The following is a 56,730-nucleotide window of genomic DNA, read 5'->3' as shown; positions in this document are numbered from 1 at the left end:
GATCGGGCACGTCCGCCGCCCACAGCAGCTCGTAGACGCCCACCCGCAGCACCGCGAGATCCACCGGGGGCATGCGGTCCAGCGTCCAGCCCTGCGAATGTTCGGCGAGCACCTCGTCGATGCGGTCGCGATGCGCGGTCACGCCCTCGACCAGCGAGATCGTGTAGTCGCTGATCGGATCGACCTCGACCGCGCCGACCCGTTCGGCCAGCAGCGTCACCGCGTCGGCCGAGCGCTGGGCGGCTTCGTAGAGCATCTCCACCGCGCGCTTGCGCGACGCGCGGCGGCCGATCGGGCCGCCGCGCTTCGGCGTATCTCCTCGCGCCACGGAACTCAACTGGAGACGCGGCCGAGGTACCGGCCGTCCCGGGTGTCGACCTTGACCTTCTCGCCGGTGGTCAGGAACAGCGGGACCTGGATCTCCGCGCCGGTCTCCAGCGTCGCCGGCTTGGTGCCGCCGGTGGACCGGTCGCCCTGCAGGCCCGGGTCGGTGTGCTGCACGACCAGCTCGACCGAGGTCGGCAGCTCCACGTACAGCGGGGTGCCCTCGTGCACCGCGACCTGGACCTCGGTGTTCTCCAGCAGGTAGTTCGCGCCGTCGCCGACGGTCTCCTTGGCCACGTTGATCTGGTCGTAGGTGTCGGCGTCCATGAACACGTAGTCCTGGCCGTCGTTGTACAGGTAGGTCATGGTGCGGCGGTCCACGGTGGCCGTGTCGACCTTGGTGCCGGCGTTGAAGGTCTTGTCCACCACCTTGCCGGAGAGCACGTGCTTGAGCGTGGTGCGCACGAACGCGCCGCCCTTACCCGGCTTGACGTGCTGAAAGTTCACGACGGACCAGAGCTGGCCGTCGAGGTTGAGCACCATGCCGTTCTTCAGGTCATTGGTGGTGGCCACGTGAGTGAGTTCTCCTGTTTCCGACGGGTCGTGCTTCAGACGACCACGAGTTCCTTACTGCTCAGGGTGAGGAGTTCGGGATCTCCGTCCCGCACGACCAGCGTGTCCTCGATGCGCACGCCACCCCGGCCGGCGAGGTACACGCCTGGCTCGACGGTGACCGCCATACCGGCGGACAGTGTACCGACGCCGGTCGTGGACAGGCTCGGTGCCTCGTGCACGTCCAGGCCCACGCCGTGTCCGAGCCCGTGCGAGAACTCCGATCCGTGGCCCGCTTCTTCGATCACCGTGCGCGCCGCGGCGTCCACCGCGGTCACGTCGGCGCCCGGCGCGAGCGCCGCCCGGCCCGCCGCCTGGGACCGGCGCACGAGGTCGTACAGCTCGCGCTGCCAGCCGGCGGGCTCCCCCAGCACGAGCGTGCGGGTCATATCCGAGTGGTAGCCGTCCACGACGGCCCCGAAGTCCAGCTTGACGAAGTCGCCCGCGGCGAGCACCGCGTCGGTGGGCCGGTGGTGCGGGATCGCGGAGTTCGCACCGGCCGCCACGATCGATTCGAACGACGGCCCGCTCGAACCGTGGTCGAGCATCCGGTTCTCCAGGTCGCGGGCCACCTCGCGCTCGGTCCGCCCGGCGCGCAGGCCGCCGTGCGCGATGAGGTCGGCCAGCGCCCGGTCGGCCACCGCGCACGCCTCGCGCAGCGCCGCCACCTCGGCCTCGTCCTTGACCAGCCGCAGCCGCTCGACCAGGCCGGGCGCCCGGTCGAAGGTGACGCCCTCGGCCAGGTCCTTGAGCGTCTCGTACTGCTCGACGCTCACGTGCTGGCTCTCGAACCCGGTGCGGCGGTAACGGTCCGCGTGCTCGTTCGACTTCGCCACCAGCGCGTTGGCGCTGGCCCGGTCCAGCACCCGCTCCAGATCGGGCACCTCGACCGAGGACTGGGTGGTGTACCGGCCGTCGGTGCAGAACACCGTGCCGTCCTCGCCCGCGGTGCGCACCAGCAGGGCGGCGTTGGAACCGGTGAAGCCGGTCAGGTAGCGGATGTTGACCAGATCGGTGACCAGCAACGCGTCCAGGCCGTCCTGATCGAGGAGGGCGCGCAGGGCGTTGCGGCGAGCAGCGTGGATTTCAGGCACCGGATCAGCTTAGTGTCGGCGCGGGTCGTGGCGGTCCCGCCTTGAGTATGGGGTTACCGTGGAGCAATGCCGTCCTGGTTGCTTCGCGGACTCGGCATGGCGGTACTGCATGCCGCGGCCGCCACTGCCCTGGCCAAGGTCGCCGTCTACCAGCCGACAGAGCTGACCACGATCAAGATCGTGCTGGTCGCGCTGCTCGTCGGCGTGGCCGCGCTGTGGGGCGCGCTGGACGGCTGGTTGCGGCGGGACGCCCGCGGCACCGCGTGGTTCATCGCGGCGCTGTTCGCGGGCGTGCTCTCCGGGATCCTCTCGGTGATCGGTCGCGCGATCTTCGTCGACCAGACCGGCGTGAGCGAACTGTGGCCCGCGCTGACCGGGGGCGCGGCGTTCAACGCGCTGCTGATCCTCGTCCCAGCCGGGCTCGGGCTGTTCGTCGGTGGCAGGTTGCAACCGCCCCGCCGCGATCTGGCGCCTCAGCGCCCCAGCGGCGAGCCCGCCGGGTAGGCGGCCCACTGCTCGTTGGTGACCGCTTCGACCGGTGAGTCGTTCAGCGCGGCGAGGCCGGGGACGGTCACCGGCCACAACCGGCCGTCGTCGAGCAGGAATCCCACGCCCGGGCCCGGGGCGAGCAGGGCCCGCGCCTGGGCCGGGAGCCGGGCCGCGACCAGGATCCGGTCCAGCTCCGGCAGCCTGCGGTCCAGCACGTGCTCGGCCAGCCGTTCGGCGACCGAGCGGCGGTCCACCCGCAGCAGCTTCCCGCCGGTGACCAGATCGATGGTGCGCATCGGGGACGGCATCGCGAATCCGTCCAGCACGGTCAGTGCGCGGGCCGGTTCCTCGCACGCCCGCACCCCGTGCAGGTCGATCCCGAAGCGGCGCAGGTCCGTGGGCGCGTTCGCGGAGCCGTTGACCGTGGCCCGCACCAGGTCGAGCGGCACCCGGTCGCACGGCTCGGCGGCGGGCACCGGGGCGTGGCCGTCCGGCCGCCGGGCCAGGCCCGGACCCTCCTGCCACGGCCCGGGCACCACGACCGGGCGGTAGGGGTTCGCGGTGAAATCGCGGTTCCAGAAGGTGACCGTGGTGCCGTCCTGGGTTTCGTGCGCGATGGCGAAGGCGTCCAGGGCGTCCACCCACATCAGATCGGCGCTGAACGCGTCCACCAGCGAGGTCTCCCGCGGCGTCGCGGTGCCGGGCACCGGCGCGAAACCCTTCGGGCCGAGCGCCTCGACCCCGGTGGCGAACACCGGGTCCCGGGAGCGCAGCAGGAACTGGCCGGCGCCGTTCCAGCCCGCCGCGCGGCCGGTGGTGTCGGTGAACATCAGGTAGAACCAGCCGTCGAGGAACACCGCGGCGGGCTGCCCGGCGCCGTAGAGGTTCGCGCGGTGCACGTCGTGGGCCGGGGTGACGATCGGGTCTCCGTGGTTCGCCCGGGTCCAGGTGACCCCGTCGGTGCTGGTGGCCAGGCCGATCGAGTTGCCGAGCGCGTGGTCGCCCGCGGCGCCGGTGTAGTACAGCAGGTAGGTCCCGTTGACCCGGATCACCGAGGGGTCGCAGGTGTGCGCCCCGTCGAATCCGCCCGGGTTGCCCGAAAGCACGGCCTTCGGCACGCCGCCGCCGGGCCCGGTGAACGGCCCGTCGAGGTTCGCCGACTCCGCGTAGAGGATGTCGTCACCCGGTGGGGCCGCGTCCCCGTACTGGCTGCACCACCACATCCGCATCCGGCCGCCGCCGTCGACCATGACCGTGGGCCCGTAGTTGTACGGCGCGCCCGGGCCGCCGGCCGCGACCACGCCGCCGCTCTGCCGCCCGGAGTCGACCTCGAGGGCGACATTGGCCGGTTTGGGCACATGCGGTCTGTCCCCGCCGACCCCGACATCGCGGCCCGCGCCTTCGGCCTGGGGCTGTGCGTTCCCGTCGCTGCACCCGGCGAGGGCCGCCACGGCGAGCAGGGCCACCAGCAGCGCGGCCAGCGAGCCCCGGCGCAACCTGCCCATACCGTCGGTCGCCCTCCGTACCTGTCCCAGCCGCCACCGGCACGGCACAGTGTAGAGAGTGGTTAGCTCGACTGGGTGACACCACACCCGGACGGGGCGGGCTCGGCGGCGACGAGTTCCACCTCGAATCCGTCCTCGCTGGCCAGGTAGGCGGCGTAGTGCGCGTCGCCGCCCGCGTACGGGTACCGGTCGGCGAACAGCGGGCGCCAGCCGTGCCGCTCGGCGGCCGCGGCCAGTTCGTCGACGCGGGCGCGGGTGTCCACGTGCAGGGCGAGGTGGTTGAGCCCCGGCCGGAGCCGGTCGTGCCCGGCCGCGGTCATCGCGGGCGATTGCTCGACGACGAGGTAGGTGGCGCCGAGTTTCCAGCTCACCCCGTCCGGCCAGCGCTGGTACTCGCGCCAGCCCAGCTCGCCGAGCAGCCAGCCGAAGGTGGCCTCCGCGCGCGCCAGATCGGGCACCCACAGTTCGATGTGGTGCGGCTTGCCGTGCGCACCGGGCAGCAGCACGTGCACCCGATGCGGGCCGCCGTAGTGTTCACCGCCGCCCACATCGAGAAAACCCAAGCGGTGAGCCAGTTTCAGACTGGCCACATTGGACTCGTGCACGATCGCCCAGATCGACGACAGGCCGAGTGTGGTGAAGCCGTGCTCGATCAGGGCGGTCGCGGCCTCGGTGGCCAGCCCCCGGCCGCCGTGCGCGCGGTCGAGGTTGTAGCCGATCTCGGGCAGCGCGCCGGGCAGTTCCTCGCTCGGCCGCAGGTGCCCGATCCCGACGACCGTGCCGTCGAGTTCGAACACCCAGTGCCCCATGCCCGGCAGGCATTCGGCGCGCACGCGGCGCTCGACCATCGCCCGGACCTGGTCCGGATCGGTGTAATCGGCCAGGAAGTACCGGCTCATCTCCGGATCGGCGAAGACCCGGATCGCCGCGTCGGCATCGGAGTACTCGATTCCGCGCAGCACCAGGCGCTCGGTGCGCAGGACCGGAACCTCGTTCACGCGCTTCCCCCAGTCTTCCGGTCAGCGGGCGTTGTCCCCCAGCCAGCGCAGGGCCAGGCGGTAACCGTCCACGCCGAGGCCCGCGATCACGCCGGTGGCGATCTCGGAGAGCACGCTGTGGCTGCGGAACTTCTCGCGTTTGTGCACGTTGGAGATGTGCACCTCGATCAGCGGTGCGGTCAGCTGGGCGGCGGCGTCGCGGACGGCGATCGAATAGTGCGTCCAGGCGGCGGCGTTGAGGACCACCGGGATCCCGGCGTCGGCGGCCTCGTGCAGCCAGCCGACCAGCTCGCCCTCGTGGTCGGTCTGCCGCACCTCGACCTCAAGCCCCAGTTCGGTACCGGTGTCGACGCAGATGCGGACCAGATCTTCGTAACTGGTCGAGCCGTAGACCGACGTCTCGCGCTTGCCGAGGCGGCCGAGGTTCGGACCGTTGAGCACCCAGGCCTTCACAGCAGCACACTCCCCCCGGTGCTCGGCGCGTCGGCCGCGACGGCCGAATAGGCGGCGGCCAGCAGCGCCGGATCGGGCCCCTCCAGGCGGCCCGGTTTGGCGAGCCCGTCGAGCACCACGAACCGCAGCACCCCGGATCGGGTCTTCTTGTCGCCGCGCATGGTCTCCAGGAGCTGCGGCAGCGCGTCGGCGTCGTAGGTGGTCGGCAGGCCGAGCAGGCGGAGCACCGCGGCATGCCGATCGGCGGTGGCGTCGTCCAGGCGACCGGCCAGCCGGGCCAGTTCGGCCGCGAAGACCAGGCCCACGCTGACCGCGGCCCCGTGCCGCCAGCGGTAACGCTCGCGCCGCTCGATGGCGTGCGCGAGGGTGTGACCGTAGTTGAGGATCTCGCGCAGGCTGGACTCGCGCAGATCCGCGGCGACCACGTCGGCCTTCACCTGGATCGAGCGCCGGACCAGTTCGCCCAGCACCTCGCCCTGGGTGTCCAGGGCGGCCGCGGAATCGCGCTCGACGAGGTCGAGGATGTGCGGGTCGGCGATGAACCCGGCCTTGACGACCTCGGCCATCCCGGCCACCAGTTCGTTGGGCGGCAAGGTTTCCAGCGTCGCGAGGTCCACCAGCACGGCACTGGGTTCGTGGAACACCCCGACCAGGTTCTTGCCCGCCTCGGTGTTGATGCCGGTCTTGCCACCGACCGCGGCGTCCACCATGCCGAGCAGCGTGGTCGGCACGTTGACCAGCCGCATCCCGCGCATCCAGGTGGCCGCGACGAACCCGGCCAGATCGGTCACCGCGCCACCACCGAGCCCGACGACCACGCCCTGGCGGTCGAGCCCGATCCGGCCGAGCACCTCCCAGCAGAAGCTCGCCACGGACAGCGCCTTGCCGTCCTCGGCGTCCGGGATCTCCACCCGGTGCGCGTCGAGCCCGGCCTCGGTCAGCTCGTCGCGAATGGCTTCGGCGGTGGTGGTCAGCGTCGGTGGATGGATCAACGCCACCTTCGACGCGTCGCGCACCGTCTCGGTCAGCTCGCCGAGCAGGCCGCGGCCCACGACCACGTCGTACGGCCGGCCGGTCTTCACCTGGATCCGCACGGGATCGGTCATCGTGCTCCTTATTTGGTCACCCCGGAGACACCGAGCGCCTCGGCGATGGCCGCCACGACCTCGGCCGGGGTCCGGGTGTCGGTGTCCACCTCGACGGCGGCCACCTCGCGGTAGACGGGCAGCCGCGCGTCGAGCAGTTCCTTGTAGGTGGCGCGCGGGTTCACCCCGCTCAGCAACGGGCGCGCGGTCGACAGGCCGACCCGCCGGACGCCTTCGGACATGCCCACGTTGAGGAAGACGACCGGATGCCCGGCGAGCCGCTCGCGGGTGCCCCGCGCGAGCACGGCGCCGCCACCGAGCGCGAGCACACCATCGTGCTCGGCGAGCGCCGTCGCGATCGTTTCCTCTTCCAGCGCGCGGAAAGCGGGCTCCCCGTCGGTGGTGAAGATGTCCGAAATGGACTTCCCGGCGCGCGCCACGATGTCGTCGTCGGTGTCCCGGAAGGTGACGCCGAGGCGTTCGGCGAGCAGCCGCCCGACCGTGCTCTTGCCCGAGCCCGGCGGGCCCACGATCACCGCACGCGGACTCACCAGCGCTCCTCGAGCGCCTTGAGGTAGGCGTCGGCGTTGCGTTTGCTCTCCGGGAGCGAGTCCCCGCCGAACTTCTCCAGGGCGGCGTCCGCGAGCACCAGGGCGACGACCGACTCCAGCACCACGCCCGCCCTCGGCACCGCGCACACATCGGACCGCTGGTGGATGGCCACCGCCGGCTCACCGGTTGTGACATCCACAGTGGACAGTGCCTTGGGCACGGTGGAGATCGGTTTCATCGCCACCCGGACCCGCAGCGGTTCACCGTTGGTGATGCCGCCCTCGAGCCCACCGGCGCGGTTGGACCGCCGGGTCACCCCGACCGGCCCGGTTCCGGGATCGATCTCGTCGTGCGCCTGGCTGCCCCAGCGGCGGGCCGTGGTGAAGCCGTCACCGACCTCGACGCCCTTCATGGCCTGCACGCCCATCAGCGCACCGGCCAGCCGGGCGTCCAGGCGCCGGTCCCAGTGCACGTGCGAGCCGAGCCCGGGCGGCAGCCCGTAGGCGATCACCTCGATCACGCCGCCGACCGTGTCTCCGGCCTTCCGCACCGCGTCGACCTCGGCGACCATCGCGTCGGTGCCGGCCTGCCCGAAGGCGCGCACCGGGCTGGCGTCTACCTCCGCGAGATCCTCCGGTTTGGGCAGCGGCCCCTCGGGAGCCTCCGCGCCACCGATGGACACCACGTGGCTGAGCACCTCGACCCCGAGCAGCTGCCGGAGGTAGGCCCGGGCCACCGTGCCCAGCGCCGTGCGGGACGCCGTTTCGCGGGCACTGGCCCGTTCCAGCACCGGACGCGCCTCGCCGAACCCGTACTTCTGCATCCCGGGCAGATCGGCATGGCCGGGCCGGGGCCGGGTCAGCGGCTCGTTGCGGGCGAGGTCGGCCAGTTCGGCGGGATCCACCGGATCGGCCGCCATGACCTTCTCCCACTTGGGCCACTCGGCGTTCTCGATCTGCACGGCGATCGGGCCACCCTGGGTGATCCCATGCCGGACGCCTCCGACGAACTCGACGTGATCGGTCTCGAAGCCCATCCGCGGGCTCCGGCCGAACCCGAGCCGCCGCCGAGCGAGCTGCTCGGCCACGTCGGCGGTGGTGATCTCGACTCCGGCGACCATGCCTTCCAGCACGGCGGCCAGGGCGGGACCGTGTGACTCCCCAGCGGTTATCCAGCGCAACACCCTCCGATCCTGTCACACCGGGTGTCCGGTTCAGTTGCCCATGCCCACCTCCGTCCCCGCCCCCGGGAACACCGACACCAGCCAGGTGGCCGCGAGCAGGCCCGGCCCGTGCGGCACCCCGTCCCGCCAGGTGGCGGCACGCCGCGTGACGGCCACCGCGGCCAGCAGCACGGTGCCCATCGCGGCGACGACGGCGGCCACCGGGAGCGCGGCCCAGCCCACCGCGCCGAGGACCGCACCCAGCCCGCAGGCCAGCTTCACGTCCCCGCCGCCCAACGCCGCCGGAGCCGCCAGCCGCACCAGCGCGTGCAGGCCGCCGAACACCAGGGCCGCGAGCAACGCCCGGACCGCGAGCCCCGGGCCGGGCCCCGCGACCGCCGCCGCACCGAGTGCCACCGCGAGCACCGGATAGGCGGACAGCGTCAGCACGTCCGGCAGGCGCCGGTGCCGCAGATCGGCGCAGATCAGCGGTACGGCCAGCGTGCTGACCACGAGCGGAACGGGGAACCACCAGGCGGGCCAGCCGTCGGCCAGCCGACGCCAGGCCACGACCGCCCACCCCAGCCCGGTGCCCGCGGCGCAGCACCAGGCCGGAACCGGCGCCGGGCGGCGGCACCGGCGCAGCATCCGGCACGCGAGCAGACCGGCGCCGCCGCCGCTGATCGCGCACAGGATCACGATTGCCCATTCCACGCTGTCCAGCCTGGCCACACCACCGCTGACCAGGCAAGAAAGTCGCCGCACGAACGGACCGTTCATCCCGAAAACGGCCGATTGCCACCCGTGTGGGCTACGGATTCCAGCGCAGGAGCGGCTTCCCCGCGAGCGTGCGCACCTCCAGCGCCTGGATGTCAGCGCGCGCCATCGCCGTGCCGACCGAGATGTGCGCGGTGTTCTCCGGGATCGCGCGCCAGGTGGCCAGTTCCGCGGCGCCGCCGTCCCGGCGCACCGCCACCAGCACGTACTCGTACTCGCCGCCCTGGGCGCCGCGGTAGCTGCAGGACATGTCCACCAGCGTGCCGCCGCCCGGCGCCGAGCCGAGCTGCGCGCTGGCCTGCACCGGATAGGCGCCGAGCGGGACCATCGGCGTGCCCGGGTGGTCCGCGCCACCCGGCCCGGCGAGCAGGGCCACCACCGCGGCGGCGGAGGCCGCGAGGGCGACGATTCCCGTCCCCGCCAAAGCCATCCGCTGGCGGAGGCGTGCCTTGCGGATGCGACCGAGCAGCGACGGCAGCAGATCCGGCGACGGCTCCTCGGGCGCCACCATCTCCGGGGTCACCTGGCCCAGCAGCCCGGGAAGTCCGGCCAGTTCCTGCACCGACCGGGCGCAGTCCGGGCATTCCCGGAGGTGCTGTTCGAAGGCGGCGCGGTCCTCCGGGGAGAGCGCGCCGAGGACGTACGCGGCGTCCTGATGCGCGAACGGATCCTCCACCTGCCGAGTCATTGGGTCACCCCCTTTTCTTCCAGCGCGAGCCGCAGCGCCCGCAGGGCATAATGCGTGCGCGACTTCACCGTGCCCGGCGCGACCCCCAGGCGGGCCGCCGCGTCGGCGACCGAGTAGCCCTGGAAGAAGCACAGCAGCAGCACTTCCCGGTGATTCGCGGACAGCTCTTTCAGCGCGTCGGCCACCAGCCAGCCCTGCAGGGCGCGGTCGGTGTCGTCCGGCAACGGAACCTCCGGCGGGACGTCGGTGCTCACCTCGGATCTGGTGGCCGCCGAACGCCAGCTGTCGATCGCGATGCGCCGCGCCACGGTGAACAGCCACGCCCGCGCCGACCCCTGCGACTGATCCAGCACCCGGGGATGCCGCCACGCCCGCAGCAGCGTCTCCTGCACCAGGTCCTCCGCGCGGACGCGGTCCCCGCCGGTGAGACGCAGCGCATACGACCAGAGCGCGGACGCGTGCTCGGCGTGCAGCGCGCGCATCAACTGGTCGTCGGTGGTCTCCTTCACGTGCGAGCGTCCTCCCGGCGCCGCGCGAACAGCAAGGCGATCCCGAACAGCACGCAGGCGGCCTCGGTGACCACGCCCCACACCTCGGCCTGGGTCTGGAATTCCTCCCGGACCCCGAACAGGCCGACGGTCACCGAAACGAGGTACGCGACCAGGGTCGCGGCGCCGAACCCGATCGCGCCCAGCACCGGCAGCCAGTGGTGCCACAGCAGAACGGCCAGCGCGAGCACCGCCCCGGCCACGACGTTCACCAGGAAGAGCGGACCGATCACGTCGATATCGGCGAAACCGTCGTTCAGCCACAGGTCCAGATGCACCCACGCGGAGCCCAGCAGCCCCGCGGCGATCAGCACCCGCAACACCCACGCGATCATGGCCGCTCCCCGATCCGTGTCCGGCAAACCGTACGCCCATGGACACGGGAGAGCCGGTATCCCGGTTCAATCCGGGGTGAAGTTGAACCGAATCGAGACCTGGTTCGTGTCCCTGCACATGACTGCCGAACCACACACCCGCCGCACCATCCTGACCTCCGGGGCCGCCGTCGCGGGCGCGGCCGTCGGCGCCGCCGCGCTGTCCGCCTGCGGAGGCGCCGACGACGCCAAACCGTCCACGAGCCAGCCCGCCGGTGACCAGCCCAGCTCACCCGCCGCGGCCGGGCAGCCGCTCGGGAACCTCGCGGACGTCCCCGTCGGCCAGGCCAAGGCGATCACCACGCCGGACGGCAAGGACGCGATCCTCGCGCGCCCCACCGACACCACGGTCGCCGCGTTCAGCGCGACCTGCACCCATCAGGGCTGCAAGGTCGCCCCGGCCGGCGCCGAGCTGAAATGCCCGTGCCACAACTCCGTGTTCGACGCCATGACCGGCGCGGTCAAGAAGGGGCCGGCCAAGGAGCCACTGCCCGCCCTCGCCGTGAAGGTCGAGAACGGGCAGATCGTCACGTCCTGAAAGTTCCCGGATCCCGGGGAGTGAACAGGGCCGATCCGGTGTTCGTCAGTCGTCCCAGACGAACACCGGATCGCCCGCGACCACGTCGGCCCCGGTCAGCTGCCCGGAGAGCACCTCGGGGGCCGCGTCGAGCGCGACCACCGGAACGATCGCGGAGTAACCGGCGGCCACGACGGCATCGGGATCCCATTCGATCAGCGGCTGCCCGGCCCGCACCGACTCGCCCTTGACGACGTGCAGGGTGAAGCCCTCGCCCTTCTGCTTCACCGTGTCGATGCCCAGGTGCACGAGCACCGCGCGGCCGTCCTCGGTGGCCACGACGAAGGCGTGCGGGTGCAGCGTCACCACGGTGCCGTCGACCGGCGCGACCGCGTTCTGGCGCCCGCCCGCGGGCTGCACGGCGAGCCCCGGGCCGACCATCGACTCCGCGAAGACCGGATCCGGCACCTCGCTCATCGGCACGGTCTTGCCCGGCACCGGGCTCTGCACCGTCAAACTCACAGCAGGTCCTCGATGTCGCTGGCGATGTTGTCCGCCTCCGGCCCGACGATGACCTGGACGGCCGAGCCCATCTTCACCACGCCCATCGCGCCGGCCGCCTTCAGCGCCGCCTCGTCGACCACCGAAATGTCCTCCAGCTCGCAGCGCAGCCGTGTGATGCAGCCTTCGATCTCGACCACGTTGTCCGCGCCGCCGAGCGCCGCGAGGATCTTTTCCGGCCTGTCATCCGCCATCGCGGTCTCCCTTGGTTAGAGCTTGTGCGCGTTCCGCGCCCGGCCTACTACGCCGATCGTCGTCATGCCCTCCGCCCGTGAGCACGAACTCATAACGGATGTTGACACCTGATCGGGTAGCGGAGCATTCTGCCCCATCAGCAAATGGTCTAGACCGGAACGTACCAATTATTACCACGTGGTGCGAGTACCAGGTGACCGGATCACGAAACCGGAGGTGATGGTGATGAGCTCCACCGCGCACACCTCCCACGTCGACCGGGTCGTCGAAGGACCGACGCCGAAACACGCGCAGCTGCGCGAGATCCTGCGCCGGATGGTCGAACGGGAGCTGCCACCCGGCTCCCCCATTCCGTCCGAACGGGAGCTCGCGGAGCGGTACCGCGTGTCGCGGCTGACCGTCCGATCGGCGATCGGCAAGCTGGTCGAGGAGGGGCTGCTGTCCAGGGTGCGCGGCAAGGGCACCTTCACCGCGAACCGGCGCATGGAACTGCAGATCTACCTGATGTCGTTCACCGACGACATGCGCCGTCGCGGCTTGGTCCCGAGCACCGAGGTCCTGGGCTGCACGACGGAGATCCCGCCGACGCCCTCGGCGACCGCGCTCGGGCTCGGCGAACGCCAGCCCGCGCACCGGCTGATGCGCCTGCGACGTGCCGACGGCGTGCCGCTGGCGGTGGAACGTGGCTGGTACCACCCCGGCCGGGTGCCGGGATTGCCCGATCTCGACCTCACGCAATCGCTTTACGCGCAACTGGCGCAGCAGTACGACATCCGTCTCGACCACGCCTGGCAGACCGTCTGGGCCGAATCGGCGGATCGCGAAACGGCGAGGCTGCTCGGGATCCGCCCGGGCAGCCCGCTGCTGGTCTTCCGCCGGGTCTCCCGTTGCAAGGGGGAACCGGTGGAGGACATGACGTCCTGGTACCGGGGTGATCACTACCAGGTGACCATGCAGTTGGACCGGAATACCCCGGATTTCGGCCACCCCGTCAACACTGGAGGTACCCGATGAGCTCCACCACCGCGGAGGGGGCGAAGGGGAAGGGCAAAGGACTCGCCGGACTCCAACGCTTCGGCCGCAGCCTGATGCTTCCCATCGCAGTACTCCCCGCAGCGGGCCTGCTGAGCAGGTTCGGCGCGGACGACATGCTCGGCAAGGACGGCCTCGGCTGGAACAAGGTGGCCGAGGTCCTCGCGGCGGCGGGCGGCGGCCTGTTCAACTGGCTGCCGCTGCTGTTCGCGGTGGGCATCGCGGTCGGTTTCGCCCGCAAGGGCGACGGTTCCACCGGCGTGGCCGCCGTGGTCGGCTTCGTCGTTTTCAACCAGGTCGTCCAGGTTTTCGCGCCGATCAACAAGATGGAGGGCTTCAAGGAAGGCTGGTGGCTCCAGCCGGTCAAATGGCCCTACAGCGTCCTCGGCGGCGTCATCGTCGGTCTGGTCACCGCAGTGCTGTGGCAGCGATTCCACCGCATCAAGCTGCCACCGTACTTGGCGTTCTTCGGCGGCCGCCGGTTCGTGCCGATCATCAACTCGCTCGCCCTGATCTTCCTCGGGGTGATCTTCGGGCTGATCTTCCCCGCGTTCGACCACGTCCTCCACAACCTCGGTGAGGCGGTGACCGCGAGCCCGATCGTCGGTGGCGGTGTCTACGGTTTCTTCAACCGCCTGCTCATCCCGGTCGGCCTGCACCAGTTGCTCAACGTGCCGGTGTGGTTCATCTTCGACGGCGGTGACCTGAACAACTTCGCCCAGGGCGTTCCGGGCTCGGGTTCGTTCATGACCGGGTTCTTCCCGGTCATGATGTTCGCCCTGCCCGCCGCCGCGCTGGCGATCTGGCAGACCGCGCGTCCCGCGCAGAAGAAGGTCGTCGGCGGTGTCATGCTGGCCGCCGCGTTCACCGCGTTCCTCACCGGTGTCACGGAGCCGATCGAGTTCGCGTTCATGTTCGTCGCGTGGCCGCTGTACCTCATCCACGCGGTGCTGACCGGTCTGTCGCTGGCCCTGGTCAACGCGCTGGACATCCACCTGGGCTTCAACTTCTCCGGTGGCGCGATCGACTTCTTGCTGAACATGAACGCACCGGCGGCGGAGAAGGCCTGGCTGCTCGTCCCGATCGGCCTGGTCTACGCGGTGGTCTACTACTTCCTGTTCCGGTTCGTGATCGCGAAGTGGAACCTGAAGACCCCGGGCCGCGAGGACGACGCGGTCGAGGCCGATCTCGAGGCCACCGCCGCGAAGTAGCGGTTTCGCAAGTAGGAGAAAGGAAAGCAATGCCCGAGAGACGAGTCACGGTGGCGAGCAAGGTGGGCCTGCACGCCCGCCCGGCCGCGCTGGTCGCCAAGGCGGCCGCCTCGCAACCGGTCGCGGTGAGCATCGCCAAGGACGGCCGTGACCCGGTGGCCGCCGGTAGCGTGCTCAACCTGATGACCCTCGCCGCCGGCCACGGCGACGAGGTGATCATCACCGCGGAGGGCGAGGGCGCGCAGGCCGCGGTGGACGCCATCGCGGACTTGGTGGCCAGCGACCTCGACGGCTGACCTCACCCGGGGTGGCCTTCGGCGCGTGCCGAAGGCCACCCCGGGTGCGTTTGTAAGCTGGCCGCATGGAGAGCTTGCGGTTGGTGGAACGGTGGCCGGTCGACAACGTGGCCCTCGCGGTGGTGAGTGCCGACGGGACCGTGCTCGCCGAACACGGTGATCCCCGGCGCGCGTTCCCCCTCGCGTCGGTCACCAAACCGCTCACCGCCTACGCCGCCCTCATCGCGATCGAGGAGGGCGTGGTCGAACTGGACACCCCGGCCGGGCCGGAGGGGGCGTCCATCCGCCACCTGCTCGCGCACACCTCGGGGCTGGCCTTCGACGAGCACAAGGTGGTCGCGGCACCCGGAACGCGCCGGTTGTACTCCAATTCCGGATTCGAACAGCTCGCCGACGCGCTCGCCGAGCATTCCGGCATCGCGTTCGCCGACTACCAGGCCGAAGCGCTGTTCGAACCACTGGGCATGTCCGGCACCCGGCTGAACGGCTCCCCCGCCTCGGGCGCGGTGTCCTGTGTGGCCGATCTGAGCGCGTTCGCCGCCGAACTGCAGGCGCCGAAACTGCTGGACGCGCGGACCGTGGCGGCGGCCACGAGCGTGGTGTTCCCCGGGCTGAGCGGGGTGCTGCCCGGATTCGGTCACCAGAAACCGAACGACTGGGGGCTCGGGTTCGAGATCCGCGACCACAAGAGTCCACATTGGACGGGAGCGAACAGCTCACCGGGGACGTTCGGCCACTTCGGACAGTCCGGCACGTTTCTCTGGGTGGATCCGGGCGCGCGGATGGCGTGCGTCGCGCTCACCGATCGCGCGTTCGGGCCGTGGGCCGCCGAGGTGTGGCCACCGTTCACCGACGCCGTGCTCGCCGACTTCGCCCGGTGATCCGGCGGACGCTCGCCCTGGTGCTGGCGGCCGGTCTGCTGGCGGCGTGCAGCACCCCGGACGATCCGGTCGCCGCGCCCGGGCGACCGGCGGAGCCCGCCGCTCCCCCGCTCGGCACGAACGGCGCGGCGGTGCCGGAGCTGCACTGGGCGCCGTGCCAGCAGAAGTTCCAGTGCGCCACCGCGACCGTGCCGGTGAGCTACCGCGATCCGCGCGGCCCGGCGCTGCGCCTCGCGGTGATCCGCCTGCCCGCGACCGATCCGGCGCGGCGCGCGGGGGCGGTGTTCGTCAACTTCGGCGGACCGGGCACCGACGGGGTGAGCCAGCTGCGGCATTTCGGCGAGCGGTACCCGGCCGAACTGCGCGCCCGGTTCGACCTGATCAGTTTCGACCCGCGGGGAGTCGGCGGGAGTTCGCCGATCAGCTGCCCGGGGCTCGGTGCCGGGGCCGGTCCGGGCGGTTCACCGCTGCGACCGGACCAGCGGGACGCGTTCTACGCGGCGAGCGCGGCGCCGGGCAAGGCGTGCGCCGCCGGTTCCGGGGCCCTGCTGAACCACCTGTCCACGGCGAACGTCGCCCGGGACCTGGACCTGCTGCGGCAGGCGGTCGGCGAACCGGTGTTGAACTACCTCGGCTACTCCTACGGCACCTATCTCGGCGCGACCTACGCGAACCTCTTCCCGGACAAGGTCCGCGCGATGACCCTCGACGGCACCCTCGATCTGGTCGCCAACTCGACCGGCGGCCCCGGTCAGCAGGGCCTGCCGGTGGACGTCCGGGCGAACACGGCCGGGGCACAGGCGGCCGAGCTCGACGCGTTCTTCGACGCGTGCGTGCGGGCCGGTCCCCGGTGCGCGTTCGCCGCGGGTGATCCGCGGCAGAAGTTCGCGGATCTGGTGGCTCGCCTGAGCCAGGGGTCTGCCGGGGGCACGACGTTGCCCGCGTTGCTGAAGACCGTGGACAGCGCGCTGCACCAGGCGGGCCGGTGGACCCGGCTCGGCGAGACGCTCAACGCGCTCTACGGCGCCGCGCGTCCCCAGGGCGCGGCGGCCGCCCGGCCGCCGCTGCTGGATCCGTACCTGCCCACGCATTCGACCGGGTTCCTCGCGGTGCAGTGCGTGGACAGCGACAATCCACGGGAACCGGCCGATTTCGACCGGCTCGCGCCCGCCGAAGCTCGCCGCGTGCCGTATTTCGGGCTGGCCGCGCTGTACAACATGGCCCAGTGCATCGGCTGGCCCGCGCACGACGAGGACCGGTACCTCGGACCGTGGAACCGGACGCGGCCGAACCCGGTGCTGATCGTCAACAGCCGGTTCGATCCGGCCACCCCGCTGCACAACGCCGAGGCGACCGCGCGCCAGCTCGGCAACGCGACCGTGCTGACCGTGGACGGGTTCGGGCACACCTCGTTGAACGTGCCCAGTGCGTGCGCGTCCGCGGCGATGGCGCAGTACTTCGCCACGCTCGCGGTCCCGGCCGCGGGAACCACCTGCGCGGCGGACGCGGCGCCGTTCTCGTGAGCCGCTAACCGCTGGTCATGACGCGAATCGGGGACCCGGCCCGGTAGGCGGCGATGTCCTCGACGGCGTCGCGGTAGAAGATCTCGTAGACCTCGCGGGTGACATACCCGATGTGCGGAGTGAGCACGGTGTTCGGGCAGGTGCGCAACGGATGGTCGCCCGGCAGCGGTTCGGTGTCGTACACGTCCAGCGCGGCGCAGCCGATTTCGTTGCCCCGCAAGGCTTCCAGCAGCGCGGGCTCGTCGATGATCGGACCGCGTGAGGTGTTGACCAGGATGGCGGTCGGTTTCATCGCGCCGAGTTCCTTGGCGCCGACCAGTGCCCGGGTGCGATCGCTGAGCACGAGATGGATCGACAGCACGTCGGCCTGTTCGAAAAGGTCCTCTTTGGACACCGCGGTGACGCCGTGTTCCGCGGCGCGTTCGGCGGTGAGGTGCTGGCTCCAGGCAATGGTGTGCATGCCGAACGCCTGGCCGATGCGCGCGACGCGGGCGCCGAGCGTGCCGAGGCCGAGCAGGCCCAGAGTCCTGCCGCTCAGCCCGACGCCGACGCCGGTCTGCCAGCCACCGTCGCGAACGGACCGTTCCTCGGCCGGCAGGTTGCGCGCGGCGGCGAGGATCAGCGCCCAGGTGTGTTCGGCGGTGGGCTCCGGGAGGTAGCCGGTCGCGGTGACCAGGATGCCGAGCTTCTCGGCGGCGGCCACGTCGATCGCGGCGTTGCGCCGCCCGGTGCTCACCAGCAGTTTCAGGTCGGTGAGGCGGGCGAGCAGTTCGGCGGGGAAGCGGGTGCGCTCCCGCATCGCGACCACCACCTCGAACCCGGCGAGCCGCCGGACCAGTTCGTCCTGGTCGCCGAGGTACTCGGTGAACACCTCGATCTCCGCGCCGAGCGAATCCCAGTCCGCGAGGCCGAGCGCGACGTTCTGGTAGTCATCGAGAATCGCGATCTTCATACCGGCCACGCTACGGGACCAGCACGTCCGCGTGGACCAGGTGGTGGTCGGAGGTGTCGTTGAGGCGGGCCAGGGCGGAACCGGGCAGGGGCCAGAAGACCGCGGAGTGCGACGGGATCAGGCCGCGGGACGGGAGGACGTAGTCGACGCGGAGGTTGCCGGGGGACTTGTCGCCGAAGTCCCCGGTGTCGAAGAACGGGTTGCCGCGGTGGGTGCGATTGGCGCCGCCCTGCTCCCGGCTCGCCGCGATCGCGCCGAGGCTGCCCGGATGCGGATCGATCACCCGGGGCGCGTGCAGGAGCTGGTCGATCGCACCGGGGACGCTGTCGCCGTCGACCGGATCGGAGTTGTTGTCCCCCGCCACGACGAACCGCTGCCGCGCGTCGAGCCCGCCCCGGACACCGTGGTCGTCGTAGAGGTAGTCACCCTTGCCCGGGGTCACGTAGTCGGCCCAGAACCGGATCTCGTCGTGGTTCCGGGTGCCGTTGCGGTCCTCCGGCCCGTCGAAGCTCGGCGGCGTGGGATGCGAGACCAGGAAGTGCACGGCCGAGCGGCCGATCCGGATCGGCAGGTCCCAGTGCGACTTCGAGGACAGCCGGAGTACGTCGAGGATCTGCGGTGAGTACCAGTCCCCCGGCGCGGGCGTGGCCGGATCGTCGGGCAGGAGCGCGCCGGGCATGTCCTTCCAGCGGAACCGCTGGAACGTCCGGGCGTGCGCGGTGTCGATCGGGTACTTCGACAGCACGAGCAGGCCGTACTGGCCCTCGAACGCGCCGAAGCCCTGGGCGTCGTTCCCGCCGCCGACCCGGCCGTCCCGGTCGAGGTCGAAACCGGTCGGCACGCCGGTGTTGACCGGCGCGGTGTAGGCGTACGGGTAGGTGATGGGACGCGCGCCCTGCTGGCCGTGCTCGAGGTAGTTGGCGCGGAACGCGTCGGCCGCCGCGTTGCCGGGCACGTAGTCGAACTCGTTGAGGAGCACGACGTCCGGCCGGACGCGTTGCAGCACCTCGGCCACCTTGCGCGCCTGCTCGTTGCCCGGTGTCGACAGATCGGCGAGCAGTTGCCCCGGTTCGGCCCGGTTCAGCGACGCGTTGAACGTCGCGAACCGGACGTTCCCACCACCCGGCGCGGCGGAAGCCGGTGCGCCCGCGAGGACGAGGAGCACGGCGGCGACCAGGGCGGTCAGCGAAGCCCGAGTTCGGTTCATGATCAACCCTCCCAGTTTCGGGCGCCACCCTACGCAATCATCGCCCCCGATAGGGTGAGCAGCGAATGAACGACGCGGTCACCCGGGGCCGTTGACGGCTTCCGACCGAGTCGCGGGGTCGTGAGTGATACGGCCGGTTCTAACCGGCACGACACCCCGACAGCAGGCCCCCAAAGGCAGTGCCCTACCCGGCCACCTAAGGGGGTCCGGGGGCATGCCCCCGGCGTGGGGTTTGGGGGCCGAGCCCCCAAAAGACACAGCACCCAATCGAAAGCGATCAATCCCATCGGAAGCTCCAGACCGGGTTGCCGATCAGTTCACCGGCGAAGCCGCGCAGATCCGCCGGTTGGGCGGCGAAGCTCCGCGGGCAGAACGCCCGGTGCTCGGCGGCGGCCGCGAGCGCATGCCGCAGCGTGGCCGGGGGTGCGGCCACGGCGAGCCGCAGTTCGTCGTAGCCGAGCACGACCAGCAACGCTCCGAACCGGTCCTCCCAGCTGCGCAGCACCGCGGAGACCGCCGCGACCTCGGCGGTGAAGCGCAGCGTCCCGGCCCAGCCGAGCAGGGCGGGCACATCGGCCGGGCGGGCGGCGGCGACCAGCCCCAGCCGGTAACCGCCGAGCCCGACGAACAGCGCGCCCATGTCCGCCGCCTCGGTCAGCTCGTCCCGCCGCCAGGCCGACCGGAGCGCGAGCCCGGGAAACTCGGCGCCGAACGGCCACAGGCAGTTGCCCTCGCAGCACTGCCCCGGCCACCAGGCGGCGAGGGTGGCGGCGGGATCGATCGCCGCCACCTCGCCGCCCGCCGGTGCGAGCCGCCCCCGATCGTCGATCCAGTCGTCCCCGGGCCGCGCGAACCGGCCGTCGGCCGGGATCAGCACCGGCCACAGACCGGACCGGCCGAACGCGGCGACGCACGCGCGGTAGGCCTCCGCGTCCTCCAGCGGACGATCGGACACCCAGATCCCGCAGTGCCACCGGCCGGACGGGACCGGCAGGCTGTGGACGGCGTCGCCGGTGCGGCGAAACGGTATGACGGTCATCGGTACCCCCGTGGAACTGGTGCGGATCAACTGATTCGAACACTAGTTCGAGGGTACGACAATTTCAGGCCGGGCGGGTGCGCGGACGACCGGCTCTTGCCATGATCTCGTCGACCACGTCGTTCTTGGCGTCGGCGTAGTGCTGGATGTACTTCCAGGTCCGGCTCGCCAGGTCGCGCTTGGTGTCCGCGTACAGCTTCCGGTCCTCCTCGTGCGTCCGCAGCCAGTCCCGGAAGACCAGGTAGTCGTCGATCTCCGGACATCCGGCGGAGTACACGTGCAGGTTGACGTTGGTGTCCGGCCCCTTGAACGCCCGGTGCTCGTCCCACTCCGGCTCGCGGATCACCAGGCGGTAGCCCGCGGCCTCCAGCGCGGGCACGTACGCGGACTCGTCGCCCGAATCCGGGACGACCAGCAGGATGTCGACGATCGGCTTGGCGCACAGGCCCGGCACCGAGGTGGAGCCGACGTGTTCGAGCCGCACCACGGTGTCCCCCAGGATCCGGCGGATCCGCTCGGCTTCGCGGTCGAACAACTGGGGCCACCGCGGGTCGTAGTCGACCAGCGTGACGGTGGAGTTCAGCACGGGCGGGCCGTCCACCCAAGCTTTGCGGAGGTCTTCTTCGGTGTAATGCTCGCGGTCCGGTTTGGCCACGACTGGCACTCCTTCCAGAAGGCAGTCGGCCAACGTAACTCAGCCCAGCGGCAGCGACAAGATGTTTCCGGTCGCCGCGCGCAGCGCGTCCCGCATGGCCGCCCGCGGCGCCGGTCGGCCGGTGAACTGCTCCACCTGGCCGAAAGCCTGGTGCAGCAACATGTCCAGCCCGGTGGCCAGCCGCCCGCCCCGCGCGGCGACCGCTTCGGCCAGCGGTGTCGGCCACGGGTGGTAGATGACGTCCAGCAGGCACCGGGCGCCGGTGAGCGCGTCCAGATGCGGGTGCAGTGCCTCCGAGGGCACCGTGCTCACCAGCACCGACGCGGAACCGGCCAGTTCGGCGAAGTCCGTTTCGGACCAGGGCAGCACCTCGACGGCGAGCCCGGCGAGCCGCGCCGCGGTCACCGTTTCCCCGGCACGCGCCGGATTCCGCACGACCAGCCGGACGCGCCCCAGGCCCAGTTCGGCGAACGCGACCACGGCCGCCGCCGCGGTGCCCCCGGCGCCGAGCACGACCCCGGTCTCCCCCGTCAACGGCCGGTAGCCGCCCGCGGCGCGCAGCGCGCCGGTCACCCCGTCGACGTCGGTGCAGTCGGCGAGCCAGCCGTTTTCCTTGCGCACCAACGTGTTCGCCGCGCCCACGGCCTTCGCGCGGGGGGTGACCCCGGTCGCGAACTCGAGCGCGGCGCGCTTGCCGGGCATGGTCACCGAGAGCCCGATCCACTCCGGTCCGAGCCCGTCGACGAGCCCGGGCAGCCCGTCTGCGTCGGTCTCGATCCGCTCGTAGGTCCAGTCCAGCCCGAGTGCGCGGAAGGCGGCGCCGTGCAGCACCGGCGAAAGCGAGTGCTCGACCGGTTTGCCGAGCACCGCCGCCTTCCGCGCCGGGGAATCAGTAGGCGCCACGGGCCTGCGCCTCGCGTTTGTTCTGCTCGTGCTGCTCGTTGGTGTCGGCGAAGCAGGACAACCCGTTCTTCTCGCATTTGACGAAGAACAGCCACGCGCCGTCGGCCGGTTTCTCGGCCGCGGCGATGGCCTCCTTGCTCGGCGCCGAAATCGGCGTCGGCGGCAGGCCGGTGTTCTGGTACGTGTTGTACGCCCCGGCGCGCGCCCGGTCCTCCGGTTTGGTCCGGACCACCGGCCGGTCCAGCACGTAGTTCACCGTGGAGTCCAGCTCCAGCCGCATGTTCTTGGCGATCCGGTTGTAGATCACCCGGGAGACCTTCGCGAAGTCCTGCTGCACGCCTTCCCGCTCGATCAGCGAGGCGATCACCAGCACCTGGTACGGGGTCTTCCCGGTCCCCTCCGCCGCGGCGGGCAGCCCCGCGGACTGCATCCGCGTGGCGGAGGTCTTGAGCACCGCGCCGAGCAGTTCCCGGGCGTTCCAGCCCGGTTTGACGTCGTACACGCCCGGCGCGATCAACCCTTCGATCCGCCGGTTCTTCTCGACCTTGCCCGCCTCGGTGGCCGCCCACTCCGGCACGCCCAGCGCGGCGAGATCGGCCTCCTCGAAGGTCTTGCGCAGTTCCTCCACCGGGACGCAGGTGCTGACGCCGTCGATGGTCGCGCACGAGGCCTTCATCAGCTGGGTGAGCACGCCGTCGGTCGTCTTGCCGTCAGGCTGCTTGATGTCGTCGAGCTGGGTGCCGGCGCGCAGCTGCATGACCCCGACCCGGGACGTCGGTTCGACGAGTTTGCTCACCGCGTTGGCGCCGGACATCTTCTTCTTCAGCTGGTAGTAGCCGGGCTGGATGCTGCGGACCTTGGTGTTGTCCTCGGCCGCGTTGACGAACGCCTTGGGACTGGCCACCACCCCGGCGTCGGTGAGCTTGGTGCCGATCGCGTTGGTGGAGTCGCCGTCGCTGACCTGGACCAGCACGTCCCCCTCACCGGCGCCCTCGAAGTCCTCGTACCCGAACACCGCGTCGATGCCGAACCACGCGCCTCCGGCCAGCAGCGCGATCACCGCGATCGCGGCCAGCCAGCCCAGCGCGCGACGCCGCTTGCGCGGTTTGTACGGCCGCTCGTGTTCGGGGCGCTCGTCCTCGAAGTACTGGGGTTCGGCGCGATCTTCCTCGTCGTCGTCGAAGAACTCGTCTTCGGCGTACTCGTCGTCGTACTCGTCCTCGTAGTACTCGTCTTCTTCGTAGTACTCGTCTTCGGCGTACTCCTCCTCGGGCTCGAGGTGGATGATCTCGGTCGGGCGCTCGTCCGGCGGTGGCTGACGGTTCGCCCGGCGGCCACCCTGGGGCCGCCGCTCGAAGACCTCGAGACCGTGATCGTCCGGATTCCGCCGGGGCGCGGGTCCGCGGTCGACCGGCGGCGGGGGCACCTGGCGGCGCGGCTGCGGCGGGCGCGGCGGACGGCCCGGTCCGGGCTGACCGGGTGGCGGTGTCGGCCTGTGTCGCCCGGTTCCGAACGCGTCGAACGGTTCGTTCACGTCAGGATTCACCCGCCCGGGCAAGGTAGGCCGCGCGGCCGTCGAGCCAGCCCTGCAGGATTTCCACGGCTGCGGCCTGGTCCACCACGGCGCGTTGCTTGCGGCCCTTGACTCCGCGCTGCGACAGCATGCGCGCGGCGCTGACCGTGGTCAGGCGCTCGTCGGCCAGCCGCACCGGCACCGGTGCGATCCGCTCGGCGAGCCGGTCCGCGTACCCGGCGGCGGTCTGGGCGGCCGGTCCGTGCCGGTCGGCCAAGGTCCTCGGCAGTCCCACGATCACCTCCACCACCTCGTGCTCGGAAACGAGTTGGGCAAGCTGACCGAGATCGCTGTCGTCGTGCTCATCACGCGACAGGGTAACCAGGGGGGTGGCGAGCATGGGGGCCGGATCGCTGAGCGCGACACCCACCCGGACAGACCCGACATCGACCGCGATCCGCCGGCCGCGCCCGGGATCGGAAATCCCGGGGCGGTCGGGTTTTCTCGGCTTCACCTCGCGGCGATCGCGGTCCGCAGCGCGGCGATCGCCTGGTCTATTCCGCCGGGGTTGGTCCCGCCGCCCTGCGCCATGTCCGGCTTGCCGCCGCCGCGCCCGCCGATCGACTCGGCGAAGGACGGAACCAGTTTCCCGGCGGCGAAGCCCTTGTCCCGGGCGGCCGCGGTGGTGGCCACGACGAAGCTCAGCTTCTCGCCCTGCGGCGCGAACAGCGCGACCACACCGGGCCGGGAGCCGAGCCGGTTGCGCACCTCGGTGGCCAGGGCGCGCACGCCGCCCGAGTCGACGCCGTCGGCGAGCTTCTCGGCGACCAGTGCGACCCCGCCGACGTCCTGCGCCCGTTCCGCGAGCGAGCCCGCCGAGCCGAGCACCTGCTGGGTCTTCAGCCGCTCGATTTCCTTCTCCGCGTTGCGCAGGCGGCCGAGGACGTCGTCGATGCGCGACGGCAGCTGGTCGGTGGGCACCTTCAGCGTGCTCGCCAGCTGCGAGACCAGCAGCTGTTCCTTGCGGACGTACCGCAGCGCGTCCTGGCCGACCAGCGCCTCCACGCGGTGCACACCTGAACCGATCGAGGCGTCCCCGACCAGTTTCACCAGGCCGAGCTGACCGATCCGGTCGACGTGCGTGCCGCCGCACAGCTCGCGCGAGTACTCGCCCATGTCCACCACGCGCACGTCGTTGCCGTACTTCTCGCCGAACAGCGCGATCGCGCCGAGCTCGAGCGCCTTGTCCTTGGTGGTGACGTAGGTCTGCACCTCGACATCGGTCTGCAGGTAGTCGTTGACCTCTTCCTCGACCTCGGTGAGCACGTCCGGGGAGACCGCACCCGCGGTGGTGAAGTCGAACCGCATGCGGCCCGGCGAGTTCAGCGAACCGGCCTGCGCGGCCCGGCGGCCGTAGGCGCCGCGCACGGCCGCGTGCACCAGGTGCGTGGCCGAATGCGAGCGCGCGATCGCGGCCCGCCGGTGCGCGTCCACCGAACCGGTCAGCTCGGTGCCCACGCCGACCTCCCCGCTGAGCACCTCGACGCGGTGCACGAACAGGCCCGGCACGATCTTCTGCACGTCGTGGACCTTGAGCTCCACGCCGTCGCCGACCAGCACACCGGTGTCGGCGACCTGGCCACCGCTCTCGGCGTAGAACGGGGTGCGGTCGAGCACCAGCTCGGCCTTGCCGCCCTCGGCCACGCTGCGCACCGGCCGCCCGTCGGCGAGCAGGCCGATGACCTTCGCGGTCGCCTGCAGGTCGGTGTAGCCGAGGAACTGGGTTTCGCCGTGCTGCTCGAGCACCTGCCGGTACACCGACAGGTCGCCGTGGCCGCTCTTGCGCGAGGCGGCGTCGGCCTTGGCCCGCTGCCGCTGCTCCTCCATGAGCGTGCGGAAGCCGTCCTCGTCGACCTGCAGGCCCTGTTCGGCGGCCATCTCCAGGGTCAGGTCGATCGGGAAGCCGTAGGTGTCGTGCAGCTGGAAAGCCTTGTCCCCGGCCAGGATGTCGCCACCCGAGGACTTCGTCTCCTCGGCGGCCAGGTCGAAGATCCGCGAGCCGCTGGTGAGGGTGGCCAGGAAGGCCTCCTCCTCGGCGCGCATGACATCGCTGATCCGGTCGAAGTCGCGGGCGATGTCCGGGTAGGACGGCGCCATGGCGTCCCGCACGACCGTGGCGAACTCCGGCAGGACCGGTTCGTGCACGCCGAGCAGCCGCATCGACCGCACGATCCGGCGCAGCAGGCGCCGCAGCACGTAGCCGCGGGCTTCGTTGCCCGGGGTGACGCCGTCGCCGATGAGCATCACGCCGGAGCGGGCGTGGTCGGCGATGACGCGGAACCGCACGTCGTCGGTGTGGTCGCGGCCGTACTTGTGCCCGGAGAACTCCTCCGCCTTCGCGATCACCGGGCGGACCAGATCGGTTTCGTAGACGTTCTCCACGCCCTGCAGCAGGTAGGCGACCCGCTCGACGCCCATGCCGGTGTCGATGTTCTTCTTCGGCAGCTCACCCAGGACCGGCCCGCCCTTCTTCGGGCTGACGTCACCGCGGAGTTCCTGCATGAAGACCAGGTTCCAGATCTCCAGGTAGCGGTCCTCGTCGACGGCCGGGCCGCCCTCGCGGCCGTACTCCGGCCCGCGGTCGAAGTAGATCTCCGAGCACGGCCCGCCGGGACCGGGCACGCCCATGTCCCAGTAGTTGTCCTCGGCGCCGCGGTACTGGATCCGCTCGGCCGGGATGCCGGTGACCTTGCGCCACAGCCCGGCGGTCTCGGCGTCGTCCTCGTAGACGGTCGCCCACAGCCGGGCCGGGTCGAAGCCGAAGCCGCCGTCGGCCTGGGACTTGGTGAGCAGGTCCCAGGCGTGCTCGATCGCGCCTTCCTTGAAGTAGTCGCCGAACGAGAAGTTCCCGGCCATCTGGAAGAAGGTGTTGTGCCGGGTGGTCTTGCCGACCTCGTCGATGTCGCCGGTGCGCACGCACTTCTGGATGCTGGTCGCGCGCGGGTACGGCGGCGGGACCTCACCGAGGAAGTACGGCTTGAACTGGACCATGCCCGCGTTGACGAACAGCAGGTTGGGGTCGTCCAGGATGAGCGACGCGCTGGGCACCCGGGTGTGCCCGCGCTGTTCGAAATGCTTCAGGAAGCGATTGCTGATCTCGTGCGTTTCCACTGGTTTTCCTTGCGATGCGGCGGCAGGCGAACGCCTGCCGCGCCGGGTTCGGGACGGCTGCGGCGGCGGAGGGCGTGGCTGTGCTCAGCCCTCCGCCCGGCGCGCTCGCCGAGGACGCCGCTGCTGGGCGGCGTGCCGGCCGTCGGCCGCGCGCGGGGCGGGTGACACCCCGGACCGCTGCTCCACCATGTCCTGCAGTTCCTGTTCCCGCTCGTTCATCCCGGCGCGCACCTCGGCGCCGAAGGACCCGACGGCGCCGGCCAGCTCGCGAACGGCGTCGCCCAAGTTCGAGGCTAACCCCGCGGGCGACGCCTGACGAGCGGTTTCGCTCGCCTTGCGGGAGAGGGCGACCCCGGCCGCGACGCCGACACCGAGCCAGAACAGGCGCTTCATGGCTACTTCTTCCCCTTCCGGCCGGGGCGGCGCGAGTGGCGGCCGTTGTCGTCGCCCTTGGCCTTGCGCCGGGCGCGGATGGCCTTGCTGATCCCGTAGGACAGCGCCGCGGTCTTGACCAGCGGGCCGCCGAGCGTCGCGGTGAACACCGAGGACAGGGCGGACACGTTCCCGGTCACCGCCTGCGCGTTGGCGGTGATGCCGTCCACCCGCTCGAGCTGGGTGTTCACGTGCGTGATGGTGTCGTTGGCCCCGATCAGCAGCGGGTCGGTGTTCTCGTGCGCCTTGCGGATCGCGATCGTCGCCTCGTCGAGGGTGCGACCGAGCTTGATCAACGGGATCGCCAGCAGCACCACCAGCAGCACGAACGCACCTGCGGCGATCAACGCGGCGATCTGCCCTGCCGACACGGGCCCTCCTCGGAGATTAGGCGGCGTGAATGGCGGTCAGGCTACCGCGCGCGACCGCGACCGGGCGCGTCGGCCCATCGCGCGATCACGGAGCGCAGCCGGACGACCCCGCCCGTCCCAGGTCTTCCCGCCACGTTCTTGTGCGGTTCACGTTCTCCGGCAAAGGTGACCGGCATGCCCTCTCTGTCTCGCCGTCGCATGCTGGGCGTGTCCGGCGCCGCCCTGGCGGGTTCCCTGCTGCCGCCGTCCCTGCACACGGCCATGGCCGAACCGATGCGCCGCGGCGGCCTCGACGCCGTCGAGCACATCGTGGTCCTCATGCAGGAGAACCGGTCCTTCGATCACTACTTCGGGTCGCTGCGCGGGGTACGCGGATTCGGCGACGCGCATCCGCTGGAGCTGCCCGGCGGCGGGCCGGTGTTCGCGCAGCCGAATCCGGCCGGGGGCGCGGTGCTGCCGTTCTCGCTGCGCCGGGAGGCCGAGCGGGAGGGCCGCGACCCTTCGGACATCCAGTACCTGGGCGACCTCGACCACAGCTGGAACGGCACCGGCAAGGCGTGGGCGGGCGGCTGGAACAACGGCTGGATCGGGGCGAAGGGTCCGGCCACGATGACGTTCTACGACCGCGCCGACATCGCGTTGCAGTACGAGCTCGCGGACACCTTCACCCTCTGCGACGCCTACCACTGCTCGATCTTCGGCTCGACGAATCCGAACCGGAACTTCCTGTGGACCGGCACGGTCGGGTTCGAGCCGGGGACCCGACAGCGCGCGGTGACCAACGCCGCCTACTCCTACGACCACCCCGGCTACGAGTGGACGACCTATCCCGAGCGGCTCGAGGCGGCGGGCGTCTCGTGGCGGATCTACCAGGAATGGGACAACTTCACCGACAACGCGGTGGAGTACTTCGTGCCGTTCAAGAAGGTCGGGCGGAAGGTGCTCGACTCGGTCGACGGGAAGTACCGGACCACCGAGGAGTTCTACTACGCGCTGTTCGACAAGTCCGCGGACGAGCGCGAGCGGCTGCTCGGCCAGCTGGCAGCCGGGCGCGCCAAGCTGAGCGCCGCCGAGCGGAGCCTGTTCGACCGGGCGCTGTACCGCAGCGAGCCGAAGACCCTGGTGTCCCGGTTGCGCGCGGACATCGCGGCGCGGCGGCTGCCGCGGGTCACCTGGCTGGTCCCGTCGGCCGCCGACTCCGAGCATCCGGGCGCGTCCACCCCGGTCGGCAGCGCGAACCTGATCTACGACGTGCTGGACGCGATCGCCGCGGATCCGGCCACCTGGTCGCGCACGGTGCTGCTGGTGAACTTCGACGAGAACGACGGCTACTTCGACCACGTCCCGCCGCCGGTCCCGCCGGTGTCCTCGGCCGAGGACTACTTCGGCGGCCAGCCGCTCGGCCTGGGCCCGCGGGTGCCGATGACCGTGGTGTCGCCGTGGACGGTCGGCGGGTTCGTGGACTCCACGGTGTACGACCACACCTCGGTGCTGAAGCTGCTGGAACGCTGGACCGGGATCGCCGAGCCGAACATCAGCCCGTGGCGGCGGACGGTGACCGGGGACCTGCTCGGCGCGTTCGACTTCGCCCGCACCGGGCACCCGCCGCGGCTGCGGCGACCGGGCCCGGTGCCCGCGCCGATCGACCGCTGGCATCCGAAGGCGCCCGCGGAGCAGGTCATGCCCGAGGCCGAACCGGGCGCACGGCCCGCTCGCGCGCTGCCCTACCAGGCCGCGGTGTCCGGCGGGCTGGACGCGGCGGGCAAGCTGGTGCTGTCGCTGCGCAACTCCGGCCGCGCGTCCGCGCATTTCGCGATCTACCCGTACGCGGGAGAACTGCCCGCCCCGGCGCACCGGGACGTCACCGGCGAACTCGCCGAGACGCTCTCCCCCGCCGCCGACGGCTACCGCGTGGTCGTCCAGGGACCGAACCGGTCGTGGTGGGAACTGCGCGGCAGCCGGTCCGGCGCGGCCGCCCGGGCCGAGGTCCGGACGCGGTTCCTGCCGCGCCGCGGCGGGCTCGAGCTGACCGTGGTGAACCCCGGTGACCAGGCGCTGACCGTCCGCCTCACGTCGGCGCGGTACGGACGCGCGACGAAGGTGCTGCGGGTTCCCCCGGGCCGCTCGGCGAGCACGGCCTGGCCCGCGTGGCGGGGCTGGTACGACGCCCGGGTGACCGTGGATTCGGATCCCGCCTTCCTCCGCCTGCTCACCGGCCGGGTGGAGGACGGCCGCCCCGGCATTTCCGGCTGACCAAGGCGGTGCCGTATAGGCCGTTATACGGTTGTCGGCTGAGCGGTGAGATGACCATGCCGATCCGACATCCGACCGCGTGGGCGTAAGCCTGCAGGCGCTGGGCCGAGACTTCTTCGCGTTGGAGTCTGCCATCCGGCAGACGAAGGCCGCGTCACATCCCAGGGAGGCGACGACCTCGCGCTGCGTCAGGCTGCGGTTCTTGCGCAGCCGGACGAGTTCGGTGATCAGCTCACCGATCGGATCGACGAACGGCGCGGCACGCTCGGGTTGGTAGGCCATAGTTCCGTCGGGCTGTCGAGCGGAAACCTCGGCGGACACGTGATCTGGTTGTGGCGCACGCGTTCTTCGGCCTCGGCCTCGCAGGCGCTGCAGCCGTAGATCGCGTCCGGGGTCGACCGGTTGGCGACCTGATACAGCCCGCCGCACAGCAGAATGATCACCTCACCCGCCGGAGGCCGCGCACGGTATGAACGACGACGCCGGCGAGGACATCCGGTGGATCACGGAATCCCGTGCCCGCGAACTCGTCATGCCGAGCCACGACTTCTACTTCTTCGATGATCAGCGGGTCGCTATTCTCCACTTCGGCGAGAATGGCGTTGCCGGTGCCGAAGTCGCCGACGATGATCGGCTCTTATCCTTCGACGATCAGCTGCGCCAGCTCCGCAAGAGCGCCCGGACACCCCTCAGCGACTACCAACCGGCCCAGGCCTAGTTCGTCCCGCGGTGATCACGCGGTTCGGCTGCGGACTCGGAAATCGCCCCGGGTGATCTCGCGTCCCGGCTCGCGCGCCCCGTGGCACCGCTTCACCTGTTCCGGGGAGGTGAAGCTGATGGCGTCCTTCGTGCCGTTGTCGCGCACCGTCAGCGCGATCGGCTCCCCGGGGGAGGCGACCGCGAAGTCTTCGGCGTCGCTCACCACCGCGGTCACGACACCGACCGGGCCCTCGACTCGGACGCAGTCGACCCGGGCGACCATCCAGCCGATCCGCTCGTCGTTGTGGTGCGACATCCAGACCACTCCCCGGCCAGAGCGGCCGTCTCCCTGTGCGTGAACCGAGAACTCGAAGACCGACTCCGGGTTGTGCGTGTCGATCTCGGCGTTGCCCAGCACCGAGCCACCGCGTGCGGCACCGGCTTCGGCGGTTGCCGCCCCCGCCGTGGCCAGCAGCGCGATCGCCAGGCAGATCGCTGTTTTCGCTGTCTTCTTCATATGGCCAGGATCGCGGGCGCGGCCCGGGCGAGCTTCCCGCTCAGGGTGGAAGTCGCTCCCGCCCGGGGAGGACTACCGGGTCGCGACCAGGGTGTCGAAGCTGGGGAAGGAATCGGCGATCGCGGAGCCGGTGAAATCGCCGACCCAGCCTTCGTCGTCGTGGAAGAACCGGATCGAGACGTAGTCCGGCCGGGTGCCCATGTCGAACCAGTGCGTGGTGTTCGCCGGAACGCTCAGCAGATCCCCGGCCTCGCACAGCACCGCGTACACCCGGCCGCCGATGTGCAGGTAGAACACCCCGGCGCCGCGGGCGAAGAACCGGTCCTCGTCGTCGGCGTGGGTGTGCTCGGCGAGGAACTTGCGCCGCGCCCGCGCGGCCTCTTCGGCCCATGCGGGATCGTCGGACGGGGTCATGTGCTTCGCGTCGACCAGGACGTATCCCTCGGTCCGCACCACGCGGTCGACCTGTTCGCGGTAGGCCGCCAGCACGTCCTCGGACGTGGGCTCGGCGGGCAGGTCGTCCACCACGTCCCAGCGTTCGAACCGCACCCCGAGCTTGCCCAGTTCCGCGGCGATCTCCTCGGCGTCCTCGGTCCGGGTGAGCACCTCGTCCGGGGCGTCGTCGGCCCATACGGTCAGCAGTGTCACAGCATTCCCCTTCCCGCTGGTTCGAGTTTCGTGGCCACGGTGAACCGCAGCAACCATTCCAGGCATTCCAGCCGGTGCCGGGCCTGGCGAAGATCCGCACCCCACACGTAGACGCCGTGCCGGGCCACGATCAGGGCGGGCGTGTCGGCGCGGAAACCGGCTTCGAACGCGTCGCCGAGTACGCGCATGTCCTGGCCGTTGGGGATCACCGGGATGGTGACCTCGTCGTCGTGCGCGGCGCGGCCGAAGCCCTTGAGCATCTCCAGATCGCGGAGCGGGACGCCGCCGGGCCACTGCTCGGCCGCGACGACCGGGGCGAGCACGTGCACGTGCACCACCGCGCCCGCACCGGAGACCGCGGCGATCCGGCCGTGCAGCCCGGCCTCCGCCGAGGGCCGCTTCTCCGGATGCGGCTGATCGGCCACGGCCAGGCCGTGCTCGTCCACGACCACCACGTCGTGCTCGGTGAGTTCGCCCTTGTCCAGCCCGCTGACCGTGACCGCGAGCCGGAGCGGATCCCGGCCGAGGACGACCGAAAGATTCCCGGACGTGCCGCGCATCCAGCCCATTTCCGTGTAGCGGGCGGATTCCGCGGCGAGCGCCCGGCCCGCGTGCTCGAGCGCGGTCATACCGGCCGCACTCCGATCCCGTCGAACGAGCCGATCTTCGGATGCGCGCCGAAGTCGGCGTCGCCGTAGGGCTCGCCGTCCCGGGCGACGCCGACGGTCTGCCACCCGGCCGCCGCGGCGGCGTCCAGTTCGGCGGGCACGTCCGAGAAGAACACCACCTCGCCCGACGGGGCGCCGAGTGCCGCGGCGATCGCGCGGTAGGACCGTTCCTCGCGTTTGGGCCCGGCGTTCACCGTGTCGAAGTGGTGCGTGAACAGCCCGGTGAGGTCGCCGTCGGTGGTGCGGGAGAACGAGGCGATCTGCCCGGCGACCGACCCCGAGGAGAAGACGGCCAGGTTCAGCCCGGCCGCGTGCCAGGACCGCAACGCGGGCGCCACGTCACCGAAGAACTCCGTGACCAGGTCGCCGACGGCGTAACCGCGCTGCCAGATCAGCCCCTGCAGGGTCTTCAGCGGCGCGATCTTCTGATCCGCCGCCATCCACCCGTGCAGCACGCGCACGATCTCGTCCGTTCCCGCGGATTCGGGCAGTTCGGCCAGTTTCCGGATCTCGGCGACCGCGTCGAGCACCACCGGATCGTCCGGGTGTTCGTCGATCCACGGGCCAAGGCGGGGACGCGCGTAGTCGTAGAGCACCACGTGCACCTGGCTCGTCGCGGTGAGGGTGCCCTCGATGTCGAGGACGACCCAGGTGGCGGAGAGTTCGGCGGTCACCGGTCGGTGTCCCCTTCCTGGTAGTAGGCGGCGAGTTCGCCCGGGGCGAAGGCACCGCGATCGGTGACCACCGACGTGACGAACCGGGGTGGGGTCACGTCGAAGGCCGGGTACAGCCCGCGAACCCGATGGCTCGCGGTTCTCCGCCCGAGCGCGCTCAGCACCTCTTCGCCGGAGCGGTACTCGATCGGCACGTCCGCCGCGGTGGCCGCGCGGCGGTCGGGCGCCTGGACCATGGCGTGGAACGGCACGCCGAACGCGTGCGCCGCGACGGCGAGGCCGAGCGTGCCGATCTTGTTCACCACGTGCCCGTCCATGGTCACCCGGTCGGCCGCGGTCACCAGGGCGGCCACCTCGCCGGAGGCGAGCACCGCGGCGCCCGCGCCGTCGGTGACGACCGTGGCGTCCACGTCCATTTCGGCGAGGGTTTCCGCGGTGAGCCGGGCGCCCTGGAGGTACGGGCGGGTCTCGGTGCAGACGAACCCGAGCCGCTTCCCGGCCCGCCGCGCGGCGGCGACCAGTTCCACCAGATACAGATCCGCCCAGCAGTGGGTGAGCACGGAACCGTTGTCCGGCAACAGTTTCGCGGTGTGCTCCCCCAGCGCGCGGCTGCGCGCGCGGTACCGTTCGTCCCCGGCCCGGGCCCCGGCGAGCGCGGCGGCCACCAGCGCGTCCCCGGTCACCCCGCCCGCGTTGTCTACTGTGGACAGTACCGTGTGGACGGCCTTGCGCAGGTGGTTGTTCGTGCGCCGGGTCTCGACCAGGCGTTGCCCAGTGCGCTCCAGGTACTCCCGGGCCGCGGCCGGATCCAGCCCGGCGGCTTCGCGGGCGGCCAGCACCAGCGCCAAGAGCGCGGCGAAGTACGGGCCCGAGGACTGGGTCACCATGTCCTCGATGGCGACCGCCACCTCCTCGGCGGTGCGGCAGCGCACCCAGACGCGTTCGAACGGGAACTTCCGGCGGTCCAGGATGTCCACGCCGTCATCGGTCAGCCGGACGCTGTCGGCGAGCACGGGAAGCATGACTAGCTGTACCCGGTGATCGGCGGCCGGGCGCCGGTGAGGAACCGCGCGCCGACCTCACGTGCCTTGTACGCCACCGGATCGTGCAGGGTCAGCGTCCGGGCGTTGCGCCAGAACCGGTCGAAGCCGTACTTCGACGCCGTGGCCCGCGCGCCGACGAACTCGAAGACCCGGGCCGTGGTCTCGTTGACCACCCGGGTCGCCACGACCTTCGCCGCGGACACCGCGACCGCCGCGGCCGCGCGGTGTTCGGCGGTCAGCTCGAGCCCGGCCGCGTCCGCCTCGCCGAGCGCCTCGGCGGCCCGGTCGGTGAGCAGCCGCGCGGCCTCGGCGTGCGCGACCAGTTCGCCGTAGCCCGCGAGGATGTACGGATCCGCGGTGGCGGTGTCCACTTCGGACAGTATCCAGGGCCGGGTGCGGTCCCGGGTGTAGGCGGCGCCCTCGGCCAGCGCCCCTTCGGCGAGGCCGACGTACACCTGGCTCAGCATCAGCTGGAATCCCAGGGCGGCCAGCGAAAGGCGGAGCGCACGGGGTTCGACATCGCCCTCGGGCTGGTCGCCGAGGACGTCGGCCGCGGCGACCGCGACCCGGTCGAAGACCACCCCGCCGCTCGCGGTCAGCCGCTGGCCGATGTTGTCCCAGTCACCGGGATAGCTGATGCCCGGCGCGCGGGCGTCCGTCACGAAGGTGAGTTTCTCCCCGGTGTCGGCGCGGGTGCCGCTGACCACCAACCGGTCGGCCACCGCGGCGCCGGTCGCGAACGTCTTGCGCCCGTCGACCAGGAACCCGGTCTCGGTCGGGGTCAGTTCGAGCGCGGCGTCCAGCGGATTGCTCACCCCCGCCCAGAACCGGGAATGTTCGGCGAGTTCGGGCTTGCCGAACAGACCGCAGCGCCAGAGCTGGAGGTAGTGGTAGCCGAGCAGGTGGCCGACCGAGGCGTCCGCGGCGGCGACGATCCGGGTGACGGTGTTCGCCGCCGCCCAGCCCTCCTCGGCCAGCGCCTCGAGCAGGCCGGATCGGCGCAACAGCTCGACTTCCTCGGTCGGCGCCGCCCCGGCTCGGTCCCGCTCGGCCGCGTCGGCCCGCAACTTCGCGGCCAGCTCCTCGGCCGTCTCCCGCCACCCCGCCGCCATGCGTCCCCCTTCGCTCGTGAGCAAGGGACCTTCGCTACGGCTCAACCGGAGCGAGGGACCTTTACTACGGCTGAATCGTAGTAAAGGTCCCTCGCTGCAAGCACGTCACGCGTCGCCGGGATCCGCGCCCAGTCCGGTCACGGAGAGCGACGAAGGGTCGAAGCCCCGGTGGAAACCCGCGGTGCGCCGGAGGGCGAACCGGTCGATTTCGGCGCCGTCGCCGGACAGGGTGCGCACGGTCAGCGTGGTGTCGCGACCAGGGAACGCGGGCCGCGCGTCGATGGCCAGGAAGGCGTAACCGGTGTAGCGGACCCGGGACCACGCGACGGTCTCGGTCACCTTCCCCTTGCCCGGGGCCCAGTAGTAGGACGGCACGTCGACATGGGGACCTTCGTGGCCCGCGTAGGTGTCCGGGGCCGGGAAGTCGTACAGGCTCTTGCCGCCCCCGCCGCAGGTCGCGTAGACCGTGCCGTCCCGATCGGGGTGCACGGTGTCGCCGATGCGCACCGCGCGGGTCACCCGGCCCGCGCGCAGCGCGTCACTGCGTTCGTAGACGTGGTTGTGCCCGTTGATCACCAGGTCGACGTGGTACCGGTCGAACAGCGGGACCCATTCGTCGCGCACGCCGCCGTCGGAGGCGTGCGCCCGGGTGGTCGAGTAGGCGCAGTGGTGGAAGAACACGACGACGAAGTCGACGTCCGGCTGCAGGCGCAGGTACCGCAGCCGCCGCTTCAGCCACGCGGTCTGGCCGCCGCCCGTGTAGCCCCGGTTGGCCGGGATCTCGTTCGAGACGTCGTTCGCGTCCAGCGACACCACGCCCACGTTGCCGTAGATGAACGAGTAGGCGCTCGGGCACCCGGCCGGACCGGAGCCCGGGAAGTCCCAGCGCGCGAGCTGCCCGCCGTAGCCGTCCGGCGAGTACAGCGCCTCCATGTCGTGGTTACCGGTGGTCACCATCCACGGCACGGACGCGGCCAGCGGTTCGATCTGCCCGAAGTAGGCGTCCCACACTCCGGGATCGAAGGTGTCGTGGGCGGAGTCGGGCGTGCCGCCGATCGGCAGCCCGGCGCCGTTCGGATCGGCGTAGGCGATGTCCCCGGCGAGCAGGTGGAACGCGGGCTTCTGGCGGGCCACCGCGCCGTCGACGGCGAGCGCGTGCGTGGTCACGCCCTGATCGCCGAACGCGGTGAAGGTGAACGCCTCGGCGGGGAAGCCGCGGGCGGGCGCGGTGCGGAACGGGTGCCCCGGCTCGCCGACCGGGTCGTAGCCGTCGTGCCCGGCGATGTACCGGTAGCCGTGCCCCGGCCGCAGGCCGCCGACCTCGGCGTGCACGTAGTACTGGTCCCGCGGGGCGATCACCCCGGCCACCTCGGAGTGCAGCGTGCGGAGTTCGGCCGGGATGCGGTGGCTCCACCGGCCGGGCCGCTCGCCCGCCTCGGCGACCCGGACGAACGGGTTGCGCACCGGGGCGGGCACCTGCCACGCGATCCGCATGGTGGTGCGCGGATTGCGGCCGAACGCGAGGTGGCGGCCGGCCGGCGCGACCCGGTCGCCGGTGGCGTAGGCCGCGCCGGGCAGCAGCAGCGGGCCCGCCGCGAGCAGGGCGCCACCGGCGGCCGCACCCTTGAGCATCGAGCGTCTGCTGAGGAATTCGTGCTGTTCGGCCATCGACAGGCGATCGGCCAGCGCGCCGGGCACGCCTACTCGGGGGATCTCCATGGGCGGCATATTCGCCGACCCGCATGCCACGAAACCGACGTGCGGGCGAACGTCAGCCGTCCAGCTTCCCCGAATCTGCCCAAGGGGTCGCCAAGACCGCTTTACTCACCGCGGATGGTGCGCCGCAGCTTCGGGACCCGTTCGGCGAGCGTGCGCTCGGCGCCCCGCTGCGTGGGGTGGTAGTAGTCCTGCCCCACCAGTTCGTCCGGCGGGTACTGCTGGGCCAGCACGCCTTCGGGGACGTTGTGCGGGTACCGGTAGCCCTGCGCGTTGCCGAGCTTCGCCGCGCCCGCGTAGTGCCCGTCGCGCAGATGCGGTGGCACGGTGCCGATCTTCCCGGCGCGCACGTCCGCCAGCGCCGCGTCGATCCCGGTGATCACCGCGTTGGACTTCGGCGCGGTGGCCAGGTGCACGGTCGCCTGGGCCAGCGCGAGGCGGCCTTCGGGCATGCCGATGAACTGGACCGCGTGCGCCGCGGCGACCGCGGACTGCAGCGCCGTGGGATCGGCCATGCCGATGTCCTCGCTCGCGTGCACCACCAGGCGGCGGGCGAGGAACCGCGGGTCCTCCCCCGCTTCGATCATCCGCGCCAGGTAGTGCAGCGCGGCGTCCACATCGGACCCGCGGATCGACTTGATGAACGCGCTGATCACGTCGTAGTGCTGGTCGCCGTCACGGTCGTACCGGACCGCCGCCTTGTCCACAGTGGACTCGACCGTGGCGAGGTCGATGGTGCGGTGCTCGGTCGCGCCCGCCGCGTCGGCGGCCGCCTCCAGGGCGGTGAGCGCCCGGCGGGCGTCACCCGAGGCGAGCCGCACCAGGTGTGCCTCGGCGTCCTCGGTCAGCTTCAGCTCGTCGTTCAGGCCGCGTTCGTCGCTCAGCGCGCGCCGGATCAGGTTCCGCACGTCGTCGTCGGTGAGCGGCCGCAACTGCAACACCAGTGAACGGGACAGCAGCGGGGACACCACCGAGAAGGACGGGTTTTCCGTGGTCGCCGCGACCAGCAGCACCGTCCGGTCCTCGACCGCGCCGAGCAGCGCGTCCTGCTGGGTCTTGGAGAACCGGTGCACCTCGTCGATGAACAGCACGGTGTTCTCGGCGTTGTAGTTGCGGCGCCGCCGGGCCTCCTCGATCACCCCGCGGACCTCCTTGACCCCGGCCGAAAGCGCGGACAGGGCGACGAACCGGCGCCCGGTCGCGGTCGAGACCAGATTGGCCAGGGTGGTCTTACCGGTGCCCGGCGGACCGTAGAGCAGCACCGAGGCCGGGGCCGCGCCCTCGACGAGCCGGCGCAGCGGGGCTCCCTCGCCCAGCAGGTGCTGCTGGCCGACCACCTCGTCGAGCGAACGCGGCCGCATCCGCACCGCGAGCGGCGAGCCGGCCGGCACGGCCACCTGCCGGGGCGCCTCGCTCGGCTCGGGTGGCGGCTGGCCCAGATCGGGGTTCACCGTGAAGAGTTCGTCCTGCTGCACCCTTTCACGGTAGTCGCGCCCACCGACACTCGTTATGGCGGCTGTGAATGCCCTCACCCGGAGTAACGGATTCCCTACGATCGTCGGCTGCCCGGCCCGTCGGGCGGCCCTACGCTGGGGTTCGCGCGCGTACCGCCCCCTCCCCTGCACTCAAGGAAGTACGCATGAGAACTCGACAGCTCGCCGTGGCCGCCCTCGCGGCCGCCACGGTGGCCGCGGGCATCACCGCGGCCTCGGCCTCCGCCCAGCCCGCTCCCTTGGCCCCCACGACGATCGCCTCCCGGCTGAACGTGCCGTGGGCCATCGCTTTCCTCCCCGACGGCAGCGCGTTGTTCACCGAGCGGAACACCGCCAAGGTCCGGTCCATCCGCTCCGGGCAGGTCGCCGATGTCCAGACCATTCCCGGTGTCTCCGCCGCGGGCGAGGGCGGTCTGATGGGCATCGCGGTCTCCCCGAAGTACGCCGAGGACAAGACGGTCTTCGTGTACTACACGGCCGCGAGCGACAACCGGATCGCGAAGTTCGTGCTCGGCCAGCAGCCCCAGCCGATCGTGACCGGCATCCCGAAGTCGTCCATCCACAACGGCGGGCGGCTGGAGTTCGGCCCGGACGGTTTCCTGTACGCGGGAACCGGCGACGGCGGCAACCGCAACAACTCGCAGAACCTGAACTCGCTCGGCGGGAAGATCCTGCGGATCACCGCGGACGGCCAGCCCGCGCCGGGCAATCCGTTCCCGAATTCGCGGGTCTACTCCTACGGGCACCGCAATGTGCAGGGCCTCGCCTGGGGACCCGGTGGCCGGATGTACGCCTCGGAGTTCGGCAACAACGCCTACGACGAGCTGAACCGCATCGAATCCGGCAAGAACTACGGCTGGCCGACGTGCGAGGGCACGTGCTCGGATCCCCGGTTCGTGAATCCGCTGCTGACCTGGTCCACTTCGCAGGCTTCGCCCAGCGGGCTCGGCTACTACCAGGGTCACCTCTACATGGCGGCGCTCGCCGGGCGGCGGCTGTGGAAGATCCCGGTGAACGCCGACGACGGCGTCGGTCAGCCGCAGGGGCTGTGGCAGGGCACCTACGGGCGGCTGCGCGCGGTCGCCGCGGCGCCGGACAACACGCTGTGGGTCGGCACCAGCAACCGCGACGGCCGCGGCAGCCCCGCCGCCGAGGACGACCGCATCCTCAGCACCACCGGCACCTGAGGTTCTTGCGCGAGGAGGGCACTTTCCCGGGAAAGTGCCCTCCTTCGGCGCTACCAGCGGTCGACGTGCAGGACCTCGTCGAGGGGTTGCCGGGCGGCGGGTTTGAACGTGTCGCCGGTGTAGTAGGCGACCGGCACGAGCGCCGCCTGCCGGATGTCCTCGGGCAGGCCCAGCAGTTCGGCGATCTCCCGCTCGTAGGTCAGGTGCAGGGTGGTCCACGCGGTGCCCAGCCCCCGGGCGCGCGCGGCGAGCATGAAACTCCACACCGCGGGGAGCAGCGAGCCCCAGGTCCCGGCCTGGTTGCCGTCGGCCAGTTCGCCACCCGGCACCCGCAGGCACGGGATGAGCAGCACCGGCGCCTTGCCGAGGTGCTCGCCGAGGTAGGCCACGCTGTCGCCGACCCGCCGCTGCACCGGCGCGCGGTCCGGATCGTCGGCGAACAGCTTCCCCGCCGCGTACCGGGAATCCAGGTACCGCTCGACCGAGCGGCGGTAGTACTCCCCCACCGCGGCACGGGTTTCCGGGTCGGTGAGCACCACCCAGTGCCAGTCCTGGCGGTTCGAGCCGCTCGGCGCCTGCAGCGCGATGTTCAGGCAGTCCCGCACCAGTTCCATCGGCACCGGCCGCTCGAGATCCAGGCGCTTGCGCACGGTACGGGTCGTGGTCAGCAGTTCGTCCGGGGTCAGGTCGAGGGTTCCCATACCGCCATCCTCGCCGACCCGTGCCCGGTGATCACGCCCGCGGTGCGGAAGAGGCCGTTCCGCACCGCGGTGAGCCCGGGGCGCATGGTCAGCCCGCCCAGCCACTTCGCGCCCGCGGCGACGCGCTGGGACGCCCGGCGCCGCTCGCGGTCGTAGCGCCGCAGGCCCGCCACCCCGTCCTCGGCGAGACACCGGCCCAGTGCGGCGCCGTCGGCCAGCGCCTGGCACGCGCCCTGCCCGAGATCGGCGGTCATCGCGTGCGCCGCATCGCCGAGCAACGCCAGGTTGCCGCGGACGAAATCCCGCAGCGGCGGGTCGAGGTGGTGCACCGCGTTGCGCAGGATCTCGGCGCCCTCGGCCCGTTCCAGCAGCGACGGCACCGGTTCGCACCAGTCGCCGAACCGCGCGCGCAGATCGGCCAGCGCTCCCCCGGGCACCGGATAGTTCGCGGGCGCCCAGACCGGGGCGTAGAAGTTGGTCATCCCGTTCTCCGCCGGGGTGATCCCGAACTTCCGGCCCCGGCCGAGGATTTCCTGGCCGCGCTCGCCGTTCCCGGGAACCACGCCGATCCACGCCGTGTAGCCGGAGTACCGCAACCGGCCGGCGCCGAATCCGGCCGAACGCACCACGCTGTGGATGCCGTCCGCCCCGACCACCACGTCGTGCTCGGCACGCAGCGCGGGAAGGTCGGCCGCCCGCACCTGGGTGCCGGTGCGGATCAGGTGCGCGGGCAGCGCCTCGCGCAGCACCCGGATCAGCGCGGCGCGCGAGAGGAGCACCGGAAGCTCGCCGCCGCGGCGCTCCAGCCGCCCCACGTCGAGCCGGGCCAGCGCCCGGCCGTCCGGCGTCCGGAACGCCATTTCCCGCTGCCGCACCCCGATCTCGCGAACCCGGTCGCCCAGGCCCACCGCGTCCAGCGCGCGCAGCGCCTCCGGCCACATGCCCAGCGCGGTCCCGCGGCCGGTGATCTCCGGCCACCGCTCCAGCACGGCAACCCGGGCACCGGCCCGGTGCAACGCGATCGCACAGGTGAGCCCGCCGATTCCGCCGCCCACGACGGCGACCTGAAGTGTCATACGAGCAGGCTACTACATTTGTAGTCCGAAACGTAGTGCTCTACGCTGCCTTCCGTGCCCGAACCGAATCGCCGCGAGCGCGTGCTCGACGCGGCCGTCACCGTGCTCGGCTCGCAGGGATCCCGGCGGCTCACCCACCGCGCGGTCGACGCCGAGGCCGGGCTGCCCGCCGGAACCACGTCGAACCACTTCCGCACCCGCGACGCCCTGGTCTCCGGGGTGCTCGCCCGGGTCGCCGAACGGGAACAGGAACAAGCGCGGGAACTGGCCGCCGCGCTCACCCCGGGCGATCCGGACGCGCTGGCGGACGGCATGGCCGAGTTCGTGCACCACCTGCTCGGGCCCGCCCGCACGCAGACGCTGGCCCGGCACGCGCTGTTCCTGGAAGCCGCGTGGGACAACCAGCTGCGCTACCAGCTCGCGGCGGCGGCCGGGCATGCGGCGGCCCCGCTGCGCGAACAACTCGTCGCGGCCGGTTCGGCGGATCCCGACGCGCACCTGCGGCTGCTGCTGGACTACCTGGACGGCCTGGTGCTGCACCAGCTCGCCATGCCGGTGCCCGATTTCGCGCCGGAGCGGCAGTTGCGGTTATTCGTGCGCGCGCTGCTCGGTTAGCGGCGGCGCGGCCGGGGCGTCCCGGAACGCGGACCGCAGCATGATTCCGGCGGCGTAGGGCAGCAGATCCCGCCCGCGCCGCCACAGCCACGGGATTCCTTTCACCACAAGCCATCCGACGTGATGCACCGCGGTGGTCTGCCGCCCGCCGGAGCAGACGAGATCCACCGGGGACGGTACCGCGAACCCGGCCTCGGCCAGCAGTTCGGTGAAACCCTTGGCCAGCAACCGATGTCCGAGTTCGGAGGGGTGCAGGCGGTCCACACTCCACGCGGAAAGTTCATACGCCCCAGGCACAACCGACAGATCGAGGCACGGCACCGCACGCCGGGCCACCACCTCGTCGATGGCCCCGTTGAGCTCGTCGATGCGGCCCTTGAGCGCGCGGTACAGCGAACCCGGCAGCCGGAAAACCTTGCCGTGGTCGTGAAAACGGACCGGGATCACGGTGGTTCCGGCGGCGGTCAGCTCGGTCACCACGTGGTCGAGGTCCGCGGCCAGTTCCGCGGCGTCGAAATCGGACCGCAGGGTGTCGTTCATGCCCACGACCAGGACGGCGACCTCGGGCCGGTGGGCCAGCGCGGCGGGCAACTGCTCGGTCCGCACGCACCGCATGCGCGCCCCGGTGAACGAGCAGTTCAGGTACCCCGCCGCGGGCACCCCGAGGGCGTCGGCGACGAGCGGGCCCACACCGCGCCAGCCGCCGCCGGGCAGCGGGTCGCCGAGCCCCACCGCGGTGGAGTCGCCGAGCACCACCAGCCGTCGCGCGAGGCGCGGGGGGTCGGAGGGATCAAGGGCCTGAGTGAATTCCTCGCTCACCAAGGTCACAGGGGAACGATCGGGTACGCAGGCTCACCCGTGGTGATGACCGGGTAACGTCGTGAGGACGCCTCGGCGAATCCTCGGTGCTTGTCGTCGGCTAACGAAACGCCGGGTAAAGCGCCAGCTCCAGTCCCGGGCCGTAGCGGGCGTCCAGCGCCCCGGCGACCGCCGCGCTGTGCTCGGCCAGTTCGTCGAGGCCGGCGTGCCCGGCGTGCTTGCCGAGTTCGCTCCACCAGGACACCAGCGCGGCCGCCTGGCCGGTCGGCGGCGAGCCCGGGCCGGGCGGGAGCGTGGGCAACGATTCCCAGGTCGCGAGCCACACCTGGAGGACCTGGCTGTCCAGCAGGTATTCGGCGAGCGCGGTGTCGTCGGCGAGCGCGGGCCACACCCCGGCCACCTCGGCCCGCCAGGCCGCGACCATCGCCTCGCTCATCCCGGCGGGCAGGGCGAGCGGGTTGTCGCAGGAGACGAACGGAACCCGCAGGTGCGCGGCGTCGACCAGCGCGTTGCGCACCCGGCCGCGTTCGAAGTCGAGGAAGCGCACCCCGCCGCTGGTGACGAGGTTGTTGTCCGGGTTCAGATCGACCGGGCTGAACGCGCGGTAGGACGCGGACCGGGCGTGTTCCGCGGACCGTTCCGCACGCCGCCGGACCGCGTTCGAGGTCCGCACGCCGAGCGTCTCCTCCAGCAGCGCGGGCAGCTGCGCGCAGGCGACCACCGGTGTGGTGTCGTCGCCCTTCGCGGGCCCGCCGAGCCGGCGCAGCAACGCGTTGAAATCCGCCTCGCGGCTGGCCGTGCTGGCGTGCAGGCGGCCCAGCGAGCGGGCCCAGGACAGCAGCGACCGCTCGGCGCCCCGGGCGTCGGATCCGCGCAGCTTGTCCCGCAGGGTCGGCGCCCGGCCCAGGTCGTCGATCACCAGCACACGCAGTTTTCCGTCGTGTGCGAGCAGTTCCGGGCACATCCGCTCATCCGGCGAGAGCGCGGTGAACAGCTGGTAACTGACGGCCTCCTGCGCGAAGGGATCGACCTCGCCCTTCGGCGGCGCCACCGGGTAGTGCTTGATCACCAGCGTGCGGGGCAGCGCGAACGGGGACGAGGCGATGTGCGCGCGGACCACGGTCGCCGGGCCGCTGCCGGCGAGGTCCTCCGGATCGACAAGGGTGATCGTGCTGCCGAACCGGTGCGCGAGCACCGCCTCGCCTGCTTCAACCGCCGCTTCGACGGCACGAATTCCGGCTCCAGCCCCGACGGTCGAATCGTCGGCGGAGGAGGTATCCACGGTCATTGGCATCGACCCTACTCGTGAGCGAGCAACCATGACTACTGCGATCTCGTGAGCGTGCACACCGGGATCAACCGCGTGACAGCGGACGTTCGGCGCCCTCACTGCGTTGCTTCCGGCGGCGCAACATCAGCACAATGGCCGCAGCTATAACGATTCCGAAGAGGTTGATCACCAGCTGGATGAGGGAGTACACGCTCCGGTCCCACTGCCCCAGCACCGCGGCCACCGCGACATACCCGGCGGCGGGCACGGTGGTGACCGAGATGAACACCCCGACGAGCGCCGCCGATTTCGCCGAGGTCATCGCGAGCATGCCCGCGGCACCGGCCAGCAGCGCCACGACGAGTGACGGAATCCCGAACTTGTAGACGAAGTCCACCTGGTGGTCGCCTTGCAGCGCGCCGGCATCCAGTACACCGGTCGCCACACCGAGCAGGGTGGCGCCGGCGGTGACCGCCACCGCCAGCGGAAACCCCACGGCGAGTGCCACGGCCGCCCGGCCGACCAGATCCCACCGGCGCAGCACCAGCCCGACCGCCACCGCGGCGAGCGGCCCGAATTCCGGCCCGACGACCATCGCCCCGACGATGGTCACCGGCGAGTCGGTGACGACGCCCACCGCGGCGAGCAGGCACGCGATCGTCAGGAAGGACAGGAACGTGACGTTCAGCCGGGCCTCTTCACCCGTCCTGCCCACCAGCTCCTGCCAGACGACCGCGTCCGCGCCCTCGCCCGGCGCCTCCTCCTCGGCCCGGTCCGCCGCGTCGGACAGCGCGGTCTCGATCGTCTCCAGCGTGATGCCGCCGGTGTGATCGAGTTCCAGCTCGCACAGCGCGTCGATGATGTCGTCGGCCGCCTCGCGGGCGATGTCCGCCTCGATCAGGTCACCGACCGGGGCGACCGCCGCGCCCCGGTGCACCGCGAGATGCGCGGTGCCCGGCTGCGCGCGCAGGATCGCCACGGCCTGTTCGGTTTTGTCTTCCGGGCACACCGCCCGCAGATGCAGCACGGCCGCGCGTCACGCCTTGGGTGCCGGCTTGGCGTCGACACCCGCCTCCTTGCGCTGTTCCGCGGTGATCGGGGCGGGCGCGCCGGTGAGCGGGTCGTAGCCGCCACCGGTCTTCGGGAACGCGATCACGTCCCGCAGCGAGTCCGCCCCGGCCAGCAGCATGGTGATCCGGTCCCAGCCGAAGGCGATCCCGCCGTGCGGCGGCGGTCCGAACTGGAAGGCATCGAGCAGGAAGCCGAACTTCTCCTGCGCTTCCTCTTCGGACAGGCCCATGATCTCGAAAACGCGCTTCTGCACATCCGCCCGGTGGATACGGATCGAGCCGCCACCGATCTCGTTGCCGTTGCAGACGATGTCGTAGGCGTAGGCCAGCGCGTTGCCCGGGTCGGATTCGAACTTGTCGATCCAGTCCGGGGTCGGCGAGGTGAACGCGTGGTGCAGCGCGGTCCACTTGCCACCGCCGACGGTCACGTCGTCGACCTCGTCGGCGGCCGCGAACAGCGGGAAGTCCACCACCCACACGAACGACCAGGCGTTCTCGTCGATCAGGCCGAGCCGGTGGCCGATTTCCACGCGGGCCGCCCCGAGCAGCTGGCGCGCCGCGTTCGGTTTGTCGGCGGCGAAGAACACGCAGTCGCCGGGCTTGGCCCCGACCGCCGCGGCCAGGTTCTCCCGCTCGTGCTCGGACAGGTTCTTGGCGACCGGGCCGCCGAGCGTGCCGTCCTCGCCGATGAGCACGTAGGCCAGCCCCTTGGCGCCGCGCTGCTTGGCCCACTCCTGCCAGGCGTCGAGCTGGCGACGCGCCTGGCTGCCACCGCCGGGCATCACCACGGCGCCGACATACGGCGCCTGGAAGACCCGGAACGGGGTGTCGGCGAAGAACTCGGTGAGTTCGGTGATCTCCAGGTCGAACCGCAGGTCGGGTTTGTCCGAGCCGTACTTCGCCATCGCCTCGGCGTAGCTGATGCGCCGGATCGGGCCGGTGATCTCGTGGCCGACCAGCTTCCACAGCGCCTTCACGATGTCCTCGCCGAGGGCGATCACGTCGTCCTGGTCGACGAAGCTCATCTCGATGTCGAGCTGGGTGAACTCCGGCTGCCGGTCGGCGCGGAAGTCCTCGTCCCGGTAGCAGCGCGCGATCTGGTAGTACCGCTCCAGTCCGCCGACCATGAGCAGCTGCTTGAACAACTGCGGCGACTGCGGCAGGGCGTACCAGGAACCGGGGCGCAGGCGGGCGGGCACCACGAAGTCCCGCGCGCCCTCCGGGGTGGAGCGGGTCATCGTCGGGGTCTCGACCTCGACGAAGTCCTGCGCGTGCAGCACCTCCCGGGCGACCCGGTTGACCTCGCTGCGCAGCCGCATGGCCTTCGCCGGGCCGTTGCGCCGCAGGTCGAGGTAGCGGTGCTTGAGCCGCACCTCCTCGCCGACGTCGACCCGGTCGTCGATCGGGAACGGCAGCACTGCCGCCTCGGCCAGCACCTCCAGCTCGGTGACCAGGACCTCGATCGCGCCGGTCGGGATCTCGGCGTTCTCGTTGCCCGCGGGCCGCTGCGCGACCTCGCCGACCACCCGGACGCAGAACTCGGAGCGGAGCTGGTGCGCGCGCTCGGCCATCTCGCCCTCGCGGAAGACGACCTGGGCCACGCCGCTCGCATCCCGCAGATCGATGAAGATGACCCCGCCGTGATCGCGCCGCCGCGCCACCCATCCGGTGAGCGTGACGGTCTGGCCGACGTGCTCGGCACGCAGGGTGCCGGCGTTGTGGGTGCGAAGCACTGCGGAGGATCCTCTCGAACTGGTGGTCGCGTGCGTCAGCAGCGAATTTGCCGACGATAAAGGCTAACGAACCCACCCGGGGGCGAGTCCACCAGGTTTCCCCGCGACACGCCTGCCGGAAGTGGCGGCACTCCCGGCAGGGACTCCGGCCTAGAGGAGTGGGAGTTGTTCGGGCCGGGGCTTCACCTCCTCACCGGTGCGCTGGGCCGGGATGGCGCCCTCGGGCCAGGCGCCCTCCTCGTCCCCGGGCAGGCCGCCGTCCTGGCTGTCCGCCCGCGGGGCCAGGCCGTGCCGCCGCACCAGCGGGGCCACCCGCGCGGACAGCCAGTTCCGGTACGCCCGGGTGACATAACTCCCCCGCGCGTAGAGCTCCCGGTACCGCGGCACCAGGTGCGGATACTCGGCGGCCAGCCACCGCGCGAACCACTCGCGGGTCCCGGGGCGCAGGTGCAGCGGCAGGACGGTGACCCCGGTGGCCCCCGCGTCGGCGATCGCGGCGATCAGCCCGTCCAGCGCCTCGAGCGAATCGGTTAGCCCGGGCAGGACGGGCGCGATCATCACCCCGCACGGCAGCCCGGCCTCGCGGACCCGGCGCACCAGTTCCAGCCGCGCCTGCGGGCTCGGCGTCCCCGGCTCGAGCCGGCGCTGCAGATCGCGGTCGAGCAGGGCGATCGAAACGCCCAGCCCGACGGACACGTCCCGGTGCGCCGACTCCAGCAACGGCAGGTCCCGGGTGAGCACCGTGCCCTTGGTGAGGATGGAGAACGGCGTGCCGGAGTCGGCGAGCGCCCGGATGATGCGCGGCATGAGCTGGTACCGCCCCTCGGCCCGCTGGTACGGATCGGTGTTCGTGCCCATGGCCACGTGCTCCCGGGTCCAGCTCGGTTTGCGCAGCTGCGCCGTGAGCACCTCCGGCGCGTTGACCTTGACCACGACCTGGGTGTCGAAATCCCGGCCCGCGTCGAAGTCGAGGTAGGTGTGCGTGTTGCGGGCGAAGCAGTTGTGGTCAGCGCAAGCACACACACTTACGGAACCTTCCATGCACGGTTACACAAGCACAGCCAGTCGCACATATACGCTGGTCACAGGCGGTGCGGGTCAGTGGTGGCCATCGCTGTACAGGGTGGCGGCGAGTCCAGATGAACGGAGCATCCAGGACGACGCTATGCCGTGAATGCACGGGATCCCGCAGCCGATTGGCCGCGCGGGGTCCCCTGTGCGCGTCCTCGCTCGTCGGAGTCAAGTGTGACCTTGTCAGCCCGGTTGCTCTGCACGTGTCCGCTCGACGCACGCCGACTGTCGCCGCGTCGGGATGAATTCCGCAAGCGCGTTATACACCTTGTCTAGAGGTACTTCCGCTTTGGATGGTATGATCAACTGGTCGATATCGTCGCACATGCTGTGCGGCGAGGCTCAGGCACGCACATGGAGACACCGGGGAACCGGGAGTTTTTTCCCGCCACCCGACCCGGGAAAACACCCAACGGGGCGGCACAACCCCCGCACCCCACGCGGCGCTGAAACCCCCCGGAAAGAAGATTCGGAGACACTACGCGGCGACTCCCCGCGTAGTGAGGGGGTGGGGCCGGATGGCGAGCAGGGCACGCCCTACGGCCCCCGGAGACTCTCCGCGCTCCGCTGGTCCGATCCGTGCCGTAGATGGGCAACAAGCGCCTCAGACAGCCGCAAGGCGAACGAAGCCACGTGGCGAGCCTAAACCCACCGACCGGTCACCTGGTGCCGCAGCGAGCACGCATGACGCGTCAACACCAGCACCGAAGCAATGGGCGCACGGAAGCGACGATGATCAGGAAGCGCAAGACGTCGCGACCGATCCGGAATCATACAAGCACGAAAAGCAGGCGGCCTCCACCACTCCATCGATGACGCCAGAAGAATTCGACTGGATTGACAGATTTCTGACTAGTTTGGAAGCTAAAGGGTTCTTTGACAACGCCAAGTCCAGAGACATTCGAGTGATATTAGACTAGTGCCTCTCTAAAACTCCGGGAGGCGGTGTCAGTGGCTGTCGTAGAATCTTCGTTGACGTGTGAGTAGATGCCACGCGCCCCGGGCGCCGCACCCAGGCGGCGATGGCCCCTGCGTTCATGGCTCAGGCCGTCGGGCACGTCGTCCTCGACGAGCCAGCCGCGGTAGGACTGTTGCGCAACCCGTACTCGATATCCGCAGACCACGCTCGGCCTGCCGGGAGTGGCGAACCCGGACTCGGTGCCGACACCGCCGCCCGGGCGGTAGTACCGGACCCGTCGGCCCGCGCTGTGCGGTTCAGTCCATGCCATACCGATCTCCTCCACCATGGACTCCATCCGGCCACCGGTGACCGGGCTGAACCATGAACGCTCAATGCCGACAGAGAACAAGCGGTATGTGTTCACCCCACAACACTCCAGGCCAGAAACGCCACCACTCCCCCACCCCCTGTGAGCTTGCCCTGTAGCTCGGACACGCAACCCACAGCAACCCGACAGCTGACACTCCGGTCGGGCTGTTCGAGAACCTGCTATTCCTCCGAGACTTCGCAGGTTCAGCGGTCCCCATCGGCAGGTGACTCAGGTAGTCCGGAGACAGCCCAGACCACCTGAGTCACCCACACCACAACGCCGTGATTCCTGACAGCACGGAGACTGTCCCGTCCGGATCGTTCACCAGAATCCAGGTGTGGAGCGTCGGACCACACTACAGCGAAGACATGTCGTACTCCATGTAGTACCAACTAATTTCAACGAATACCGCAGCCAAGCGCCCCCAGCCCTTTCCGAAGTCACACTTGGTCGACTAACCCAGAAAGGTACATACACACGCATTTGCGTGTTTATTTGTTTTTCTCCTTCTTATTTAGTGCACGTTTTCTTCGCCAGTAAGATGCTACATATATCCAGAGCATGACCAGCACAACCAAGAGCGGTATTCCGAACGCAGGGGGATATATTTCGACGCTCGACAGAAACCCGGTTGTGAATACAAGGATGATCAGCACACCGTGGCTTGCAGTCTCTTTCCAGTTGACCGGTTCGCGTCGCACATGTCGGTCGAACCGTTCCTGCTTGTTGCCCATAACTACCTCGTTCACGCTGACTAACAGACGAAGACGCTGGCAAGCCCCACCCCGAGCCCCATACTGCCGATGAATATTTGAGCACCCGGAATGAGTAACCCGAGCCCGGCCACGCCAGCGCCGGTGCCCCACGCACCCAAGCTGCAGAGCCGGGATTGTGTCCAGTATGGCTCTTCGGGTTTCTTGTCTGGCGTGAGGAGGGTGTCCTTCAGGTAGCGGCATCCTAGGTTGAGGGGGATGTTGCAGTCGGTGTTGGTGGTCATGCCGGGGCCGCAGAGCAGGTGGGTGACCCAGTCGGCGCCTGGGCGATTGCCTCGCTGGCATCCATCCGGTGTGGGGCCCGCACCGCCGTAGCCGCCGCTGGTGCTTCCACCGCCACCGGGTTGCGGGGCGGGTGGGTTGGTGATGGCGTGCTGGAGGGCTTGGGTGGCGGCCTGTGCTGCCTGGGCGGCGTTTTTCCCGGCGGCGATGGCGGAGGCGTAGGCGGACGCGGCGGAGGCGTTGGCGGCTCGTGCGGCGCTGCTGGCACGAGCCGCGGAGGCGTTGGCCTGGCGTGCGGAGCCGGCGGCGGCGCGGGCGCTCCGGAGAGCGGTGGCCTCGGCTTGGCGTGCGATGGCCGCCGAACGCGCGGCGTGTTCGGCTGACTCCTGGGCCTGGTGGGCGGATTGCTGGGCTTGGGTGGCGTAACCGCGAGCTTGGTCGGCCGAGGCCCTGGCTTGGTTCGCGTAGCCGCTGGCTTCGGCGGCGGCGCCTCGGGCGGTCGCGGCGGCTTCGGCGGCGCGGGCGGCATCCGCGCGCGCGTTCGTGGCGGCTTCGGCGGCTTGGGCCACCAGGGTGCGGACCCCGGCGACGTGGGCTGCGGTGTTCTGATCGCGGCGCCGGGCGTTGTGCTGCCCGACCTGGAGAAACGCTCGAGCGAACCAGGTCGGCCCGGACAGGGCGATCTGACCGGCGGCTTCGAGTTCGGCTCCGTCGTTGCCGAGCAGTTGCGCGATCTGGAAGCGGTCATCAGCGGCGGCCGCGGTGGGCAGTCCATGGTCGAGGAAGGCCTGGCGATCGTCGTCGGTGCCGTCGAGCGCGGCTTGGGCGGCGCGTTCAGTGGCCGGACGTCCGGTGCCCAGGAGTTGCGCGATGCGGAACTTGTTGTCGGCGGCCTTGCCGTCGTAGTTCTGGGTGCGCAGGAATTCCCGCACCTCGCTGTGGCCACCGGCCAGGGCTTTCTCGGCGGCGGCCTTCAGCGCGGGTTTGTCGGTGGAGTCGGCGAGGTAGCGGGCTCGGGCGCGGTCGTCTTGTTCGGCGGCTATCGCGCGGCGGGTCCGGACGAACTCGGTGACCTCGGATTCGGAGCCGGCCAATGCTTGCTCGGCGGCGGCCCGGGTCCAGGGGCCGCCGGTGGTGACCAGCCGGGCCGCGGCCTTGCGACCGTGGGTCACCACGGTGCCGGGGGTGGCGTCCGGTGCGGCCGCTGCGGTGAGCAGCCGCTCGGTGTCCTGGTCGACGCGGGTTTGTTCGGCGGCGTCCCAGGCGGCGTCGGCCTGCTGGTTGTCCTGCGCGGTGCGCAGGTCCTCGGCGGCGTGGGCGGCTTGGTCGGCGCGGGCGCGCAACTGTTCGGCTTCGGTCCTGCGGGCGGTTTCCTCGACTTGGCCAGCCTGGTTCGCCGCCGCGGCGGCGGTGTCGGCGGCCGCGATCGCGTTCCTGGCGTGTGTGGTGGCTTGGTTGGCGGCTTCGGCGGCCTGGCCTGCGGCTTCGGCGGCCTGGTCCGCGGCTGCGGCCGCGTTGTCGGCATGGGTGGCGGCCTGGTTGGCCGCGTCCTGAGCCTGCGCGGCGGCCTGGGCGGACTGGGCGGCGAGCGCTTCGGCGGCGTTGGCCGCGCGGGTGGCCATCGTGGCCGCGCGGCGTGCGCTGGCGGCGGCGTTGGCCGCGATGCGGGCCTGGGAACCGGCGGTCTTGGCGTGGTCGCCTGCCTGCGCGGCGGCCGCGGCCGCCGCGGCGGCGTTGACGCCGGCACCGCTGGCGGCACGTGCCGCGGCCCCGGCCTGGGTAGCGGCGGTGCTGGCGTGTCCGGCGGCCTGGGCGGCGTTGCGGGCGCCGGCGGCGGCGTTCCGGGCGTCGATGGCGGCGCGGCGCGCCGCCGCGGACTGTCCCGCGTCGCGGGCTGCCGCTGAAGCCGCCGTGTGCGCGCGGGCGGCGGCCCCACCGGCGGCGGAGGCGGCGGCCGCCGCCCGTGACGCCGCGGTCGCGGCCACTCGTGCGGCCGCGGTGGCCTGCCCGGCGGCGGCCATCGCGGTCTGGGCGGCTCTCGCGGCGCCGGTGGCTGCGTCGGCCGCGCGTCCGGCCGCTTCGGCGGCGCGCCCAGCGGAATTCTGCGCTTCCTGGGTTTCCCGGGCCGCGCGTTCGGCGGCTTCCTTCGCCACGCGGGTAGCGGTCACCGCCCGTTCGGCGGCTTCTTCAGCGGCCTTGGTCTGGGCAGCGGCTTCCTGGCCCGCGCGCTCGGCCTGGCCGGCCAACTCCGCGACGGTCAGGGTTTCCCGATCGCGCGCCCTGGCCAGGTTCTGCCCGGTGTCCAGGAATTCCCGTAACGCGCCCCAGGTCCCGGCGTCGAGCGCCTCCTGAACCGCTCGTTCCAGTTGCGGGCCGCCGGAGCCCAGCAGGCTGGCCACCCGCATCCGGTCGTCGGCCTGCCGCGCCACATACTGGCCTTTCGCCAGAAAATCCTGCAGTGCCTCGGCGGTACCGGCATCCAGTGCTTGCTGGGCGGCCTCGGTGACCTTACGGCCCGCACCCAGGGATTGCGCGACCCGCAGACGCAGATCAGCCTCCCACGGCCTCTGCCACCCCGATTTCAGGAACGTCCGTTGGGCTTCCACCGAGCCGTCCAACGCCTTCTGGACCGCCTCCGCCAGCTTGCGGCCTCCCACATCCAGCAACTGCGCGGTGCGGAACCGCACGTCACTGTCCGCCGCAGTGTACTGCCCCGCGCGCAAGAACTCCGCCAGATCAGCATCCGATCCCACCAACGCCGCCTCTGCCGCGCGCGCGGTCGCCGGCCCGCCGCTGGTCATCAACCGCACCACCCCCGCACGATCACTGGCAGGCGACGGGAATTCGAATGTCACAACCGTGCCCGTGCCGGACACGGAGATGGTCGTAGCGGCGGCCGCGGTCGCCAGTGGCATCTCCGAGACGCCCACTACCACCGCGGTCATCGCAGCCACGGCCAGTACGGCACGTCTCCTCCGGCCAGCAGACGACACCCATCTCGTCAATCTCATACAGAATCCCCTCCGGTCGACGCGGACAGCGCGTCCTATGGACAAATCTCGCAGGCGCCTATCAGCCGCCAAGGCAGCGGTGGCAGGACTTTCGAAGCTTGAAAGAGTATTTGCAACGAGGGCATATGCGAGACCTGCGGCACTATAACAACATTCTTAAACCGTTCGCCACTCGCGGTGTCGGACGAGAATATCCTGGCCGTGCCGATGTGTTGAGTAACACTCCATCGTCGCGTTCGACGACGTGGACAACGATTGAACACCGGAATCTCCTCGGTGGCGACAATGTTGACTCGGATAATCAACGGTTCAACATTGTCACGTGCTGGGTCGGTATTTAATGTTCTGGTTCGCCCGCGCTGAATGGGACGCGGGCATGAGGGTGTCGCAAAGGATCACACGGCGCACCCGCCAGCCATGGCCGGTGAACCAGATCCGCCGGTAGGGCTTGACATGATTAGGAGATTCTTGGTGCGAATGTGGTACCGGCTGCCGACCCTCGGGGCCGTGGTGAGCGCGGTCCTGGTTACCGGTAGTGGTCTCGTGACCGTGAACCCCACCCTCGCCTCTCCTGCGGAGCAGGACCCACCGGTGGAGGACTACGCATACCCCAACGCGGACCAGATTTACGCCGACCGCGGGATCCGCCTCAAGACCGGCGACGGCAACATCCTCCTCGTCGACTGCGGTGACCGCACTGACGTGATGAAGGTCAACACCAGCAAGAACACCACGTTCTGCTTCGCGATCACCGGCCCCCGTGGCTACCTGAGCCTGGAACTACCCGAAACCTTCCTCGCCAAGGGCGACGACCACGACATCGAAGTCACCCTGGTCACCAAGGGACGCTCCGAAACCGTCCCGATCGCCAAGGAGAAGTGGACCAAACTCGGTGAAGCGGCCAAACCCGCCGACGGCCCGGCCACCCTGGTCGAGATCAAGGCCACCGGCGCGCCACCGCCTCCGCCCAACCCAAACCCCAGCAGCGCCGACTCCTTCCTCGCGAAGGTCGACATCGGCAGCCCCGGCATCGACGGCCGATCCTGCACCGGCGCCCTGATCGACCCCCAATGGATCGCCACCTCCGCACGCTGCTTCGCCCCAGACCCGCGGCAAACGTTCACCATCCCCGCCGGCGCACCCCCGCGGAAGTCGACCGCCACCCTCGGGCGCGCCGACCTCGCCCAGAACGATGAGGCACGAGTCATCGACATCACCGAACTCGCCCCGCGGGAGGACCGCGACCTGGTGCTGGCCAAGCTCGCCCGCCCGGTGCACGGGATCTCCCCAGTAGCGATCGCCCGCACCGCACCCCGGCCCGGAGAGGTGCTGCGGGTGGCGGGGTATGGCCGGACCGCGACCGAATGGGTCCCCGGCCAACCACACGCCACGCCCTTCACCACCGGCAAGACCACCTCCACCACGGTCGCGATCACCACGAGGAACCCCGCTGACACCGACCCCTGCAAAGGCGACTCCGGCGCCCCCGCGCTACGCGGATTCGGCGGGCAGGTGGAGTTGGTCGCGGTGACCAGCACGTCCCGGCAGGGCGGCTGCATCGCAGAAGACCGCACCCGGGGAGGTGCGACCGAAGCCCGCGCCGACAACATCGGTGACTGGATCCGCCGCACCGTGCCGGACCTGGCCATCGTGTGCAAACCCTCGGCGCCGGTGTTCACCACCCGGGACAACGGAAGCCTGTGGTTGTACGAGCACACCGACCCCCGAAACGGCGGCTTCTCCTGGAGCAACGGCAACGGCCGGGAAATCGGCTCCGGCTGGCTCGGCACCCGCGCCATCGCAGGCCCCGGCGGCACCCTGTACCAAGCCAACGCAAACGGTGAGCTACGCCGCTTCCACCATCTCGGCAACGACCAATGGGAGAAATTCGGCAACCAGTACTACGAGGTCGTCAACCACGGCTGGGAGCGCTACACCAGCCCCGCTCACCGCAACCAGATCACCGTCGACAGCGCGGGCGCCCTCTACACCATCAACCCCGACGGTAAACTGTACCGGCATTTCTACGACCCCGCGAAAAAGACATGGGAGCCCACCCGCGTCCTCGGCGCCGGCTGGAACAAATACGACCTCATCGTCGCCGCGGGCGACGGCGTGCTCTACACCCGCACGCCCGCAGGGGAACTGTTCCGCCACGTCTACGACGCCACCGCCGGCGAATGGACCCAGCAAGCCAAACCCAGCGGCACCGGATGGAGCACGTTCAACTCACTGATGTCGGTCGGCGGAGACATCCTCTACGGCTCCTATCCCGCCGAGAACGGCGGCCTGCTGTGGTACCGATACCTGCCGGCCAGTGACAGCTGGGCCCCAACCGGCCGCAACCAAGGCAAACTCATCGGACAAGGCTGGTACAGCCTCCACAACATCACCGCCGCCCCCGACACCTGCCGCCTCATCACATAGAACGGGGCCTGGACCCAAGGCGCCTTTTGTCATGAACGGTGGCGTGACACTTGACACCTTGACCCTGTTCACGAGCCTCAACTACCCGGAGCCGCGGTGGTGTGCCGACCTGTTTCTTGAAACTATCAACGGGTCACCACTCGCGGCCCGGGTTGGCTGCGGTGATAATCAGGTTGCGTTCTCACAGCCAGTTCGATTCCCAACCCTGAGGCCGCCGCGAACTTCGGGCGTAGTGATAATGCCTTTGTGTCTGGATCGCGGTGTTCGATTCTTCCAGTGAGCTATGCTGGCGCCGTTTCCTGCGAAGGAGAACTCGCGTGTCATGTCAAATCAAGCTTGCCGAGCCTCCTCGACGGAACTTGAGCGGCGTGTTTAGTCATGATCGTCTCGTAATTCGGTGCCGATCCCGCCACCACAAGCCGCGCCAGCCGGTCGACACGCCGCGGGCATCAACCAGCTCGCGCCCCGCGTCACCCATCGGCGGAGGGTTCACGGCGAGCTGGGCGGGTGGTGAAGGTAGCGATCTGGGTTGTTACGGGTGCCGTAGGGGTTGTTGTCTGTGGGCACAACAATGCCGTTGCCCAAGTCGAGCCACGCTCCAGCTAAGTATTAGTTGTTTCCATGATTTATCGTAAGCACTGCAACCGTGAGCGTGATCCACACTCTCATTATCTACCCAGTCGAACTATACCTTCTCCACGCAGCGAATTCGGTCAAAAACTAATTATCGTCTCGACCCGCAAGTTCGTCGTCGAAATCACGGAGCCAGTCGCGGAAATCGTCCGGGCCGTGCAAGTATCCGTCGGGTGAAGTCTTCAGGTCACAAACCGCGAGCGAGGTCAGGGCGTTCGATATAATCTGGTCATCCACACCAGGATCGGAGGCGTAGACCCAACGGCCCGCCCATTCGTCCACCTCTTCGCGTGTTCGCCTACCTGAAATGAGGTCGAGCAGCACCGACCGAACCTCAAACCTGCTCGGAGGCGTACGGCGGTAAATTCGGCGGAAAAATACTGTAAGGTAAATCGGTCACCAGAAGCCCTCATAGTTTCCATTGACATCATACATTTAGTGCGTCTTACCGCCACCCTCGACCTCGGGTCGAATCTGGCGTATATTGCCGCTGTGATCCAAGGTTTCATGCCAGGTACGCGTGCAAGCTTCGCAACCAATGACTAGCTGACCACCACACCACCGTGCTCCCATTCGGCATTCCATACCGCCGGGACGTTCGCACCGCCGAGTCCCGCACAGCGGTAGAAGAGCGCGTTGAGTAGGCCGCGGTCCGCCTGTCGAACCGGCCCGTCCTGTTCGCATATGGAAGGTTGCCTTGCGGGTGTCCGCCTTGGGTACGTTCCTGGGCTTCACGCTGGCGGCGGAGGCGGTGATTGCTCAGAACCGGCAGGGGTGCTCCTCGGCGGAATCGGTCGGCCCGATGCCACCGGCTCCTGGTGCCGTCAGGACGAGGCGGAAGTGATGTCACGGGGGTCGGTGCTGGGTGTGGTCGCCGGTTCCGTGGGTGGGGGCGCCCACCGCTCCGA

At 70.6% G+C, this 56,730-nt stretch carries 55 protein-coding genes (1 of these 55 only partly in view); 12 read left to right on the top strand and 43 right to left on the bottom strand.

What is annotated here, in order from left to right; all coding sequences use genetic code 11:
- The 3 genes in view from nusB to FXO23_RS39845 are tightly spaced (at most 35 nt apart) and all read right to left on the bottom strand, a layout consistent with a single transcriptional unit that may run on beyond the window.
- Positions 1-328, bottom strand: partial view of a transcription antitermination factor NusB gene (gene nusB / locus FXO23_RS39855; protein ID WP_158892175.1) — the 5' portion only. Its footprint begins 125 nt before the window's first position; 328 of the gene's 453 nt are visible here — the first part of the coding sequence; the start codon lies at positions 326-328; its stop codon lies off the left edge, out of view.
- Between the two features lie 5 nt (positions 329-333).
- Positions 334-897 carry an elongation factor P gene (gene efp / locus FXO23_RS39850; protein ID WP_158892173.1) on the bottom strand — a complete coding sequence of 188 codons (564 nt, stop codon included), beginning with the start codon at positions 895-897 and terminating at the stop codon, positions 334-336.
- Between the two features lie 35 nt (positions 898-932).
- Positions 933-2,030 carry a M24 family metallopeptidase gene (locus FXO23_RS39845; RefSeq protein WP_158892171.1) on the bottom strand — a complete coding sequence of 366 codons (1,098 nt, stop codon included), beginning with the start codon at positions 2,028-2,030 and terminating at the stop codon, positions 933-935.
- 66 nt (positions 2,031-2,096) lie between these two features.
- Here FXO23_RS39845 and FXO23_RS39840 point away from each other — a divergent pair, with 66 nt between their 5' ends.
- On the top strand, positions 2,097-2,534 hold the full coding sequence (locus FXO23_RS39840) for a B-4DMT family transporter (protein ID WP_179957011.1): 438 nt from the start codon (positions 2,097-2,099) through the stop codon (positions 2,532-2,534).
- Here the strand turns inward: FXO23_RS39840 and FXO23_RS39835 are convergent.
- The 10 genes from FXO23_RS39835 to FXO23_RS39790 all read right to left on the bottom strand — a co-directional run bounded on the left by FXO23_RS39835 (position 2,504) and on the right by FXO23_RS39790 (position 10,622).
- A complete protein-coding gene (locus FXO23_RS39835) occupies positions 2,504-4,024 on the bottom strand; it encodes a beta-xylosidase (protein WP_158892169.1) in 1,521 nt (506 codons plus the stop codon). The genes FXO23_RS39840 and FXO23_RS39835 overlap by 31 nt on opposite strands.
- A 62-nt stretch (positions 4,025-4,086) precedes the next feature.
- Positions 4,087-5,022, bottom strand: a complete 936-nt coding sequence (locus FXO23_RS39830) for a GNAT family N-acetyltransferase (RefSeq protein ID WP_158892167.1) — start codon at positions 5,020-5,022, stop codon at positions 4,087-4,089.
- Between the two features lie 21 nt (positions 5,023-5,043).
- Positions 5,044-5,475, bottom strand: coding sequence for a type II 3-dehydroquinate dehydratase (gene aroQ, locus FXO23_RS39825; protein ID WP_158892165.1), 432 nt, complete (start codon positions 5,473-5,475; stop codon positions 5,044-5,046).
- Positions 5,472-6,581, bottom strand: coding sequence for a 3-dehydroquinate synthase (gene aroB, locus FXO23_RS39820; protein ID WP_158892163.1), 1,110 nt, complete (start codon positions 6,579-6,581; stop codon positions 5,472-5,474). The genes aroQ and aroB overlap by 4 nt, the downstream gene beginning before the upstream one ends.
- An 8-nt stretch (positions 6,582-6,589) precedes the next feature.
- Positions 6,590-7,111: a shikimate kinase gene (locus tag FXO23_RS39815; protein ID WP_179957010.1), complete on the bottom strand. Its 522-nt coding sequence runs from the start codon at positions 7,109-7,111 to the stop codon at positions 6,590-6,592.
- The gene (gene aroC, locus FXO23_RS39810) at positions 7,108-8,295 is read right to left on the bottom strand and encodes a chorismate synthase (RefSeq protein WP_158892161.1); all 1,188 of its coding nucleotides are present in this window, start codon (positions 8,293-8,295) and stop codon (positions 7,108-7,110) included. The genes FXO23_RS39815 and aroC overlap by 4 nt, the downstream gene beginning before the upstream one ends.
- Positions 8,296-8,325: 30 nt before the next feature.
- Positions 8,326-9,039 (bottom strand): prepilin peptidase, encoded by a 714-nt coding sequence (locus FXO23_RS39805; protein ID WP_246258300.1) that lies wholly within the window; start codon positions 9,037-9,039, stop codon positions 8,326-8,328.
- Positions 9,040-9,085: 46 nt separating this feature from the next.
- Positions 9,086-9,739: an anti-sigma factor family protein gene (locus tag FXO23_RS39800; protein WP_158892158.1), complete on the bottom strand. Its 654-nt coding sequence runs from the start codon at positions 9,737-9,739 to the stop codon at positions 9,086-9,088.
- A complete protein-coding gene (locus tag FXO23_RS39795) occupies positions 9,736-10,221 on the bottom strand; it encodes a sigma-70 family RNA polymerase sigma factor (protein WP_246258302.1) in 486 nt (161 codons plus the stop codon). The genes FXO23_RS39800 and FXO23_RS39795 overlap by 4 nt, the downstream gene beginning before the upstream one ends.
- A 23-nt stretch (positions 10,222-10,244) precedes the next feature.
- Positions 10,245-10,622 (bottom strand): hypothetical protein, encoded by a 378-nt coding sequence (locus tag FXO23_RS39790; RefSeq protein WP_158892154.1) that lies wholly within the window; start codon positions 10,620-10,622, stop codon positions 10,245-10,247.
- Between the two features lie 118 nt (positions 10,623-10,740).
- Between FXO23_RS39790 and FXO23_RS39785 the strand changes: the two genes are divergently transcribed.
- Entirely contained in the window at positions 10,741-11,199 is a 459-nt protein-coding gene (locus FXO23_RS39785; protein WP_158892152.1) for a Rieske (2Fe-2S) protein, read from the top strand.
- Positions 11,200-11,244: 45 nt separating this feature from the next.
- Here FXO23_RS39785 and FXO23_RS39780 read toward each other — a convergent pair whose 3' ends face one another.
- The gene (locus tag FXO23_RS39780; RefSeq protein WP_158892150.1) at positions 11,245-11,700 is read right to left on the bottom strand and encodes a PTS sugar transporter subunit IIA; all 456 of its coding nucleotides are present in this window, start codon (positions 11,698-11,700) and stop codon (positions 11,245-11,247) included.
- On the bottom strand, positions 11,697-11,933 hold the full coding sequence (locus FXO23_RS39775) for a PTS sugar transporter subunit IIB (RefSeq protein ID WP_158892148.1): 237 nt from the start codon (positions 11,931-11,933) through the stop codon (positions 11,697-11,699). The genes FXO23_RS39780 and FXO23_RS39775 overlap by 4 nt, the downstream gene beginning before the upstream one ends.
- 226 nt (positions 11,934-12,159) lie before the next feature.
- On the opposite strand from FXO23_RS39775, the gene FXO23_RS39770 reads away from it, so the two are divergent.
- From FXO23_RS39770 to FXO23_RS39750, 5 genes are all read left to right on the top strand, one after another.
- Complete coding sequence (locus FXO23_RS39770; protein ID WP_158892146.1) at positions 12,160-12,948, top strand: GntR family transcriptional regulator; 789 nt, start codon at positions 12,160-12,162, stop codon at positions 12,946-12,948.
- Positions 12,945-14,177, top strand: coding sequence for a PTS transporter subunit EIIC (locus FXO23_RS39765; RefSeq protein WP_158892144.1), 1,233 nt, complete (start codon positions 12,945-12,947; stop codon positions 14,175-14,177). The genes FXO23_RS39770 and FXO23_RS39765 overlap by 4 nt, the downstream gene beginning before the upstream one ends.
- Before the next feature lie 29 nt (positions 14,178-14,206).
- Positions 14,207-14,473, top strand: a complete 267-nt coding sequence (locus tag FXO23_RS39760) for an HPr family phosphocarrier protein (protein WP_158892142.1) — start codon at positions 14,207-14,209, stop codon at positions 14,471-14,473.
- Between the two features lie 65 nt (positions 14,474-14,538).
- Entirely contained in the window at positions 14,539-15,354 is an 816-nt protein-coding gene (locus tag FXO23_RS39755) for a serine hydrolase domain-containing protein (RefSeq protein ID WP_158892140.1), read from the top strand.
- Positions 15,351-16,877 (top strand): alpha/beta hydrolase, encoded by a 1,527-nt coding sequence (locus FXO23_RS39750; RefSeq protein WP_246258299.1) that lies wholly within the window; start codon positions 15,351-15,353, stop codon positions 16,875-16,877. The genes FXO23_RS39755 and FXO23_RS39750 overlap by 4 nt, the downstream gene beginning before the upstream one ends.
- 4 nt (positions 16,878-16,881) lie before the next feature.
- Here FXO23_RS39750 and FXO23_RS39745 read toward each other — a convergent pair whose 3' ends face one another.
- The 10 genes from FXO23_RS39745 to FXO23_RS39700 all read right to left on the bottom strand — a co-directional run bounded on the left by FXO23_RS39745 (position 16,882) and on the right by FXO23_RS39700 (position 27,120).
- Positions 16,882-17,829, bottom strand: a complete 948-nt coding sequence (locus FXO23_RS39745) for a D-2-hydroxyacid dehydrogenase family protein (protein ID WP_158892138.1) — start codon at positions 17,827-17,829, stop codon at positions 16,882-16,884.
- A 10-nt stretch (positions 17,830-17,839) separates the two neighbouring features.
- Positions 17,840-19,036, bottom strand: coding sequence for an endonuclease/exonuclease/phosphatase family protein (locus FXO23_RS39740; RefSeq protein WP_158892136.1), 1,197 nt, complete (start codon positions 19,034-19,036; stop codon positions 17,840-17,842).
- A 277-nt stretch (positions 19,037-19,313) separates the two neighbouring features.
- Complete coding sequence (locus FXO23_RS39735; protein ID WP_158892134.1) at positions 19,314-20,075, bottom strand: DUF4253 domain-containing protein; 762 nt, start codon at positions 20,073-20,075, stop codon at positions 19,314-19,316.
- A gap of 64 nt (positions 20,076-20,139) precedes the next feature.
- Entirely contained in the window at positions 20,140-20,730 is a 591-nt protein-coding gene (locus FXO23_RS39730) for a GrpB family protein (RefSeq protein WP_158892132.1), read from the bottom strand.
- A 39-nt stretch (positions 20,731-20,769) separates the two neighbouring features.
- Positions 20,770-21,633 carry a shikimate dehydrogenase gene (locus FXO23_RS39725; protein ID WP_158892130.1) on the bottom strand — a complete coding sequence of 288 codons (864 nt, stop codon included), beginning with the start codon at positions 21,631-21,633 and terminating at the stop codon, positions 20,770-20,772.
- Positions 21,620-23,167, bottom strand: coding sequence for an endolytic transglycosylase MltG (mltG, locus tag FXO23_RS39720; protein WP_246258298.1), 1,548 nt, complete (start codon positions 23,165-23,167; stop codon positions 21,620-21,622). Before mltG ends, FXO23_RS39725 begins: the two co-directional genes overlap by 14 nt.
- 1 nt (position 23,168) lies before the next feature.
- On the bottom strand, positions 23,169-23,660 hold the full coding sequence (gene ruvX / locus FXO23_RS39715) for a Holliday junction resolvase RuvX (RefSeq protein WP_158892128.1): 492 nt from the start codon (positions 23,658-23,660) through the stop codon (positions 23,169-23,171).
- Positions 23,657-26,317, bottom strand: coding sequence for an alanine--tRNA ligase (gene alaS, locus FXO23_RS39710; protein WP_158892126.1), 2,661 nt, complete (start codon positions 26,315-26,317; stop codon positions 23,657-23,659). The genes ruvX and alaS overlap by 4 nt, the downstream gene beginning before the upstream one ends.
- An 84-nt stretch (positions 26,318-26,401) precedes the next feature.
- A complete protein-coding gene (locus FXO23_RS39705) occupies positions 26,402-26,710 on the bottom strand; it encodes a hypothetical protein (RefSeq protein WP_158892124.1) in 309 nt (102 codons plus the stop codon).
- A 2-nt stretch (positions 26,711-26,712) separates the two neighbouring features.
- Positions 26,713-27,120 carry a DUF948 domain-containing protein gene (locus FXO23_RS39700; RefSeq protein WP_158892122.1) on the bottom strand — a complete coding sequence of 136 codons (408 nt, stop codon included), beginning with the start codon at positions 27,118-27,120 and terminating at the stop codon, positions 26,713-26,715.
- Positions 27,121-27,294: 174 nt separating this feature from the next.
- On the opposite strand from FXO23_RS39700, the gene FXO23_RS39695 reads away from it, so the two are divergent.
- The gene (locus FXO23_RS39695; protein WP_158892120.1) at positions 27,295-29,373 is read left to right on the top strand and encodes a phosphocholine-specific phospholipase C; all 2,079 of its coding nucleotides are present in this window, start codon (positions 27,295-27,297) and stop codon (positions 29,371-29,373) included.
- Positions 29,374-29,600: 227 nt separating this feature from the next.
- On the opposite strand, the gene FXO23_RS39690 is transcribed toward FXO23_RS39695, so the two are convergent.
- The gene (locus tag FXO23_RS39690; RefSeq protein WP_158892118.1) at positions 29,601-29,816 is read right to left on the bottom strand and encodes a hypothetical protein; all 216 of its coding nucleotides are present in this window, start codon (positions 29,814-29,816) and stop codon (positions 29,601-29,603) included.
- A 26-nt stretch (positions 29,817-29,842) separates the two neighbouring features.
- Here FXO23_RS39690 and FXO23_RS39685 point away from each other — a divergent pair, with 26 nt between their 5' ends.
- Complete coding sequence (locus FXO23_RS39685; protein WP_158892116.1) at positions 29,843-30,091, top strand: DUF6879 family protein; 249 nt, start codon at positions 29,843-29,845, stop codon at positions 30,089-30,091.
- Between the two features lie 15 nt (positions 30,092-30,106).
- On the opposite strand, the gene FXO23_RS39680 is transcribed toward FXO23_RS39685, so the two are convergent.
- The 8 genes from FXO23_RS39680 to FXO23_RS39645 all read right to left on the bottom strand — a co-directional run bounded on the left by FXO23_RS39680 (position 30,107) and on the right by FXO23_RS39645 (position 37,925).
- The gene (locus tag FXO23_RS39680; RefSeq protein WP_158892114.1) at positions 30,107-30,589 is read right to left on the bottom strand and encodes a hypothetical protein; all 483 of its coding nucleotides are present in this window, start codon (positions 30,587-30,589) and stop codon (positions 30,107-30,109) included.
- 72 nt (positions 30,590-30,661) lie between these two features.
- Positions 30,662-31,237 carry a 1,2-dihydroxy-3-keto-5-methylthiopentene dioxygenase gene (locus tag FXO23_RS39675; RefSeq protein WP_158892112.1) on the bottom strand — a complete coding sequence of 192 codons (576 nt, stop codon included), beginning with the start codon at positions 31,235-31,237 and terminating at the stop codon, positions 30,662-30,664.
- Positions 31,234-31,866, bottom strand: a complete 633-nt coding sequence (gene mtnB / locus FXO23_RS39670; protein ID WP_158892110.1) for a methylthioribulose 1-phosphate dehydratase — start codon at positions 31,864-31,866, stop codon at positions 31,234-31,236. The genes FXO23_RS39675 and mtnB overlap by 4 nt, the downstream gene beginning before the upstream one ends.
- Positions 31,863-32,579, bottom strand: coding sequence for an acireductone synthase (gene mtnC, locus FXO23_RS39665; protein WP_158892108.1), 717 nt, complete (start codon positions 32,577-32,579; stop codon positions 31,863-31,865). The genes mtnB and mtnC overlap by 4 nt, the downstream gene beginning before the upstream one ends.
- Entirely contained in the window at positions 32,576-33,601 is a 1,026-nt protein-coding gene (locus tag FXO23_RS39660) for a s-methyl-5-thioribose-1-phosphate isomerase (protein WP_158892106.1), read from the bottom strand. The genes mtnC and FXO23_RS39660 overlap by 4 nt, the downstream gene beginning before the upstream one ends.
- A gap of 2 nt (positions 33,602-33,603) precedes the next feature.
- Entirely contained in the window at positions 33,604-34,734 is a 1,131-nt protein-coding gene (locus FXO23_RS39655; protein ID WP_158892104.1) for an acyl-CoA dehydrogenase family protein, read from the bottom strand.
- Positions 34,735-34,839: 105 nt separating this feature from the next.
- Positions 34,840-36,453, bottom strand: a complete 1,614-nt coding sequence (locus tag FXO23_RS39650; protein WP_158892102.1) for a purple acid phosphatase family protein — start codon at positions 36,451-36,453, stop codon at positions 34,840-34,842.
- Between the two features lie 101 nt (positions 36,454-36,554).
- Entirely contained in the window at positions 36,555-37,925 is a 1,371-nt protein-coding gene (locus tag FXO23_RS39645) for a replication-associated recombination protein A (protein WP_158892100.1), read from the bottom strand.
- A gap of 164 nt (positions 37,926-38,089) precedes the next feature.
- On the opposite strand from FXO23_RS39645, the gene FXO23_RS39640 reads away from it, so the two are divergent.
- Positions 38,090-39,130 (top strand): PQQ-dependent sugar dehydrogenase, encoded by a 1,041-nt coding sequence (locus FXO23_RS39640; RefSeq protein ID WP_158892098.1) that lies wholly within the window; start codon positions 38,090-38,092, stop codon positions 39,128-39,130.
- A 50-nt stretch (positions 39,131-39,180) separates the two neighbouring features.
- On the opposite strand, the gene FXO23_RS39635 is transcribed toward FXO23_RS39640, so the two are convergent.
- Together FXO23_RS39635 and FXO23_RS39630 are read right to left on the bottom strand one after the other, a co-directional pair.
- The gene (locus tag FXO23_RS39635) at positions 39,181-39,831 is read right to left on the bottom strand and encodes a nitroreductase family protein (protein ID WP_158892096.1); all 651 of its coding nucleotides are present in this window, start codon (positions 39,829-39,831) and stop codon (positions 39,181-39,183) included.
- Positions 39,813-40,907 carry an FAD-dependent monooxygenase gene (locus FXO23_RS39630; protein WP_158892094.1) on the bottom strand — a complete coding sequence of 365 codons (1,095 nt, stop codon included), beginning with the start codon at positions 40,905-40,907 and terminating at the stop codon, positions 39,813-39,815. The genes FXO23_RS39635 and FXO23_RS39630 overlap by 19 nt, the downstream gene beginning before the upstream one ends.
- A gap of 54 nt (positions 40,908-40,961) precedes the next feature.
- On the opposite strand from FXO23_RS39630, the gene FXO23_RS39625 reads away from it, so the two are divergent.
- On the top strand, positions 40,962-41,522 hold the full coding sequence (locus FXO23_RS39625) for a TetR/AcrR family transcriptional regulator (protein WP_158892092.1): 561 nt from the start codon (positions 40,962-40,964) through the stop codon (positions 41,520-41,522).
- Here FXO23_RS39625 and FXO23_RS39620 read toward each other — a convergent pair.
- The 6 genes from FXO23_RS39620 to FXO23_RS51185 form a co-directional block, all read right to left on the bottom strand.
- Positions 41,496-42,350 (bottom strand): SGNH/GDSL hydrolase family protein, encoded by an 855-nt coding sequence (locus FXO23_RS39620; protein WP_158892090.1) that lies wholly within the window; start codon positions 42,348-42,350, stop codon positions 41,496-41,498. The two genes, FXO23_RS39625 and FXO23_RS39620, sit on opposite strands and share 27 nt — an antisense overlap.
- Positions 42,351-42,441: 91 nt before the next feature.
- On the bottom strand, positions 42,442-43,629 hold the full coding sequence (locus tag FXO23_RS39615; protein ID WP_158892088.1) for a phosphotransferase: 1,188 nt from the start codon (positions 43,627-43,629) through the stop codon (positions 42,442-42,444).
- 67 nt (positions 43,630-43,696) lie between these two features.
- Positions 43,697-44,638, bottom strand: coding sequence for a DUF389 domain-containing protein (locus tag FXO23_RS39610; RefSeq protein ID WP_158892086.1), 942 nt, complete (start codon positions 44,636-44,638; stop codon positions 43,697-43,699).
- A 9-nt stretch (positions 44,639-44,647) separates the two neighbouring features.
- A complete protein-coding gene (aspS, locus tag FXO23_RS39605; protein ID WP_158892084.1) occupies positions 44,648-46,414 on the bottom strand; it encodes an aspartate--tRNA ligase in 1,767 nt (588 codons plus the stop codon).
- 150 nt (positions 46,415-46,564) lie between these two features.
- Positions 46,565-47,437, bottom strand: a complete 873-nt coding sequence (locus tag FXO23_RS39600) for a radical SAM protein (protein WP_246258297.1) — start codon at positions 47,435-47,437, stop codon at positions 46,565-46,567.
- A gap of 2,073 nt (positions 47,438-49,510) precedes the next feature.
- Complete coding sequence (locus FXO23_RS51185; protein WP_281356708.1) at positions 49,511-52,666, bottom strand: ALF repeat-containing protein; 3,156 nt, start codon at positions 52,664-52,666, stop codon at positions 49,511-49,513.
- Between the two features lie 573 nt (positions 52,667-53,239).
- Here FXO23_RS51185 and FXO23_RS39590 point away from each other — a divergent pair.
- The gene (locus FXO23_RS39590) at positions 53,240-55,189 is read left to right on the top strand and encodes a tachylectin-related carbohydrate-binding protein (protein WP_158892198.1); all 1,950 of its coding nucleotides are present in this window, start codon (positions 53,240-53,242) and stop codon (positions 55,187-55,189) included.
- A gap of 720 nt (positions 55,190-55,909) precedes the next feature.
- On the opposite strand, the gene FXO23_RS39585 is transcribed toward FXO23_RS39590, so the two are convergent.
- Positions 55,910-56,146, bottom strand: coding sequence for a DNA-binding protein (locus tag FXO23_RS39585; protein WP_158892080.1), 237 nt, complete (start codon positions 56,144-56,146; stop codon positions 55,910-55,912).
- Between the last annotated feature and the right edge of the window lie 584 nt (positions 56,147-56,730).

This window comes from Amycolatopsis anabasis (genome assembly GCF_009765355.1).
In the GTDB taxonomy this organism is placed as follows: Bacteria; Actinomycetota; Actinomycetes; order Mycobacteriales; family Pseudonocardiaceae; genus Amycolatopsis; species Amycolatopsis anabasis.
The sequence above is the reverse complement of the archived record's forward strand: the minus strand, read 5'-3'. Positions and strand labels throughout refer to the sequence as shown.

Excerpts from the sequence above, each read along its gene's own strand:
- FXO23_RS39840 (WP_179957011.1), top strand. The coding sequence starts at position 2,097 with ATGCCGTCCTGGTTGCTTCGCGGACTCGGCATGGCGGTACTGCATGCC.
- FXO23_RS39835 (WP_158892169.1), bottom strand. The coding sequence starts at position 4,024 with ATGGGCAGGTTGCGCCGGGGCTCGCTGGCCGCGCTGCTGGTGGCCCTG.
- aroB (WP_158892163.1), bottom strand. The coding sequence starts at position 6,581 with ATGACCGATCCCGTGCGGATCCAGGTGAAGACCGGCCGGCCGTACGAC.
- FXO23_RS39800 (WP_158892158.1), bottom strand. The coding sequence starts at position 9,739 with ATGACTCGGCAGGTGGAGGATCCGTTCGCGCATCAGGACGCCGCGTAC.
- FXO23_RS39795 (WP_246258302.1), bottom strand. The coding sequence starts at position 10,221 with ATGCGCGCGCTGCACGCCGAGCACGCGTCCGCGCTCTGGTCGTATGCG.
- FXO23_RS39790 (WP_158892154.1), bottom strand. The coding sequence starts at position 10,622 with ATGATCGCGTGGGTGTTGCGGGTGCTGATCGCCGCGGGGCTGCTGGGC.
- FXO23_RS39785 (WP_158892152.1), top strand. The coding sequence starts at position 10,741 with ATGACTGCCGAACCACACACCCGCCGCACCATCCTGACCTCCGGGGCC.
- FXO23_RS39775 (WP_158892148.1), bottom strand. The coding sequence starts at position 11,933 with ATGGCGGATGACAGGCCGGAAAAGATCCTCGCGGCGCTCGGCGGCGCG.
- FXO23_RS39770 (WP_158892146.1), top strand. The coding sequence starts at position 12,160 with ATGAGCTCCACCGCGCACACCTCCCACGTCGACCGGGTCGTCGAAGGA.
- FXO23_RS39765 (WP_158892144.1), top strand. The coding sequence starts at position 12,945 with ATGAGCTCCACCACCGCGGAGGGGGCGAAGGGGAAGGGCAAAGGACTC.
- FXO23_RS39760 (WP_158892142.1), top strand. The coding sequence starts at position 14,207 with ATGCCCGAGAGACGAGTCACGGTGGCGAGCAAGGTGGGCCTGCACGCC.
- FXO23_RS39755 (WP_158892140.1), top strand. The coding sequence starts at position 14,539 with ATGGAGAGCTTGCGGTTGGTGGAACGGTGGCCGGTCGACAACGTGGCC.
- FXO23_RS39745 (WP_158892138.1), bottom strand. The coding sequence starts at position 17,829 with ATGAAGATCGCGATTCTCGATGACTACCAGAACGTCGCGCTCGGCCTC.
- FXO23_RS39740 (WP_158892136.1), bottom strand. The coding sequence starts at position 19,036 with ATGAACCGAACTCGGGCTTCGCTGACCGCCCTGGTCGCCGCCGTGCTC.
- FXO23_RS39735 (WP_158892134.1), bottom strand. The coding sequence starts at position 20,075 with ATGACCGTCATACCGTTTCGCCGCACCGGCGACGCCGTCCACAGCCTG.
- FXO23_RS39705 (WP_158892124.1), bottom strand. The coding sequence starts at position 26,710 with ATGAAGCGCCTGTTCTGGCTCGGTGTCGGCGTCGCGGCCGGGGTCGCC.
- FXO23_RS39695 (WP_158892120.1), top strand. The coding sequence starts at position 27,295 with ATGCCCTCTCTGTCTCGCCGTCGCATGCTGGGCGTGTCCGGCGCCGCC.
- FXO23_RS39685 (WP_158892116.1), top strand. The coding sequence starts at position 29,843 with ATGAACGACGACGCCGGCGAGGACATCCGGTGGATCACGGAATCCCGT.
- FXO23_RS39680 (WP_158892114.1), bottom strand. The coding sequence starts at position 30,589 with ATGAAGAAGACAGCGAAAACAGCGATCTGCCTGGCGATCGCGCTGCTG.
- mtnB (WP_158892110.1), bottom strand. The coding sequence starts at position 31,866 with ATGACCGCGCTCGAGCACGCGGGCCGGGCGCTCGCCGCGGAATCCGCC.
- FXO23_RS39660 (WP_158892106.1), bottom strand. The coding sequence starts at position 33,601 with ATGCTTCCCGTGCTCGCCGACAGCGTCCGGCTGACCGATGACGGCGTG.
- FXO23_RS39655 (WP_158892104.1), bottom strand. The coding sequence starts at position 34,734 with ATGGCGGCGGGGTGGCGGGAGACGGCCGAGGAGCTGGCCGCGAAGTTG.
- FXO23_RS39650 (WP_158892102.1), bottom strand. The coding sequence starts at position 36,453 with ATGGAGATCCCCCGAGTAGGCGTGCCCGGCGCGCTGGCCGATCGCCTG.
- FXO23_RS39640 (WP_158892098.1), top strand. The coding sequence starts at position 38,090 with ATGAGAACTCGACAGCTCGCCGTGGCCGCCCTCGCGGCCGCCACGGTG.
- FXO23_RS39635 (WP_158892096.1), bottom strand. The coding sequence starts at position 39,831 with ATGGGAACCCTCGACCTGACCCCGGACGAACTGCTGACCACGACCCGT.
- FXO23_RS39630 (WP_158892094.1), bottom strand. The coding sequence starts at position 40,907 with ATGACACTTCAGGTCGCCGTCGTGGGCGGCGGAATCGGCGGGCTCACC.
- FXO23_RS39615 (WP_158892088.1), bottom strand. The coding sequence starts at position 43,629 with ATGACCGTGGATACCTCCTCCGCCGACGATTCGACCGTCGGGGCTGGA.
- FXO23_RS51185 (WP_281356708.1), bottom strand. The coding sequence starts at position 52,666 with ATGCCACTGGCGACCGCGGCCGCCGCTACGACCATCTCCGTGTCCGGC.
- FXO23_RS39590 (WP_158892198.1), top strand. The coding sequence starts at position 53,240 with ATGTGGTACCGGCTGCCGACCCTCGGGGCCGTGGTGAGCGCGGTCCTG.